The 57,671-nt window shown below is 57.5% G+C and carries 49 protein-coding genes (1 of these 49 cut by a window edge); 22 read left to right on the top strand and 27 right to left on the bottom strand.

The annotated features are described in order from the left end of the window. Together IB226_RS04350 and IB226_RS04345 are read right to left on the bottom strand one after the other, a co-directional pair. On the bottom strand, positions 1–267 hold the 5' portion of the coding sequence (locus tag IB226_RS04350; protein WP_192233744.1) for a PTS sugar transporter subunit IIB. It extends 48 nt beyond the left edge of the window; 267 of the gene's 315 nt are visible here — the first part of the coding sequence; it begins with the start codon at positions 265–267; the stop codon falls past the left edge of the window. 10 nt (positions 268–277) lie between these two features. Beyond that, positions 278–1,258: a 6-phosphofructokinase gene (locus IB226_RS04345; protein ID WP_101764479.1), complete on the bottom strand. Its 981-nt coding sequence runs from the start codon at positions 1,256–1,258 to the stop codon at positions 278–280. A gap of 434 nt (positions 1,259–1,692) precedes the next feature. On the opposite strand from IB226_RS04345, the gene dld reads away from it, so the two are divergent. After that, the gene (dld, locus tag IB226_RS04340) at positions 1,693–3,393 is read left to right on the top strand and encodes a D-lactate dehydrogenase (RefSeq protein ID WP_192233742.1); all 1,701 of its coding nucleotides are present in this window, start codon (positions 1,693–1,695) and stop codon (positions 3,391–3,393) included. A 107-nt stretch (positions 3,394–3,500) separates the two neighbouring features. Here dld and pqqF read toward each other — a convergent pair whose 3' ends face one another. The 8 genes from pqqF to IB226_RS04300 form a co-directional block, all read right to left on the bottom strand. Then, entirely contained in the window at positions 3,501–5,819 is a 2,319-nt protein-coding gene (pqqF, locus tag IB226_RS04335) for a pyrroloquinoline quinone biosynthesis protein PqqF (RefSeq protein WP_192233741.1), read from the bottom strand. Next, entirely contained in the window at positions 5,819–6,958 is a 1,140-nt protein-coding gene (pqqE, locus tag IB226_RS04330; RefSeq protein ID WP_192233740.1) for a pyrroloquinoline quinone biosynthesis protein PqqE, read from the bottom strand. The genes pqqF and pqqE overlap by 1 nt, the downstream gene beginning before the upstream one ends. Further along, complete coding sequence (gene pqqD, locus IB226_RS04325; RefSeq protein ID WP_061720121.1) at positions 6,945–7,223, bottom strand: pyrroloquinoline quinone biosynthesis peptide chaperone PqqD; 279 nt, start codon at positions 7,221–7,223, stop codon at positions 6,945–6,947. The genes pqqE and pqqD overlap by 14 nt, the downstream gene beginning before the upstream one ends. Positions 7,224–7,227: 4 nt before the next feature. Then, positions 7,228–7,983 (bottom strand): pyrroloquinoline-quinone synthase PqqC, encoded by a 756-nt coding sequence (gene pqqC / locus IB226_RS04320; RefSeq protein WP_137385725.1) that lies wholly within the window; start codon positions 7,981–7,983, stop codon positions 7,228–7,230. Then, positions 7,980–8,906 carry a pyrroloquinoline quinone biosynthesis protein PqqB gene (pqqB, locus tag IB226_RS04315; RefSeq protein ID WP_192233736.1) on the bottom strand — a complete coding sequence of 309 codons (927 nt, stop codon included), beginning with the start codon at positions 8,904–8,906 and terminating at the stop codon, positions 7,980–7,982. Before pqqB ends, pqqC begins: the two co-directional genes overlap by 4 nt. A gap of 55 nt (positions 8,907–8,961) precedes the next feature. Further along, positions 8,962–9,033, bottom strand: a complete 72-nt coding sequence (gene pqqA / locus IB226_RS04310) for a pyrroloquinoline quinone precursor peptide PqqA (RefSeq protein ID WP_002905689.1) — start codon at positions 9,031–9,033, stop codon at positions 8,962–8,964. A 148-nt stretch (positions 9,034–9,181) separates the two neighbouring features. Continuing rightward, the gene (locus IB226_RS04305; protein WP_192233735.1) at positions 9,182–10,207 is read right to left on the bottom strand and encodes a dipeptidase; all 1,026 of its coding nucleotides are present in this window, start codon (positions 10,205–10,207) and stop codon (positions 9,182–9,184) included. A gap of 77 nt (positions 10,208–10,284) precedes the next feature. Next, positions 10,285–11,217, bottom strand: a complete 933-nt coding sequence (locus tag IB226_RS04300) for an ABC transporter substrate-binding protein (protein WP_192233734.1) — start codon at positions 11,215–11,217, stop codon at positions 10,285–10,287. Positions 11,218–11,539: 322 nt separating this feature from the next. Here IB226_RS04300 and leuA point away from each other — a divergent pair, with 322 nt between their 5' ends. After that, positions 11,540–13,225 (top strand): 2-isopropylmalate synthase, encoded by a 1,686-nt coding sequence (gene leuA / locus IB226_RS04295; protein ID WP_192233733.1) that lies wholly within the window; start codon positions 11,540–11,542, stop codon positions 13,223–13,225. Here leuA and IB226_RS04290 read toward each other — a convergent pair. Together IB226_RS04290 and IB226_RS04285 are read right to left on the bottom strand one after the other, a co-directional pair. Beyond that, on the bottom strand, positions 13,176–13,958 hold the full coding sequence (locus IB226_RS04290) for a helix-turn-helix transcriptional regulator (RefSeq protein WP_192233732.1): 783 nt from the start codon (positions 13,956–13,958) through the stop codon (positions 13,176–13,178). The two genes, leuA and IB226_RS04290, sit on opposite strands and share 50 nt — an antisense overlap. A 1-nt stretch (position 13,959) precedes the next feature. Continuing rightward, a complete protein-coding gene (locus IB226_RS04285; RefSeq protein ID WP_192233731.1) occupies positions 13,960–14,913 on the bottom strand; it encodes an NAD(P)-dependent oxidoreductase in 954 nt (317 codons plus the stop codon). Positions 14,914–15,042: 129 nt separating this feature from the next. Here IB226_RS04285 and pqqU point away from each other — a divergent pair, with 129 nt between their 5' ends. From pqqU to IB226_RS04270, 3 genes are all read left to right on the top strand, one after another. Beyond that, the gene (gene pqqU / locus IB226_RS04280; protein ID WP_192233730.1) at positions 15,043–17,154 is read left to right on the top strand and encodes a TonB-dependent receptor PqqU; all 2,112 of its coding nucleotides are present in this window, start codon (positions 15,043–15,045) and stop codon (positions 17,152–17,154) included. Between the two features lie 133 nt (positions 17,155–17,287). Next, complete coding sequence (locus IB226_RS04275) at positions 17,288–17,539, top strand: type II toxin-antitoxin system prevent-host-death family antitoxin (protein WP_101764487.1); 252 nt, start codon at positions 17,288–17,290, stop codon at positions 17,537–17,539. Next, on the top strand, positions 17,539–17,964 hold the full coding sequence (locus tag IB226_RS04270) for a type II toxin-antitoxin system VapC family toxin (protein WP_192233729.1): 426 nt from the start codon (positions 17,539–17,541) through the stop codon (positions 17,962–17,964). Before IB226_RS04275 ends, IB226_RS04270 begins: the two co-directional genes overlap by 1 nt. Positions 17,965–18,025: 61 nt before the next feature. Here IB226_RS04270 and IB226_RS04265 read toward each other — a convergent pair whose 3' ends face one another. The 3 genes from IB226_RS04265 to IB226_RS04255 all read right to left on the bottom strand — a co-directional run bounded on the left by IB226_RS04265 (position 18,026) and on the right by IB226_RS04255 (position 19,689). Next, a complete protein-coding gene (locus tag IB226_RS04265; RefSeq protein ID WP_110866079.1) occupies positions 18,026–18,580 on the bottom strand; it encodes an isochorismatase family protein in 555 nt (184 codons plus the stop codon). 17 nt (positions 18,581–18,597) lie between these two features. Further along, positions 18,598–19,023: a MarR family winged helix-turn-helix transcriptional regulator gene (locus IB226_RS04260; protein WP_192233724.1), complete on the bottom strand. Its 426-nt coding sequence runs from the start codon at positions 19,021–19,023 to the stop codon at positions 18,598–18,600. Positions 19,024–19,143: 120 nt separating this feature from the next. Next, the gene (locus IB226_RS04255; protein WP_137385718.1) at positions 19,144–19,689 is read right to left on the bottom strand and encodes a helix-turn-helix domain-containing protein; all 546 of its coding nucleotides are present in this window, start codon (positions 19,687–19,689) and stop codon (positions 19,144–19,146) included. 96 nt (positions 19,690–19,785) lie between these two features. Between IB226_RS04255 and IB226_RS04250 the strand changes: the two genes are divergently transcribed. The 4 genes from IB226_RS04250 to IB226_RS04235 all read left to right on the top strand — a co-directional run bounded on the left by IB226_RS04250 (position 19,786) and on the right by IB226_RS04235 (position 27,804). Beyond that, positions 19,786–20,964: a benzoate/H(+) symporter BenE family transporter gene (locus IB226_RS04250; protein WP_192233722.1), complete on the top strand. Its 1,179-nt coding sequence runs from the start codon at positions 19,786–19,788 to the stop codon at positions 20,962–20,964. Between the two features lie 152 nt (positions 20,965–21,116). Continuing rightward, positions 21,117–22,460 carry an SrfA family protein gene (locus IB226_RS04245; RefSeq protein WP_192233720.1) on the top strand — a complete coding sequence of 448 codons (1,344 nt, stop codon included), beginning with the start codon at positions 21,117–21,119 and terminating at the stop codon, positions 22,458–22,460. A 2-nt stretch (positions 22,461–22,462) separates the two neighbouring features. Further along, entirely contained in the window at positions 22,463–25,435 is a 2,973-nt protein-coding gene (locus IB226_RS04240; protein WP_061720134.1) for a virulence factor SrfB, read from the top strand. Next, positions 25,432–27,804: a virulence factor SrfC family protein gene (locus IB226_RS04235; RefSeq protein WP_192233718.1), complete on the top strand. Its 2,373-nt coding sequence runs from the start codon at positions 25,432–25,434 to the stop codon at positions 27,802–27,804. Before IB226_RS04240 ends, IB226_RS04235 begins: the two co-directional genes overlap by 4 nt. A 1-nt stretch (position 27,805) precedes the next feature. Here the strand turns inward: IB226_RS04235 and IB226_RS04230 are convergent, their stop codons facing one another. From IB226_RS04230 to IB226_RS04220, 3 genes are all read right to left on the bottom strand, one after another. Further along, entirely contained in the window at positions 27,806–28,078 is a 273-nt protein-coding gene (locus IB226_RS04230; RefSeq protein WP_192233716.1) for a barstar family protein, read from the bottom strand. A gap of 2 nt (positions 28,079–28,080) precedes the next feature. Continuing rightward, positions 28,081–28,515, bottom strand: a complete 435-nt coding sequence (locus IB226_RS04225; protein WP_192233715.1) for a ribonuclease domain-containing protein — start codon at positions 28,513–28,515, stop codon at positions 28,081–28,083. 86 nt (positions 28,516–28,601) lie between these two features. After that, positions 28,602–28,949: a helix-turn-helix domain-containing protein gene (locus tag IB226_RS04220; protein ID WP_008110158.1), complete on the bottom strand. Its 348-nt coding sequence runs from the start codon at positions 28,947–28,949 to the stop codon at positions 28,602–28,604. 293 nt (positions 28,950–29,242) lie between these two features. Here IB226_RS04220 and IB226_RS04215 point away from each other — a divergent pair, with 293 nt between their 5' ends. After that, complete coding sequence (locus IB226_RS04215) at positions 29,243–30,397, top strand: efflux RND transporter periplasmic adaptor subunit (RefSeq protein WP_101764498.1); 1,155 nt, start codon at positions 29,243–29,245, stop codon at positions 30,395–30,397. A gap of 18 nt (positions 30,398–30,415) precedes the next feature. Then, positions 30,416–33,568 (top strand): multidrug efflux RND transporter permease subunit OqxB, encoded by a 3,153-nt coding sequence (oqxB, locus tag IB226_RS04210; RefSeq protein ID WP_110866070.1) that lies wholly within the window; start codon positions 30,416–30,418, stop codon positions 33,566–33,568. A gap of 111 nt (positions 33,569–33,679) precedes the next feature. On the opposite strand, the gene IB226_RS04205 is transcribed toward oqxB, so the two are convergent. Both IB226_RS04205 and IB226_RS04200 read right to left on the bottom strand, forming a co-directional pair. After that, the gene (locus IB226_RS04205) at positions 33,680–34,165 is read right to left on the bottom strand and encodes an Rrf2 family transcriptional regulator (RefSeq protein WP_008110154.1); all 486 of its coding nucleotides are present in this window, start codon (positions 34,163–34,165) and stop codon (positions 33,680–33,682) included. 158 nt (positions 34,166–34,323) lie between these two features. Further along, entirely contained in the window at positions 34,324–35,523 is a 1,200-nt protein-coding gene (locus tag IB226_RS04200; protein ID WP_192233704.1) for an MFS transporter, read from the bottom strand. 157 nt (positions 35,524–35,680) lie between these two features. On the opposite strand from IB226_RS04200, the gene tus reads away from it, so the two are divergent. The 4 genes from tus to IB226_RS04180 all read left to right on the top strand — a co-directional run bounded on the left by tus (position 35,681) and on the right by IB226_RS04180 (position 38,506). Further along, positions 35,681–36,610 carry a DNA replication terminus site-binding protein gene (gene tus / locus IB226_RS04195; RefSeq protein ID WP_192233699.1) on the top strand — a complete coding sequence of 310 codons (930 nt, stop codon included), beginning with the start codon at positions 35,681–35,683 and terminating at the stop codon, positions 36,608–36,610. A gap of 93 nt (positions 36,611–36,703) precedes the next feature. Beyond that, a complete protein-coding gene (locus IB226_RS04190; protein WP_192233697.1) occupies positions 36,704–37,267 on the top strand; it encodes a fasciclin domain-containing protein in 564 nt (187 codons plus the stop codon). A 43-nt stretch (positions 37,268–37,310) separates the two neighbouring features. After that, the gene (locus tag IB226_RS04185) at positions 37,311–37,865 is read left to right on the top strand and encodes a sigma-70 family RNA polymerase sigma factor (protein WP_192233695.1); all 555 of its coding nucleotides are present in this window, start codon (positions 37,311–37,313) and stop codon (positions 37,863–37,865) included. Next, positions 37,862–38,506: an anti-sigma factor domain-containing protein gene (locus IB226_RS04180; RefSeq protein WP_101764504.1), complete on the top strand. Its 645-nt coding sequence runs from the start codon at positions 37,862–37,864 to the stop codon at positions 38,504–38,506. Before IB226_RS04185 ends, IB226_RS04180 begins: the two co-directional genes overlap by 4 nt. A gap of 89 nt (positions 38,507–38,595) precedes the next feature. Here the strand turns inward: IB226_RS04180 and fumC are convergent, their stop codons facing one another. Further along, entirely contained in the window at positions 38,596–39,993 is a 1,398-nt protein-coding gene (fumC, locus tag IB226_RS04175; protein ID WP_101764505.1) for a class II fumarate hydratase, read from the bottom strand. 197 nt (positions 39,994–40,190) lie between these two features. Between fumC and manA the strand changes: the two genes are divergently transcribed. Beyond that, a complete protein-coding gene (gene manA, locus IB226_RS04170; RefSeq protein ID WP_192233693.1) occupies positions 40,191–41,366 on the top strand; it encodes a mannose-6-phosphate isomerase in 1,176 nt (391 codons plus the stop codon). A 132-nt stretch (positions 41,367–41,498) separates the two neighbouring features. After that, positions 41,499–42,998 (top strand): YdgA family protein, encoded by a 1,500-nt coding sequence (locus IB226_RS04165; RefSeq protein ID WP_110866063.1) that lies wholly within the window; start codon positions 41,499–41,501, stop codon positions 42,996–42,998. A 26-nt stretch (positions 42,999–43,024) separates the two neighbouring features. Here the strand turns inward: IB226_RS04165 and malI are convergent, their stop codons facing one another. Then, positions 43,025–44,053 (bottom strand): Mal regulon transcriptional regulator MalI, encoded by a 1,029-nt coding sequence (gene malI, locus IB226_RS04160; protein ID WP_110866062.1) that lies wholly within the window; start codon positions 44,051–44,053, stop codon positions 43,025–43,027. A 175-nt stretch (positions 44,054–44,228) separates the two neighbouring features. Here malI and malX point away from each other — a divergent pair, with 175 nt between their 5' ends. The 3 genes from malX to add all read left to right on the top strand — a co-directional run bounded on the left by malX (position 44,229) and on the right by add (position 48,110). Continuing rightward, entirely contained in the window at positions 44,229–45,815 is a 1,587-nt protein-coding gene (gene malX, locus IB226_RS04155; protein WP_110866061.1) for a maltose/glucose-specific PTS transporter subunit IIBC, read from the top strand. Next, positions 45,815–46,993, top strand: a complete 1,179-nt coding sequence (locus tag IB226_RS04150; RefSeq protein WP_192233692.1) for a MalY/PatB family protein — start codon at positions 45,815–45,817, stop codon at positions 46,991–46,993. The genes malX and IB226_RS04150 overlap by 1 nt, the downstream gene beginning before the upstream one ends. Positions 46,994–47,111: 118 nt before the next feature. Continuing rightward, positions 47,112–48,110 (top strand): adenosine deaminase, encoded by a 999-nt coding sequence (add, locus tag IB226_RS04145; RefSeq protein ID WP_192233691.1) that lies wholly within the window; start codon positions 47,112–47,114, stop codon positions 48,108–48,110. Between the two features lie 73 nt (positions 48,111–48,183). Here the strand turns inward: add and IB226_RS04140 are convergent, their stop codons facing one another. From IB226_RS04140 to IB226_RS04120, 5 genes are all read right to left on the bottom strand, one after another. After that, on the bottom strand, positions 48,184–49,224 hold the full coding sequence (locus IB226_RS04140; RefSeq protein WP_061720150.1) for an oxidoreductase: 1,041 nt from the start codon (positions 49,222–49,224) through the stop codon (positions 48,184–48,186). Positions 49,225–49,301: 77 nt separating this feature from the next. Next, entirely contained in the window at positions 49,302–50,219 is a 918-nt protein-coding gene (araC, locus tag IB226_RS04135; RefSeq protein ID WP_101764513.1) for an arabinose operon transcriptional regulator AraC, read from the bottom strand. Positions 50,220–50,286: 67 nt separating this feature from the next. Further along, positions 50,287–51,273 carry an L-arabinose ABC transporter permease AraH gene (araH, locus tag IB226_RS04130; protein WP_008110235.1) on the bottom strand — a complete coding sequence of 329 codons (987 nt, stop codon included), beginning with the start codon at positions 51,271–51,273 and terminating at the stop codon, positions 50,287–50,289. 17 nt (positions 51,274–51,290) lie between these two features. After that, complete coding sequence (araG, locus tag IB226_RS04125) at positions 51,291–52,811, bottom strand: L-arabinose ABC transporter ATP-binding protein AraG (protein ID WP_192233689.1); 1,521 nt, start codon at positions 52,809–52,811, stop codon at positions 51,291–51,293. A 174-nt stretch (positions 52,812–52,985) separates the two neighbouring features. Next, positions 52,986–53,969: an arabinose ABC transporter substrate-binding protein gene (locus tag IB226_RS04120; RefSeq protein WP_192233687.1), complete on the bottom strand. Its 984-nt coding sequence runs from the start codon at positions 53,967–53,969 to the stop codon at positions 52,986–52,988. A 365-nt stretch (positions 53,970–54,334) separates the two neighbouring features. Here IB226_RS04120 and IB226_RS04115 point away from each other — a divergent pair, with 365 nt between their 5' ends. After that, positions 54,335–56,020, top strand: coding sequence for a ribulokinase (locus IB226_RS04115; protein WP_192233685.1), 1,686 nt, complete (start codon positions 54,335–54,337; stop codon positions 56,018–56,020). Between the two features lie 12 nt (positions 56,021–56,032). Beyond that, positions 56,033–57,535, top strand: coding sequence for an L-arabinose isomerase (gene araA, locus IB226_RS04110; protein ID WP_192233683.1), 1,503 nt, complete (start codon positions 56,033–56,035; stop codon positions 57,533–57,535). Positions 57,536–57,671: the final 136 nt, after the last annotated feature.

Below are 57,671 nucleotides of genomic sequence, written 5' to 3'. Positions count from 1 at the left end.
GATTTTCTCTTCAATTTCTGCTTTGTCGGTCAGCTTATTGAGAATAATCACCCGCTTGATCTGTTCCGGGCTGGCATCGGCATTTAACACATCAGCAAAGGCTTTCTGGGTTAAAATCATGTCGGATTTAAAGGCGCTGGCTTCAGAAATGGTGGTGTGATCAATATCAGCATCAATTTCGAGTTTCTTTAATACTGACTTGGCGCTCATTTCAATCGCAAAGCTTGAACCCAAACCACATCCACAGACACATAATATTTTCAGCATGGCTATTTCCTCACAGAATTTGCAGTTGTTTAGCGAGTTTATAATGATGCCCTTCCGTATCGACCAGGCGTTTTTTCATGCTTATTAAATCAATCGGAATCGGTCGATTACTGCCATTAATAATCACCGCTTTATTGCGCATTCCCGACTGAATACAACGCGCGACTTCACTGGCCATAATGGTGCCCTGATAAATCTCTTCACAGGTAGGATCGCCATTACGCAGGCCATAACCGATAATCGTTTTACGAATACGCACACCAATTAACGGTTCAATTTGTTTAATTAAGGTATCGATAGCGCCCTGAAAGCCCGGCGAATATTCACGGGTATAGCCTTCCGAGCACAAAATTATCACGCTGTTCTGCGCCGCCAGCCGCTGCGTGATGCGTTCCGCCAGCTCCTGCGGTGCAATCTGGCATTCCGGTATCAGCGCGAAATCGGCATTGGATTTGATCGCTGACTGCAAGGTTAATTCACCGCAATAACCACCCAGCAGCTCCACCATAAATACACGACCGGTTAAGGCGCGGCCGGTATTACGTAACTTCGCCACCTCTTTTAACACCTGCTCACAGGCGGTGGAGAAACCGATGCTGTAATCACTGCCAAAGACATCGTTATCGATGGTCATGCCGACGCCAAAACAGTTAACACCAAATTCGCTCAGCGTATGCAGGAATTGTAATGAACCATCTCCGCCCGCCATAATTAATACATCGATGCGCAGCGATTTAAGGTGTTTGGCGATCATCTCATATTCCGGGCGAATTAATTTCCTGCTGGTTCGTCCCGATTGCATCACCGGAATAGCGGCGATGGCGTAATCCACTAAATCACGTTGGGATATTTCCTGATGATTGTTTTCCAGCAAACCTGGAATACCACCATTAAATAACACCATTTCCGCTTGAGTTAAGCGCGATATTTGATACACAAAGTTATTAATCCCGGTGACATCGCCACCGCTGATCACCATGCCAATTCTCATTGTCATCATCCTTTATGCTGTGCGTCTGAAATTCATTCTTCCGATTAACCGCATTGTTATTTGCAACGAATGTCACACTTTTGCGATGAATTTCCCGAGTGAGATAATTGACAGCATCCAACAAAGGCTTATTTTTGTGATATAAATCACATGGCATTTTTCACCTTAAAACCTTAATAACAAATAAAATCATAGGTTTATATTTATTTTGCGCAGTAAAATCAGCAAGCCAAATAAACGCGCCCTTGGCGATTTTTATTTCGATCTATTTTGTGATTTCCCGCGCATTTTTATCGGTTCCTGCCGGTTATTCCGTAAAGTAAAAAGGGATAATGATTCCGTGCGTTATTTACGCGTCAGGGCCAGTGAATGATTGACTCTGTGCAGCTGCGCTTGTCCAATACCGTGGCAGATAAAGAATAAAGAAGAGAAAAATGAGCATGCAGAAGGATATTTTGCTTAAGTTGGCCGCGGTGGTGGGTGACAAACAGTTATTAACCCATGCGGATGATAAAGCCTGGTACATAAAGGGGTTCCGCGTCGGGCGCGGTGACGCGCTGGCGGTGGCGTTACCGCAAACCTTGTTGCAGCTGTGGCAAACACTGCAGGTGTGCGTGGCGCACGATGTGATTGTGTTGATGCAGGCGTCAAATACCGGCGTCACCGGCGGCTCAACGCCCGACGGCAATGATTACGACCGCGATATCGTGATCATCAGCACCCGCCAGCTCAAAGGCGTGCAGGTGATCGATCAGGCGCGCCAGGTGATCGCCTTCCCCGGCACCACCTTGACTGAACTGGAGCACACCTTACAGCCGCTCGGTCGAGAGCCGCACTCGGTGATTGGATCATCCTGCATTGGCGCCTCGGTGGTCGGCGGGATCTGTAATAATTCCGGTGGCTCGCTGATTCGGCGCGGCCCCGCGTTTACCGAAAAATCCTTGTTCGCCCGTATTCATGAGGATGGTCGCTTAGAGATGGTTAATCACCTCGGCATCGAATTGGGCGACACGCCAGAAGTGATGCTGGCAAACCTGGCGCAGCAGCAGTATCAAACCGGCGAGCAAGCCGATTGGCAGGGTAAAATCTGGGCCGATGACTACGCCGACCGCTTACGAGATGTGACCGCGGATTCCCCAGCACGCTTCAATGGCGATCTGCGCTACCTGCACGACAGCTCGGGCAGCGCCGGTAAAGTGGTGGTTTTCGCTGTACGCTTGCCCACCTTCGAAGCCAGCGCCGGCAGCGACACCTTCTACATCGGCACTAACAATGAGAACGTGCTGGTGGCGCTGCGCCGTTTCCTGCTAACCGAAATGAGCGAACTGCCGCTGCAGGCGGAATATATCCATCGCAATGCCTTCGATTTAACCGTGCGCTACGCCAAGCATATGTATCTGGCGATTCGCAAACTGGGCCCGCAGGCCATTCCGCAGATGATGGCCAATAAAGCCAAATGGGATGTGCGCGTCAGCCACCTGAAATTCCTGCCGCGCAATTTTGTTGATCGGGTGCTGCAATTCTTCAACCAGCTGACGCCGAGCTTTATCGCGCCGCGCATCATGGATTACCGCAGCGAGTATCAACATCATCTGATGATCAAAGTAGAGTCGCCGCAAACCGCCGAGTTGCAGAGTTTACTGCAGCAATTCTTTGCTGAGCAGCAAGGCGGCTTTTTCCGCTGCAATGCGCGTGAAGCGGCAGATGCGTTTTTGGTGCGTTTCGGCGTGGGCGGCTGCACCATTTCCTACTGCGACGCGCTGGGTTACAACCCCAACGAGCGGCTGGTAGCCTTCGACGTGGCGCTGCGCCGTAATGACGATGCATGGCGTTTGACGCTGCCCGATTATCTGGCGGCGCAGGTACAGGTTGATTCGTGTTGCGGGCACTTCTTCTGCTTCGTCAATCATCAGGATTACGTGCTGAAACCCGGCTACGACGCAAAAGTGTTTAAGGCAGAGGTGAAACGGTATCTGGAACAGCGCGGCGCGAAATATCCCGCCGAGCACAATGTGGGGCACCTTTATCAGGCGTCGTGTGAGCATGTCGCGCATTGGAAACAGCTTGATCCCACCAACAGCTGTAATCCAGGGATTGGTAAAACCAGTAAGAAGAAGTTTTGGCGGGAGATGTAGCAGCGGCAACCACGGGTTTCGTAGGGTGCGCATTCATCCGCTCCTGGTCACCATAAATGGCGCCCCTACAAAGACGAATAATTATGGGTACGTTTCGGTTGAACCTTTCAGCTTTGATTAACCAAAATCAACCAGCGATGCCGTTCGCGAAGCAGACGCTGATGCAGTTGCTGGAGCTGCTGCAGCGTTAGTGCCTGAATAGCCGCGCGATTGAGAGTGGCCAGGCCGTGCTGCTGGCGCAGGGTTTCGAGTGCGGCCTCGCCATTATCTTTGCTTGCGCATTGCGTCATTAAGCTTGCCTGCCATGCCGCCAGCTTTTGCGGCGAGATTGCCGCGATCTCGGCTACCATCTCACGCATAAAGCGTTTGCAGTGACCCAGCAGCGCACGCCAGGAGATATCCGGTGATTGCAGCGCCAGCATCAAGCCATCCACATCCGCCACCCGCTGATAGCGCGCCGACACCACATAGCCAATTTGCTGATCCACGCGCAACCGCTGGAAGAAGCGCGTTTCCAGCATCAGCGCCAGCACGCGTAAAGCGGCCAGGCTGGCATCGTCGGCCTGCGGTAACGGCATAAACAGCAGCAGCGCCTGATCGCGCCCGTCGCAGGCGATGGGCACGATGCCGTGTTGCAGTCGTGCCGCCGGCGTGTCGCGCGCCAGATCCGGCGTAAAATCGCTGAGCAGATGCGCCACGCGCTGGCTTAATGCGGTATTGGTGCCGCACCATGCCGCCAGCCATTGCGGCGCGGGTAATGGCTTGATCAAGCGAGTGGGCAATGCGGCGAGCAATTGACGAATCACAATCGAAGGGGTATTCGCTGCGGGCTGCGCCAACACCGGCGTGTTCAGCGCCTGTAATGCCTGATGCACGCTAAACAACGCACGATCGGCGGATGCAGGCAGATTGAGCAGCAGCTGCCAGCTGGCATGCGTCTGTTGCCAGCTGCCGTTGCCACCCGCGTGGCGCAATTCCGCCAGCAACGGGCGTAACTGGCGCTGCCGCGCCTGCGCGTCTTCATCACTCAAGGTCTGATAAAACGCCGGACGCAGCAGCAGCGTTTCAACCTGTTTTACCGGTGCAATCAGCGGCAACGGCTGCTTCACGGGCGGGAGACGAGGGAGCGCAACAGCGGCTGAAGCAGGATAGAAGTGAAACGCTGCGGGTTTGGTCGCAGCCAACGACGGCGGCAGCCACTCGGCCAGTTGCAAGGTAAAGCCCTGCGTGTGATGCGGTGCGCCGTCAATCTGTTGCTGCGTGAGCAGACGCGTGCGCGGACAATCTGGCAACGCTGCGGCAAAATCCGTGAAGTTGTCTGGCAGCGCGCAACCCGGCGCGAAGCCCAACGCCCGGCCGCGCAACTGTTCCAGCGGCGACAAGGTCGCGAAATCTTCCTGCGCGAGCTGTGCGTAGTGCTGCAGCTGAAGCGCCGTACATTCAGCTAACGCAGCCAGATGCTGCCAAACGCGTTGCTCAATCTTTTGCGCCTGCGCCGGGGAAATGCGCCTGGCGCTAAAGCGCAGCGCCAGTAACGCTTGTTGCTCATCTTGCCATAACCAATGCGCGTCAAAGGTTTCGCATAACGCCTCAGCGCGCAACTGCACCAGCAAGCTGCCGGGCGCTTCGTCCTGCCAGAATGCTTTTAATAATGTGACATTGTCACGCACGGTCTGCTCATCGCCCGCCACCAACATCGTCAGCCAGAAATTTTCTTCACCGCCTGATAGCAGTAAACGATCGCCTCGCAACAGCGTAGCTTCAACAGCCGCAGCGCATTCTCCACCCGCCAGCAAACTGCCGCCGAAGCGTGCCGCCAGCTGTTCGAGCTCATCCAGTGATTGCGGCCCTTGCAGCCAAAGTTCCATATTTTCAGCGCGATAGAAACGGCGATGAAAATCGCGTAGTGCGGATTGTAGCTCCGTGACGTTGTCACCAAGTGCAAACCTACTGCCGACGCGAAAGCGCTGGAAACGTCCCGGCAACTTATCCAGCACGGCAGCTTCACTCAGCGTGTCGGCATGGTTTTGCAGCAGTTGATACTCAGCCTCAATCACCGCCGCTTCCTGCTGAATGGCCTGCGCTGTCAGCAACGGTGCCGCTAACATATCACACAGCCGCTGCACGCCCGCCGACAACGCCGCAGCTGGGAGCTGAAAGAAATAGGCGCTGCGGCTCAACTGCGTGGTAGCGTTCACCTGGCCGCCCTGCTGCTGCAGCCACGGCATCAGGCGGTCGTCGCCGTGAAAAACTTCGCTGCCGCAAAACAGCAGATGTTCCAGCAGATGTGCCAAACCCGGCCAGCGATCCGCTTCATCCAGACTGCCGGCCTGCACGCGCATCAGCGCCGCCGCCTCACGGGCGTCGGGCTGATGATAAAGATGGCAGCGCAGGCCGTTGGCGAGCGTGAGCTGGCGCGCGTGCATCAGGTGACGCGCTGCTTAAAGATCAGTTCGGAGTTGCTGCGATTGCGGAACTGCAGCTGCTGGATTTTGATGTCGCTGCAGTTGGCTTCACGTCGTGCTTCGAGGATCTTGCCGTGATGCGGCGATTTGCTGCACACCGGGTCGGTGTTATCGGCATCGCCGGTCAGCATAAAGGCCTGACAGCGACAGCCGCCAAAGTCTTTCTCTTTCTCATCGCAGGAGCGACAGGGTTCCGGCATCCAGTCAAAGCCGCGATAGCGGTTAAAACCAAACGAGTTGTACCAGATATCGTCCAGCGTGCGCTCCAGCACCGACGGGAACGCAACCGGCAGCTGACGCGCGCTGTGGCACGGCAACGCGGTGCCGTCAGGCGTGACGCTGAGGAAGATCGATCCCCATCCGCCCATGCAGGGTTTCGGGCGCTCTTCGTAGTAATCCGGCGTCACGAACAGCAGATTGGTGAGATTGCCGCTGGCGGTCATGCGCTGACGATAATCGGCCACCACCGCTTCGGCGTTGGCGATCTGCTCGCGCGTTGGCAGTAATCCTTCGCGATTGAGCTGCGCCCAGCCGTAGAATTGGCAAGTCGCCAGCTCGACATCGTCGGCTTCCAGTTCGATACAGAGATCGATGATCTTGTCGATCTGGTCGATATTGTGGCGATGCAGCACGAAATTCAGCACCATCGGATAGCCGTGCGCTTTCACCGCTTTCGCCATCTCCAGCTTCTGCTGGAAGGCCTTTTTTGACCCGGCCAGCGCCGCGTTCAGCGTTTCATCGCTGGCCTGGAAGCTGATCTGGATATGATCGAGTCCGGCGTCGGCAAAGGCATCGAGTTTTTTCGCCGTCAGGCCGATGCCGGAGGTGATCAGGTTGGTGTAGAAACCGAGATCGCGCGCGGCGCGAATCAGCTCCGGCAGGTCTTTACGGGTTAGCGGTTCGCCGCCGGAAAAACCGAGCTGCACGCTGCCCATGGCGCGCGCCTGACGAAACACCTCAATCCACTGTTCGGTGGTCAGCTCTTTCTCCTGCTGGGAAAAATCCAGCGGATTGGAGCAATACGGACACTGCAGCGGGCAGCGATAGGTCAGTTCTGCCAGCAGCCACAGCGGTGGCGTCACGCTTTTACTCGGGTTCACGACACTGTATCCATTTTTGTTCGATGGCGGATTGCAGGAACTCTTTGACGTCGTCGCCGACACCGCCCGCGTCCGGGAAACGCGCATCCAGCGTGGCAACGATCGCCGCCACATCCTGTTTGCCATCCACCAGTTCGAGGATCGCCACGGCGGTCTCGTTCAATTTGGCCATGCCTTCTGGATAGAGCACCACATGGCTATCCTGCGCCGCTTCCCACTGCATGCGGTAGCCGCGACGGAAAGCCGGAATCACATTATCTTTCATGTTGTTATACCAGTCTTGTGCTGTGCCAGGACACCTGATCGGTGACCGTATGATAAGGCGGACGTTGCAGCGCATACGCCATGGTCATGGCATCGAGCATGGTCCAGAGAATATCGAGTTTAAACTGCAGGATCTCCAGCATGCGGTTCTGCTGTTCGGCGCGGGTAAACACCTCAAGCGCCAGCGCCAGCCCATGCTCCACATCGCGGTTGGCCTGGCTCAAACGGCTGCGGAAGTAGAAATAGCCTTCCTCTTTGATCCACGGATAGTGCTGCGGCCAGCTGTCGAGACGCGACTGATGAATCTGCGGCGCAAACAGCTCGGTGAGCGAGCTACAGGCCGCTTCCTGCCAGTTAGCACGGCGCGCGAAGTTCACGTAGGCGTCCACCGCAAAACGCACGCCCGGCAGCACCAGCTTCTCGGACAGCAACACGTCACGATCCAGCCCCACCGCCTCACCCAACTGCAGCCAGGCTTCAATCCCGCCTTCGTGACCGTTGCTGCCGTCGTGATCGAGAATGCGCTGTACCCATTTACGCCGCGTCGCCGCGTCCGGGCAATTCGCCATGATCGCCGCATCTTTCAGCGGAATATTGGTTTGATAGTAGAAGCGGTTCGCCACCCAGCCCTGAATCTGCTCGCGCGTCGCCTCGCCATTGTGCATGGCAATGTGATACGGGTGATGAATGTGGTAGAACGCGCCTTTATCGCGCAGCGCCTGCTCAAACGCGGCGGGCGATAATGCTTCAGTGATGATCACGATGCAAACTCCTGCAGATGAATCGCCATGCCATCCCAACTCACTTCAATGCCCTGCTGCGTCAAATAGGCGCGCTGCGGCGATTGCTCATTAAGGATCGGATTGGTGTTGTTAATGTGAATCAAAATCTTGCGTTTGGCCGGCAGCGCAGCCAGCAACGCCATTAAACCTTGTTCTTCGGCCAGCGCTAAGTGGCCCATCGCTTTGCCGGTATTGTTGCCAACGCCGGTGGCGAGCAGCTCGTCGTCCTGCCACACCGTGCCATCAATCAACAGGCAATCGGCTTTTTGCAGCCACGGCATGATCACCGCATCCGGCTCGCCGAGTCCCGGCGCGTAGAGCAGCGTTTGGCCGTTGGCGGTGTTTTCAATGAACAGCGCCACGTTGTGGCCCGGCAGCGGGCGATCGCGATACGGCGAATACGGCGGCGCGTTGCTGAGAATCGGAATCGCGGTGAACTGCAAACTGTGGCAGACATCGACGCGGAACGGCTCCAGCGGCGTTAATGCATGATGCTGCAAGCCGCCATTCCAGTGCTGCAACATGGTGAAAATCGGGAAACCGCTGGTGAGATCGCCATGCACTTCCGGCGTGCACCACACCTGATGCGGACAGCCTTCGCGCAGGCTCAACAAGCCAGTGGTGTGATCGATTTGGCTGTCGGTGAGAATGATGCTGCCAATCGCCGTGCCGCGCAGCACACCCTTTTTGATCAGTTCTGGCGTGTGGGCAATTTGCTGGCTGATGTCCGGCGAGGCGTTGCACAGCACCCAATCTTCACCGTTGTCGCTGACAATGATCGAAGATTGGGTGCGCGCCTGCGCCTGAATGCTGCCGTTACGCAGGCCGCTGCAATTGGCGCAGTTACAGTTCCACTGCGGGAAGCCGCCGCCCGCTGCTGAACCGAGGACTTTAATAAACATGAACGTTGACCAGAGAGAGAAAACAAAATGCCCGCACGAACGGCGGGCAGAAGTCTTAGCGGTTGGAGATGTACAGAGTCACTTCCAGGCCCAGACGCAGGTCAATAAACGCAGGTTTTTTCCACATAATGGTCTTCCTCATAAAACAAAAACGCAGAGAGATCTCTGCTGAAGAGGATTGCGGCTGTGACTTAGATCACATCGCAATCCGTACGCGCGCAGATGTTGCGCCAATGTAGCGAGCAGATCAACCCTGATTCGGTAAGGGAATGGTGCTAATTCTGCCAAATTTGTTGCAACACGCGCTGCCAGTTGCCCCATGCAAGCTGCTCAAGTGCTGTTTGATCGTAGTCGAACGAACGCAACAACGCATAAAGATGCGGTAATCCGCTCACGTCTTTAAGCGCCTCAGGCACGCTGATGCCATCAAAATCGGAGCCCAGCGCCACATGATCGCGGCCCATTATCGCGATCAGGTGCTCAACATGTTTAACAATTTCGATCAATGCGGTGTCGCTGTCGCGTTTTCCGTCGCTGCGCAGAAAAGCGTTGCCAAAATTCACGCCCACCACGCCGCCGCTGTCGCGGATGGCGCGCAGCTGATCGTCGGTCAGATTGCGTGGCTGCGCGCAGAGCGCGTGCGCATTGGAGTGCGTCGCCACCAGCGGCGCGGTTGACAGGCGCGCGGTGTCCCAAAAGGCTTTCTCGTTCATGTGCGACATATCGATCAGCATGCGATGGCGATTGGCAGCGGCGATCAACTGCTCACCTTGTTCGGTCAAGCCTGGCCCGCTGTCCGGTGAGTTGGGGAATGATCCGCTGACGCCTGCGCCAAAGCGATTGGGCAGATTCCAGAACGGCCCGATGCTGCGCACGCCCGCCTGGTAAAACGCATCAAGCGCTTCACCCTCGCCATCAAACCCGTCTGCGCCCTCAATATGCGCCACCAGCGCCAGCACGCCGTCAGCGCGACAGGCGGCAATATCAGCGGTGTTTAGGCATAACCGCGCCCGCCCATCAGATTGCGCCGCCAGCGTTTTCAGGATGTCGAGCTGCTGCCAGAGAATCGTCAGTGGATCGAAATTTTCCTCAGCTCGCTGAGGCGCGACCTCTTTGACATAGCGCGCTGGCGGCACGAACATCGCGAACAGCCCACCGGCAAAACCGCCCTGCTGCATGCGCGGAAAATCCAGATGGCCCTTTTCGATGCCGTGAAAAAAGGCCTGCGCGGGATCATCGCGATGATGCAGCCACAGATTGAGAAGCAGGTCGTTATGACCGTCGAAGGTTTTTAGCAACATAGGGAATCTTTGACGAAACAACATGGCGCCATGCTACGCGCGCGCTGCTGTTTCGCCAAATGCGGGCGCACAAAGGGTTAGTTCTGCGCAACCTTTAAGCCGTGATAAAAAGTTGGTTTCACATCAAGATGCTGCTGGATCAAACCGTATTTCTGGTAGAAATCGGCGGTCTCCTGCTGCTGGGCGATGGTGGCATCATCAATGCTTTGCCAGTGCGATTTGCGGCGTGAGAAGGATTTCGCCGCCGCCTCTTTCGGGAAACCGATGATTTTTGCCAGCGTGGTGGAGTACTCATCGACATGGCTGTTGGCCCAGCGATCGGCGGCGGCTAAGCGATTGACGTAATCCTGCAGCGCCGCGCGTTTGGCTTCATCGTTTAGCGCGGCGTCGGTGGCGGCGAGGAAGCTGTTGCCACTGGACAGGCCAACGCCGTTCACCAGCACGCGTCCGGTGTGGGTCACTTCCGCCAGCGCGGTATAAGGATCCCACGTTGACCAGGCATCCACCGAACCGTTTGCCAGCGCGATGCGCGCATCCGCCGGCGTTAAGAAGCGCCATTTAACCTCTTTATCGCTGATGCCCGCTTGCTCCAGCGCTTTGAGCGCCTCAAAGTGACCAATCGATCCGCGTCCGGTAGCGATGCTTTTGCCCTTTAATTCAGCAACGGTTTTGATGGGTGAATCCGGGCTGACCAGCACCGCCAATCCTTCGGGCACCGATTTGCTCACCGCCACCGCTTTCACCTGCGAACCGGCCGCCAGCGAGAACAGCAGCGGCGCATCGCCAATAATACCGGCATCCACCGCACCGGCATTTAGCGCTTCCGCCAGCGGTGCCGCCGCCGGGAACTCGGCCCATTCGATTTTATAATTGAGGTTGTTCAACTGCTGCGCCGCTTCCATTTCGGCGTGCATATTTCCCTTTTGATCGGCAATGCGCAGCGTCACGGTTTCTGCCGTCGCCGCGCCACTGGCTGTCACGATTAATAGTGCCAAAGCTGCTCTTTTCATTGTGTTTTATCCCATCGCGCAAAACCCCAGCCTAACCCGCGCGCGCCAAATGACCGATGCCGATTTCGCATGAGATATGCCGCGTGGCGCATAAAGACTATGCATGCAATCACCGCAATTATCGTAGCCGCGCAATTTATTGCGCAATGTCGGGAGGAGCGCGGTGTCGCCTGAAAAATGCGCGATTAATCGCGCCGCTACAGAGTGTGCGCGCAAGAGTCTGAACCCGGTTGTCACTTTTGCGCGAGTGGTTGTCAGCAATGCGCGAGCCGCACCGCGCGATGCTGGGCGAGACTGAACGCCACATTACAAGGAGATCGTTATGCTCACGCAACCCGCTGCAAAATACCGCCCGTTTCCGGTTATCGACTTACCCGATCGTCAGTGGCCCTCGCGCCAGCTGACGCAGGCACCGCGCTGGCTCTCTACCGACTTACGCGACGGCAATCAGGCGCTGGCGACACCGATGGACAGCGCGCGCAAGCTGGAGTTCTGGCAACTGCTGCTGCGCTGTGGCTTTAAGGAGATTGAGGTGGCCTTTCCGGCGGCATCGCAGACCGATTTTGATTTTGTCCGTTTGCTGATTGAGCAGAAGCACATTCCAGACGATGTGGCGATTCAGGTGTTGACTCAGGCGCGCAGCGATCTGATTGATCGCACCTTCGACGCGCTGCGTGGCGCGCCGAACGCCATTATTCATCTCTACAACGCCACCGCGCCGCTGTTCCGCGAGCGCGTGTTCCGCCAGAGCAAAGCCGAGATTATCGAACTGGCCTGCGCCGGTGCGCGTCAAATTCGCGCCCGTTGCGAAGCGCAAAAGGATACCGCGTGGACCTTCGAGTATTCGCCAGAAACCTTCTGCTTTACCGAACCGGAGTTTGCGCTGGAGATTTGCGAAGCGGTGGCGGCGATTTGGCAGCCGGGCCCGGCGCGTCCAATGATCATCAACCTGCCCGCGACCGTCGAAGTGAACACGCCGAACGTCTATGCCGATCAGATTGAGGTTTTCTGTCGCCACTTCAGCCAGCGATCGCAGGTCGCGATCAGCGTGCATCCGCATAACGATCGCGGTACCGGCATCGCCTGCGCCGAGCTGGCGCTGCTGGCGGGTGCCGATCGCGTGGAAGGCTGTTTGTTTGGCAACGGCGAGCGCACCGGCAATGTCGATATTGTTACGCTGGCGCTCAATCTCTACACTCAGGGCATCGCGCCGCAGCTCGATTTCAGCGATATCCAGCAGGTGCTGGAAGTGGTGACGCGCTGCAACCAGCTGCCAGTGCATCCGCGCCATCCGTATGCAGGTGAACTGGTGTTTACCGCCTTCTCCGGTTCGCATCAGGATGCGATACGCAAAGGCTTTGCCGCCCGTGCTGAGCGTGAAGAAGCAATCTGGCAGATGCCGTATCTGCCGCTCGATCCGCTGGATATCGGCTGCAGCTACGAAGCGGTGATCCGCGTTAACAGTCAATCGGGTAAAGGCGGCGCCGCCTGGCTGCTGGAGCAGAATCACGGTCTGCAACTGCCGCGCGGCTTGCAGCAGGATTTCAGCCGTCTGGTGCAACAGCAAACCGACCAGCACGGTCAGGAGATGACCCATCACGCGCTGTGGCAGCTGTTTTGTCAGCATTACGGCTTAACGCAGCCCGCGCGTTGTTTGCTGGAAGCGGAAAGTCACAGCGACGATAAAGGCGAAACGCGCCTCAAGGCGCGGCTGCAACAGGGCGCGAAGCAGTTGATGCTGGAAGGTAAAGGCAACGGCTTGCTCTCAGCCGCCGTTGCCGCGCTGCGTCAGCGCTATGACGTAATCATCACCATTGAGGATTATCACGAACACACGCTGGGCAAACGCAGCGACAGTCGTTCGGTGACCTACATCAGTTGCATTAATGCACGCGGTGAACGCGCGTGGGGCGTAGGCATTGATAATGATGTGGCGCGCGCTTCACTGCAGGCGCTGCTCAACGCAGCGCACGCTTTTCTGCCGCAGGAAAGTAGTTCGCTGGCGTGACGCCGAGCACGCGGCGAAACATCGCGCTGAAGGCGCTCGGGCTGTCATAACCGAGATCGAGCGCCACCGTCAGCACGCTATCGCCCTGCGCTAGGCGGGTCAACGCCACGCTCAGTCGCGCACGGCGCACCCAATCGCTGAATTGTAACCCGGTTTCGCGACTAAAATGGCGCGCCAGCGTGCGTTCGGCCACGCAGAGTTGCGTAGCCGCGCGGGCCAGCGTCCAGTTTTCCCCGGGCGCTTGCTGGATCTGCTGGCACAAACTCAGCAGCCGCTCGCTTTCCGGCAGCGGCAGACCAAACGGCAGCACATCCATCACGCGGATCTCATCGAGGATCAGCTCGTAAATCCGCTCGGCGCGGCTGCCGGGAACGTACTGCTCCGGCAGCGCCAGCGCGCTGACAATCAACTCACGCAGCAGCGGCGAAATCTGCACCACCTGACAACTGGCGGGCAGATCGGCGCGCGCCAGCGGATCCACAAACAGCGTGCGCGCGGCCACCGCGCCAACAATGTGCAGCGCGTGACGCGTCCCCGCCGGCAGCCAGACGCCGCGACTCGGCGGCACAATCCAGCTGCCGTACTGCGTTTCCACTTTCACCACGCCGCTCAGCGTGTGGATCAGCTGGGCGCAAGCGTGGTGATGCCACGGCTCCGCGTCGCCATGCGCATAATCGTGCGCATAGGGCACCAGCGGACGATAGGCGAAGTCGAAGTTGAGCCGCGCACTCATGTTAGCGTTTCAGATATTGATAAACCGCCGCCAGATCCTGCTCGCCGTAACCGGCATCTACCGCTTGCTGCCAGACATCGACGATGTTTTCCAGCGCCGGCAGTTTGCTATCGCCCGCCGCATCCAGCGCCAGTTTGGCGTCTTTCAGCGCCCACACCAGATGCATCTGCGGGGTGAAATCGCCGCTGGCAATCATGCCAAGTTTCATTTTGGCGTACGGTGCCGCCAGCGGACCGCCATCCAGCACTTTCCACAGATCGTCAGTGCTGAAACCAAACTCTTCCGCCAGACGCGTACTTTCCGCCAGGCTCTGCATCAGACCAATCAGCCAGCTATTCACCACCAGCTTCATGCGCGAACTGGCGCCCGCCTCGCCCAGCCATTGCGTGCCTTTACCGATCGCGGCGAACACCTGCTCGGCGGCCTGCGCGTTGCTCTGATCGCCGCTGGCCATCACCAGGATTTGCGCATTCTCTGCTGGCGCTTTGGTGCCAGAAACCGGTGCATCGATAAACACCACGTCCGGACGCGTGCTTTTGAATTCCGCGATCAGTTGATCGGTGGCGGCCACGCCGATGGTGCCCATCTGGCAAATTGTCGCGCCCTGCTTGAGCGCGGAGCTGGCGTCGTTCAGCGCCTGACGCGTGGTATCACCGTCGGCCAGCATGGCGATCACCACATCCGCGCCACTCACCGCTTGTGAAGAGCTGTCGGCCAGCGTGATACCTGCATCCAGCAGATCTTCGCCTTTGGCACGCGTGCGGTTCCAGCCACGCACCGTGAAGCCTTTTTTCAACAGGTTAGCGGCAAACGCATGCCCCATCGCGCCCAATCCCAGTACCGCGACCACAGGTTGTTGACTCATCATTCCCTCTCTTTTGTGCCTTAAGACAAAACCGCCAGACTGACAGAATTTCCCTGTCGCAGCCAGGCCAGAGATGCGATGAAAAAACATTTTCAACACCGCAATGATGAATAATCCGTCATACTATTTACGCTTTTCAAACAAATGATAAAACGATTAACATACGCGCCATTAATGTTCCATTCGGTACATTCCACGCCCTTTTTACGGTCTTTCATAATGAAAATAACTTTACTGCGACAGGCTTCGCTGCTGATGCTGCCTGCGATGTTACCGGTCTCGGCGCTGGCGGCAAACGCGGCCAGCAACACCATGGTGGTGAGCGCGGCGCCGTCCGCATCCGGACTGTCTGAACTGGATACGCCAGCGGCAGTTAGTGTGGTGTCCGGCGACGATATGCGCCACGCGGCACCGCGCGTCAATTTGTCAGAGAACCTCAGCAGCGTGCCCGGTTTGCAAATTCAAAACCGCCAGAACTATGCGCAGGACCTGCAGATTTCGGTGCGCGGTTTTGGTTCGCGTTCCACCTTTGGCCTGCGCGGCATTCGTATGTATGTCGACGGGATCCCCGCCACCATGCCCGACGGCCAGGGACAAACTTCCAACATCGATATCGGCTCCATCGATCACATCGACGTGCTGCGCGGCCCCTTCTCGGCGCTGTACGGCAACTCGTCGGGCGGCGTGATTAACGTTGAAACCGAAACCGGACAGCAACCCACCACGCTGGAAGCCAGCAGCTGGTACGGCAGTTACGGCAGCTGGCGCAACAGCGTTAAAGCCAGCGGTGCAACCGGCGACGGTACGCAAGCCGGCGACGTCAACTACACGGTTTCCGCCTCGCGTTTTACCACGCACGGCTTCCGCGATCACAGCTCGGCGCAGAAAAACCTCGGCAACGCCAAACTCGGCGTGCGCATCGACGATGTCAGCACCCTGACGCTGCTGTTCAACAGCGTGCACGTTGAAGCGCAGGACCCGGGCGGTTTGACCGCCGAACAATGGAAAGACAATCCGCGCCAGGTCGCCAGCAACGTGAGCTTGTACGACGCGCGTAAAACCGTCGATCAGACGCAAGCGGGCCTGCACTATCAGCGCCAGATGAGTGAAAACGACGACCTGAGCGTGATGATGTACGCGGGTGAACGTGAAACCACGCAGTATCAATCCATTCCTAAAGCCACCCAGCTGCGCGCAGGTTATCCCGGCGGCGTGATCGCTTTGTCGCGTCATTATCAGGGCATTGACACCCGCTGGACGCACCGCGACGCGCTGTTCACCATTCCGGTAACCTTCACTGGCGGGCTCGACTATGAAACCATGACTGAGAAGCGTAAAGGTTATCAAAACTTTAACGGCGACGAGTTGGGCGTACAGGGCGAGATGCGTCGTAATGAACGCAACCTGATGTGGAACCTCGATCCCTATCTGCAAACCGCGTGGCAGCTAACCGATAAACTGTCACTGGATGCAGGCGTGCGTTTCAGCACGGTGAATTTCGACTCCAATGACTATTACGTCACCGACAGCGATCCCGATGACAGCGGCAATCGTCGCTATCACCGCTGGTTGCCTGCCGCTGCGCTGAATTACGCCATTGATAACAGCTGGAACGCCTACGTTTCTGCTGGTCGCGGCTTCGAAACGCCGACACTGAATGAGTTGTCCTATCGCGCCGCCGATCAGGCCGGGCTGAATCTCAACCTGCAACCTGCCACCAGCGAAACGGTTGAACTGGGCAGTAAAAAACGCATCGGCAACGGACTGTTAACGGCAGCGATGTTCCAGACTGACACCAAAAACGAGATCGTTTCTGACAGCAGCTTTGAAGGCCGCACCAGCTACAAAAACGCCGGTGAAACCCGCCGTCGTGGATTGGAGCTGGGCCTCGACCAGCAATTCGGCGAGAGCTGGCGCTTCAAAGCCGCGTGGACCTTGCTGGATGCCCGCTACCGTTCTAACGCCTGCGGCACCGAAAGCTGCGACGGCAACCGCATTCCCGGCATTGCCCGTAACATGGCTTACGCCGGACTGGCTTACGCGCCCGATCAAGGCTGGTATGCCGGAACCGATGTGCGCTACCTGAGCGATATCGCGGCGGATGATGAGAATGACGTAAAAGCGCCGTCTTATACCGTGGTCGGCGTGAACAGCGGTTATAAGTGGCTGGTGCAGAACTGGACGCTGGATCTGTTTGGCCGCGTCGATAACCTGTTTGATCGCAACTACATCGGTTCAGTTATCGTGAATGAAAGCAACGGTCGCTATTACGAACCGGCGCCGGGTCGCAATTACAGCGTGGGCCTGACGGTGAGTTATGCGTTTCAGTAAATAAACGCGTTGGATAGATGATATTAAAGCCCTGCAAGCCGCTTGCGGGGCTTTTTATTGGTTGAATATTGTCCAGCACGGCATATTGCTTTATAGTTATGTAGCAACATCTCTACATATCATGGAGGTCGTGATGACAGTGACGAGAATCAGCAGTCGAGCTTTTAATCAGGAGGTATCCCGGGCCAAGAAAGCCGCCGAGGAAGGCCCGGTTTATATTACTGACCGTGGCAATCCTGCACATGTTTTACTGACATTTGAAGCGTATAAAAAACTCACGGGTTCAAACCGAAGCATCGTAGATTCACTCGCCATGCCGGACGGCGTAGATATCGATTTTGAGCCAGAACGTGCGACCATAATCAACAGGGATGTGGAGTTCTAATGCGCTATTTGCTGGATACCAATGTTATTTCAGAATTACGTAAGGCAGGGACGCCTAAAGCCAATCCTCAGGTGATTGCCTGGGCTAAAAGCATTGATGCTGAAGAGATGTTTATTTCAGCATTGACGCTGATGGAAATTGAAAAAGGTATCCTTAAGTTCGCCCGTAAAGACCCTCAGCAAGCCCATCATTTACAGCGCTGGTATCAAGAGCAGGTTCTGACAGAATTTGCCTGGCGCACACTTTCAATTGATAGCAGCGTGGCCCGTCTTTGCGCTCAGCTGCATATTCCTGATGAACGCCCACATACCGATGCGCTGATCGCGGCGACAGCGATTCATCACGAGCTGATTCTGGTCACGCGTAACGTACGGGATTTTGATACCACTGGCGTGATGTTGCTGAATCCGTGGCAGGAACTGTAGGCTCGCCATTCATGGCGACCTGAAAGCCAGGTGCGCATGAATGCGCACCCTACGATGATCCTTACTTCAACAACGCCAGCACATCATCGGTTGTGCCGGTTTCGCCCAGGCGCGGGAAGATACGCTCGACGCTGTTTTTATGCGTTTCGGCATTCAGGCAGGTCATGGCGTCGGTTGCCAACGTGACGTTGTAACCCAGCTCATACGCCTGACGCGCCGTGGATTCCACACCTATGCTGGTGGCGATGCCGCAAATCACCACTTGTGTGATGCCGCGCTGCTGCAGCTGCTCGTGCAGATCCGTGTTATGGAAAGCGCCCCAGGTTTTTTTGGTAACGATGATGTCGCCGCGCTGCTGCGCCAGGTCCGGCACCAACGTCGCCCAATCGGCTGGCAAATCGCCAGCGTGTTTCGGCTGCTCATTACGGCCAGGCGCGCCGCCCGCAACGTTGACCAGCACCACCGGGCGCTTTTGCCCGCGGAATGCATCGGCCAGACGCGCTGAGCGCTCAATCACTTCATGCGCCTCTAACGGTGCGACCGGCAGCGCAACAATGCCGTTTTGCAGGTCAATCACAATCAGCGCGGTGTTGTCGTCAAGGGTAGTTAAAGCCATGTTGAGTCCTCTCAGGATTATTGGTCGGCAAGTCGTTGCAGTAAGGGAAGCGCGGCCAGCAGCGTGTGCTGTTCCTGCGGGCTCAGTTGCGTTGCGATGCTGTTGAGCAGCCAGTCATCACGTTGTGCGCGGTTGGCAGCAATCAGTTTCAGGCAGGCATCGGTGGGTTGATAGCGGGTTTTGCGGCCATCCAGCGGATCGGCTGCGCCCTGCACCATACCCAGCGTCTGCAGGCTCGCCACGGTGGCACCCATCGACTGCGTGCGCACCCCTTCCAGCGTAGCCAATTCTGTTACCGTCATCGCGCCATCGCGCACCAGATAGCCGAGTACCGACACCTGCGGCCAGGTGAGATCCCCCGGCGGCGCCGATTCACGCAGGCGACGCGCCAGTTTGCCATTGATGCTGCGCAGTAACGCCGCCGCGCTGTTGAGGTCGCTCATGGCACCTTCTCCTTACTGATGAGCCGCGAGTATATAAATACGAAGGCAAACTGGGTAGTTTACCTTCGTATCAATTTGTAATTGTGCAAGATTGTTAGGTGGTCGCCATGCATGGCGATCCTAGGCACGCTGCAGATAATGAATCAAACTGTGGAAACGCAGCGGCGTGCTGAGGGGATTGCGGTAGCTGTGCGGCGTATCGGCGGCGAACTGGCTGGCCTGGCCCGAAAGCAAGCGGCGCCATGTGCCTTCCACGCCCAGCAACAATTCGCCTTCCAGCACCACAACCTGCTCAATCACCCCGCTTTCATGCGCTGATGAATCACTCTGCGCGCCACCCGCCAGCGTCACTTCCAGCAAATCAAAACGCAGTCTGGCATCGTACGGCAGCAGCGGCTTAACCTGCATCTGCGCGTTGGGCTGGCTGAAGGTCGCCACGCTGCCCGGCGGTTGATCGCTGCCCTGCACAAAGAAGGAAAACGGCACGTTAAAGCCAGTGGCAATTTTCCACAGCGTCGCCACCGTGGGGCTCGATTCACCGCGCTCGATTTGGCCGAGCATCGCTTTGCTCACGCCGGTGCGATCCGCTGCCAGCGTCAGGCTCCAGCCGTTGGCCTGACGCAGCTGTTTCAGCGCCAGACTCAAATGTTGATGCAAATTTTCCATGTGTTCTCCCGAAAAGCTCGCGTGCAGTGTAGCACTTGTGCGCTATAACGCTCCATGCCACAATGTGCGTTATAACGCACAATCGGATATGACCTGATGACCACCGCCAGCACACGCAGTGCCTTCTCTTTCCCGATGCTGATTTCGGGTTTTATCGCCGTGCTGGTGGGCTACAGCAGCACGGCGGCGCTGATCTTCCAGGCGGCGCAGGCTGCGGGCGCTTCGCCGGCGCAGATTGGCGGCTGGCTGTCGATGCTCGGCGTAGGTATGGGGTTGGCCTCGCTCGGCTTATCGCTATGGACACGCATGCCGATCCTCGCGGCCTGGTCGACGCCTGGCGCGGCGCTGCTCGCCACCAGCGTGCAGGGTTTGACGCTGAATGAAGTGGTGGGCGTGTTTGTCGCCACCAACCTGTTAATTGTGTTATGCGGCGTTACCGGCCTGTTCGCCCGCCTGATGAATCACATTCCGCAGTCGCTGGCGGCCGCGATGTTGGCCGGGATTCTGCTGAAATTTGGCATCGGCACCTTTAGCGGTTTGCAGAGCAATTTCGCGCTGTGCGGCAGCATGTGTCTGGTGTGGTTGTTGAGCCGCCGCTGGCTGCCGCGCTACGCCATCATTCTGGCGTTGATCGCGGGCGTGCTGGTGGCGCTCGGCCAGCAATCGATCCACTTTCCGCCGCATGCGCTGGCGATCAGTCGGCCGGAATTCATCATGCCGCAGTTTACTCTGGCGGCGCTGATTGGCGTGGGTTTGCCCTATTTTCTCGTCACCATGGCGTCGCAAAATGCGCCCGGCATCGCCACCTTGCAGGCGCACGGCTATCAGCCGCCGGTATCTGCGCTCACCGGCTGGACCGGCTTTATCGCTTTAGTGCTGTCGCCATTTGGCGGGTTTTCGGTGTGTATCGCTGCGATTACCGCTGCTATCTGTATGGGCGACGATGTCGATCCGAATCCGGCGCGCCGCTGGATGGCATCGGCATTGGCGGGCGTGTTCTATCTGCTGACCGGATTTACCGGCGGATTGATCGCCATCATGCTGAGCGCCTTGCCGCCGGTGTTGATTGCCACGCTGGCGGGCCTCGCGCTGCTGGCTACGCTGTCCGGCAGTTTGCAGCGCGCCTTAGCCGAACCGGATCAGCGCGACAGCGCCATCGTGGCGTTTCTGATCACCGCCAGCGGTATTTCGCTGCTCGGCATCGGCTCCGCCTTTTGGGGTTTGCTCGGCGGCATGCTGACCTATGTGATCCTTTCCCCGCGCAGCCGCGCTTAAAATTTCAGCAATCTTCTCCGCACGCGGGAAAAACGCCCTGTTTTTCCCCCTTTATCAGCCGTTTGATTTCGCTGCATTTGGCTTAAGATCACTATCATCGCCAAAAACACACACTGTTCTGCCTCAGACAACCACCGATAAGGGCCCAACGAGTGGCAAAAACTTTTCTGCGCAGCGGCAATCTGGACACGGTACTGGCACTGGGTGAAAACGGCCAGCCGGTCTGGACGTCCGCGCTGCAAATCCGTGAAACCCTGCGCCTGCGCCGCCAAACCACGCTGGCCAATTGCCTCGCGATCCCGCAGGTCAACGAGCGCGGTGACCGCCTCGATTGGTACGCCCCGTTTACTGGCAAAGTAAAATCCTGGCTGGGTGCCAGCGATCACGAGCGCCGTCAGGCGCTGGAACTGCTGACGCTAAACCAGCAGGATCTGCAGGCGCTGAGCCTGCGCGCGCGCGACGCGGAGAATCCGGCGATGCGCTTGTTTGGTGCGTTGCTGAGCAAAACGTTGCAGTTCCCGGATCAGCAATACGTTTATCTGGTGGATGGCAAACCGGTGATCACCTTCTGGGGCTTTGTTGATCCGCAGGCGCGTTCGCGTGATGACGCGTTGGCCTGCCTGCGCGATTCGCTGGAAGATGCGCTGCCGTCGCTGCTGCCAGAACCGCCAGCACCTGCTCCGCTGGTGGTTGCGCCGGTAATTGCGCCGCTGATCGAGGTGCCGCCTGCTGCTGCTCAACCGGTGATTGAGCCGGAACCTGAAGCCGAAGAACCGGCGGTTGAAGTCATTGCTGAGGCCGCGCCTGAACCGCTACCCGAACCTGTCGCGCCGCCACGTCGCGCCTTTGCCGTGCGTCCGCTGATGCTGCTGTTGCCGGTTGCGGCGCTGGTGGCTGCAGGCGTCGCCTACTGGCTGCACAGCGCGCCGCAATCTGCTGCGATTAGCGTTGCGGATGTGCCGGTGCCGGTGAGTAAGCCGCCTGCCGTGATGGTTAAAGCGGAAAAACTCGCCGCCACACTGCCACAAACCGCCGCCACCGTCGTTGCCGCCGCGCCGGTTGCCACACCTGTCGCGCCGCCTGAGGTGGTCGCTGAACACACTGAACCGGCCAAAGCGGATGATTTGGTGATGACCACCGAAGATGCGCGCGTTGGATCGGTGAAATTTATTAACGGCACCTGGCGCGTCACGTTGCGTCAAACCAATCTGCCGACCGGCAAACCGCCAAGCCTGCGCTATCAAATCCGCAACGGCAAAGGTACCGCCACCATTACCCAGGGCGACAACATCCGCTGTAAAGCCGATGTCACCGCCGCGATGACCAGCGCCGGCAGCATGGAAGTGCGCAGCCGCTATACTGCGACCTGCAGCGATAAATCGCGTTACCGCATGCCGGAACTGGTGTGTAAAGCCGGTGATGGCATCGCCAGCTGTACTGCGCAATACGGCGCAGATCAGGTCTTCCCGTTGACGATTAAGCGTGAGAGTAAGTAAACATGTTGGCTCCCCTCATCGATGACAAACAGAAAATCACGCTGATTGAAGATAGCGGTGTGCAGTTTCTTGATTTTGGTTTGCGTTTACCTGCGTTGCAGGCTCGCCGCCAGTTCGTGCGGCAAACCGCCAACGGCCCGCTGCTGCGCCTTAACGTCGACGGTAACAGCGGCAAGTTCCTGCTCTATCCGGAAGATGGCGGCGCGGCGGAAGTGGTGCGTCCGGAAACAGATATCGCGCTAGCCGACTCTCTGAAGCTGCTGGCCCATCAATGGCTGCCGCTGCCGGTGCTGCGCTGCACCAGCGGACGTCGTTTTATCGGCGGCCCGGACAACTGGGCACGTCTGCACCTGGCGCCGCTGGCGCAACCCGACGCGGCAGGCAACACCCATCGCATCACCCTCGCCTTTGATACGCGCATTGTGTCTGAGCAGGATGGCGGCGAGCAGCACGGTTTAAGCAAAGCCGATGCGCAGAACGGCGTCAGTTTCGCCCTCGCCTGGCACAACTACGAGCTGGGTGAATTCCTCGACCATACATGGGTTGATGGCTGGCTGCGTGAAACCTTTAGCCAGCAGGTGCATGCACTGGAATCACGTCGTGAGCAGGAGCTGAACCAGGCGCTGCGTGAATTCGAATATCAGGCGCACTATCTTAACTTGCTGGAACTGCTGGGCGAGCAGCTCGATCTGGCGGAAATCTATATTCAGGCAACTTCGCTGCAAACCCCGGCGGTCAACGTCGATATCATTCTCGACGTCGGCAACTCGCATACCTGCGGCATTCTGGTGGAAGATCACGCCGAAGAGAGCAGCGGCCTGCGTCAAACCTACGAGCTGCAGCTGCGCGATCTCTCCGAGCCGCATCAGGTTTACAACGAGCTGTTCGACAGCCGTCTGGAGTTTGCTGAAACCCGTTTCGGCAAGGCCAACTTCTCGCTGGAGAGCGGCCGGGAAAACGCTTTTATGTGGCCGTCGCTGACGCGCGTAGGCCGGGAAGCCAGCCGTCTGGCGTTGCTGCGTGCCGGCACCGAAGGCAGCACCGGTTTGTCCAGTCCGCGCCGCTATTTGTGGGATGAAGCGCGCTATCAGCCAGGCTGGCGCTTCAACGCCAACGGCAGCAGCGATGAGCCGCAAGCCACCGCGCTGCCGTTCACCTTACTGATTAACGACGAAGGCCAGCCGCTGCACGCACTGGCGGAAGACGACCGTCTGCCGGTGTTCTCCGCCAGCTACAGCCGCAGTTCGCTGATGACCTTTATGCTGTGCGAACTGCTGGCGCAGGCGATGATGCAGATGAACAGCGTGGCACAGCGCCAGCGCATGCCGCAAAGCCAGGCGCCGCGCCAGCTGCGTCATGTGATCCTGACGCTACCGTCAGCGATGCCGAAGCCGGAGCGTGAGATTTTCCGTCGCCGCATGCAGGAAGCCATCGCGCTGGTATGGAAAGCCGAGGGCTGGCATCCGGCCGAAGAGGAATTTACCGCCGCCAGCCAGGCAAACAGCCTGCGTCCGGTACCGGATGTGCAGATGGAGTGGGACGAAGCCACCTGTGGTCAAATGGTGTGGCTATTCAACGAAACCCAGGTCAACTTTGCCGGCCGCGCAGAAGATTTCTTCAGCAGCATGGCGCGCCCGGATCGTCCGCGTGAAGTTGACGAGCTGCCGGGTAAAAGCCTGCGCATCGCCTCGATTGATATCGGCGGCGGCACCACCGATTTAGCCATTACCCAATATCGTCTTGATGACGGCCAGGGCAACAACGTCAAAATCACCCCGCGCTTGCTGTTCCGCGAAGGCTTCAAAGTCGCCGGTGACGATATTCTGCTGGACGTGATTCAGCTGTGGATTCTGCCAGCGTTGCAGCAGAGCTTGCAGAAAGCCGGTTTGCAGTTGGCCGAACCGCTGATGAACAAGCTGTTTGGTCACGACAGCCGCATGGACGGACAAGCCACGCTGCGTCAGCAAGTGACGCTGCAGCTGTTTATTCCGCTGGCGCAGGCGGTGCTGGAGCAGTATGAAAATTGGGATCCGCTCGACAGCCACAGTGAAATCAACGCGCTGTTCGGCGAGCTGGTGCCGCAAAAACCGGCCAGCAGCGTGCTGGCGTTTGTGAATGGCGAAATTCAGCGCACGCTCGGCGGCGACAGCCGATTCGATCTGCTCGAAGTGCCGCTGGTGGTCAGCATGGCGCAGTTGCACGGCGAGTTCCTGCAACACCGTATGGCGATAATTCCGGCGCTGCGCGCGATGTGTGAAGTGGTGTCACTATATCAGTGCGATGTGCTGCTGCTCACCGGTCGTCCGTCACGCTTTCCTGGCATTCAGGCGCTGGTGCGACATCTGCAACCGCTGCCGGGCAGCCGTATTTTGTCGCTGGAAGGCTATCACACCAGCGACTGGTATCCGTTCAACAAGCAAGGCCGCATTGATAACCCGAAATCCACCGCCGCAGTCGGCGCGATGCTGTGCCTGCTGGCGCTCGATCTGCGCCTCAGCAGCTTCTGGTTCCGCGCCGGTGATTTCGAACCGTACTCCACCATTCGCTATCTCGGCGTGCTGGATGAGACCTCGGCGCTCAGCGACGATAATCTGTGTTACAGCGAGATCGATCTCGACAGCAGCAGCTTCGCGCTGGATCGCAAAAGCAGCTTCCGCATTCGCGGCAACGTCTGCCTCGGCTTCCGCCAGCTGGAGAACGATCGCTGGCCGGCCTCGCCGCTGTATAGCCTGAGCATTGTGGACCCGACGCTGGCGCGTCAGGTTGCCGGCGAAAGCGTACTGCGCATTAAGCTGGCGGTACAGCCCGGGCCGGATAATCTCGGCCCTGAACGCTTAGTGTTAAGCGATGCACGCATGGATGACGGCACGCGCGTGCCGCTGGAGCAGCTGAGTCTGAAACTGAATACTCTCTCCGCCACCGGCAACGCGAATGCGCAATATTGGATCGACAGCGGGAGCGTCTGCAAACGATGAGAACTGCCAAAAAAGCCTCGCCGGTTACGCCCGCGAAACGTCTGAGCCTGATGCAGGAAACGCTGGATGGCGCGCTGAACTGGGTGGAAACCCATCAGGCGCACGCGCCGCGTCTGGCGATGGAAGCTGAAACTCTGACGCTGCAGCTGCGCCGCGCGCGCGTGGAGAGCCATGCATTGGCGCGCCAGCTGGCGCGTCCGGTGACGCTGGCGCTGTTTGGCCAGTCGCAGGCGGGCAAAGCCTGGCTGCTGAGTGAGATGGTCGGTGATGCCCAGGGCCAGTTAATCGCGCGCCTTGGCGATAAAACCCTGAATTATTTCCAGAACATCAATCCCGGCAATCTCGATTTCGCCATCGCCACCCGCTTCAGCCACCAGCGTGAAACGCAATCCAACGCCTGGCCGCTGGAGATGACGCTGCTAAGCGAAGTGGAACTGATTCGTTTGATGCTGGCCTGTGCCAACACCGAGCTGCAGCCGGACACGGCGCAGATCGATGCCGCGTTGCAGCGTTTGCAGCGCCACCGTCAGGATGAAGCGCAGCCTGGCCTCGACAGCGATGCGCTGATCACGCTATGGGCGTGGAGCCGTCGTCACCATCGTCATGCCGAGATTCTCGATCGTCACTTCTGGCCGCAGGCGGTAGCGCTGGCGCCGTGGCTCAACGTGGACGACCGCGTGCAGCTGTTTGCCCTGCTGTGGCCGGGACAAAACGCGCTGAACGAAAGCCTGCGCAGCCTGATGCATTTGCGCCACCAGCTGCGCCATGCACCGCGCGTGTTAGCGCCGCTCAGCGTGCTGGTGGATGATGCCGCGCTGCCAGCAGAAAAACTGATTGGCAATGATGCCGACTGGCAGGAGATGATCGAAGTGTGTCCGATCGTCGCCAATCGCGTGGGGAAAGCGCAGCATGTACCGCTTGGATTGCTGTCGCTGCTGACGCTGGAGATCACCTTGCCGCTCAGCTCCACGCCGCGTCAGGCGCTGTACGATGATGCAGATATGCTGGAGCTACCTGCACCGGGCACGCCAGCCGATCGCGCGCAACAGGATGAACTGGCGCAGCTGCGCAAACGCGATCCGCTGCGCGCCACGCTGCTGGAACAGAAACGCGCGCTGCTGCCGGGCCTGTACGCCGCGCGTCAGGGCATTGATCTGATGCTGATCTGTACCGCTGCCAGCCAGCGTCACGACACCGATGTCGCCGCCAGCGCGCTGCGCGAGTGGCACATACACCAAACCATCGCCGCCAGCGGTGAGAAGCCGCGTCTGATTTGGGCGATCACGCCACATGATGCACGCTATCAGCAGCAGCAGATTAACGTTGATGAAGCGGTGCAACGCCAGATTGGTCAGCCGGGACAGAGTTGGGGGTCGATGCTGGCGCTGGATCGCGCGGGCGTCGATCGCATGGGCAGTTGGTTGCAGGATGAGATGCAGCCGGAAGCGCGCCGTGAGCGTTTAGCGTTGCAGCTCAGCGCGCTACAGCACAAGCTGGTGGAACGTTTGCAGCCGTGGACCGAATCCAGCGCCACGCCGGAACAGGCAGCTCGCAAGCAGGCGATCTCCGATACGCTGCTGAAATGCTTGCAACATCGCACCGGTTTGCACGGCGAACTATTGGAGCGTTTGCAGCCGTCGCGTGAAGCGGTGCGTCAGCTGTGGCTGAGCCAGAGCAGCAGCCATCACATTCAGCACAGCACCAAAACGGCGGCTGCTGAGCAGAGCTATTTCGGCATCGGCTTCGAGTTTGATCTGTTTAAAGATGAGCCGGTAGCTGCCGCTGAGCCGCGCAGTTCGGGCGGGCAACGCGATCAGCAGTTCCCGCAGCAGGTGTTTGCGCTGTGGCTGGAGCACTTGCGTCAGTTGCCGGAGAGCCGCAGCCTGCTGGCGCTGCTCAACGTTGATAAGCCGACGCTGGAGATGCTGGTGGAAGAGTTAATTACCGCCAGCTTCCGTCTCAAGGTGCTGAGCAAACTGCAAAGCGCGCTTAACGAGCCGGATGCGCAGGCCAGCGCCCATGAAGCGCGTACCGATCGTCAGGTTTCACGCGCCATGACGGTGCTGGGGGATTTTGTGGCGTGGCTGGGCTTTTTACAGCGCCCGGAGAGCGAGCGCCCTGAAAGCCGCGTCAATCGCGGTCAGACCATTTTTGCCCGTCCGCCTGCGCCGAGCGTCAGCTTCTCGCCGGGACAACGTTTGACGCGCTTGTCTGCCGCGCCCGCCAATCATACCGCTTACTACATTTATGACTGGCTGGTGGGGTTAAATTCGGTGATCGTTGAGAACAACGGCTACACCGGCGGCGGTGATTTGCCCGCTAATGCCCGCCAGATGCTGGCAATTTTGCTGTTACCGCTGCACGCGTAATTTATTCTCCACGCACCAGGCGCAGCTCGCCTTCTAACTGCTGCTGCGCCTCTTCCAGTAACGCCAGCACCGGCGCGAATTCTGCACTCTCGCTGGCGTCATCGGCATGCGCTAAATAGAAGGTGGCCGGCAGCGCCATGCCGCCGGTCAGCCAATCCCATAGCGCATCAAGATTGTTACCGAAATCCACTGCGCAGGCACTCTGCTGCACCAGCGCGCGGTAAAACGCCTGGCGATCTGACAAGATTGCAAAGTCAAAATGGAGCGTCAACATGGTTAAGGCACCTGTTTGAAGCTGCGATAGTGATCGGTGGTGAGGAAAATCAGCCCATCATTTGAGTAAAGCAGACGATCGGCGTCGCGGTGACCGCAATCGTAATTCACGTCAGCTTCATACCATTGCCTGCCCGCCTGCATCGGCAGCCTTCTTTCGCGGTTGCTAAAGCGATCGCCACCAATCGCACGGCCCGGTAATACCTCACACAAGTTGCCCTTGCTGGGATTCCAGCCCTGACGACGCGCTTCATTTTTGGTGAGATAGAGATCGGGTAATGTGTGATGCTGCTGCAGCCAACGCGCCACGGTGTTGGCATCGGTGAGCTGTGAAATATCGGGGTGGCTAGCTGACCATTTATCGGACAAACGCGGTTTTAGCCCGAGCCACAACGCGGCCAGGATCAGAATTAAGGCAATCCAGAGTTTTTTTGACATGGTGGCATCCTGAAAAACAGGACGACGATAATAACAGATTTAGGGCAGGGAAAAACGCGGGCCAGCAAAGCTGGCCCTGGCGGGGTTTACTGCATCGCGCTGGCGGATGGCGCGGCGTGACGACGCCATGCTCCCGGCGCTACGCCATACTGGCGTTTAAAGCTGCGGTTAAACGACTGCTGCGAGTCGAAACCGAGTGAAATCGCCACGTTAAGAATCGGTTCATTACTGGTGGTCAAGCGATCCGCTGACTTCTTCAGCTTCTTCTCACGGATGTATTCGCCCAGAGGCAAACCCGTGTGCTCTTTGAACATACGCTGCAGGTGCCATTTCGAATAACCGGCGCGCCCCGCTACGGTATCCAGATCCAGACGCGTTTCAATATTGTTGTCAATCCAGTCGATCAAATCGTGAATAAATGCGGTGGTCATCATCTCGTTTTCTCCGGTCGCCGTTGCGAACAGTATCAGTATCAGTTGCAATTACACTTTAAGGTTGAACGACTATGCCAGTTAATGCAAGTTTTATTATTGCATTAAATGCCGCACTGCGCGTAGGGGCTTTGATCCTTCTGCAACGTAATGATCAAAACCGCACATAAAGTGTATCAGATATTCTTGCAGATGCAGTTTGAGCAAGCCTACACTCGTGGCGTTTTAATGCAATCATAAAAGTTGCAGATTTTTCGTACGTCTCCTTTCATTTTCACCAAAGCGGAATAACAACAATGCATCTGCAAACGTACAGGGTTCAATGGGCGGTAAGCCTGTCAGGAGTGATGTTGCTGGGAAGCCTGCTGGCCGGTTGCGATCGCGGTGTGGCGCAAAACGCCCCGCCGCCACCGCCCGAAGTAAGTGTCGCGCAGGTGGTAGAGCAGAAAGTCAGCCAATGGGATAGCTTCAATGGCCGTTTCGAAGCGGTGCAGAGCGTGCAGCTGCGGCCGCGCGTTTCGGGCTATATCGATCAGGTTAATTATCGCGAAGGCGATGAGGTGAAAAAAGGACAGGTGCTGTTCACCATCGACGATCGCACCTACCGCGCCACGCTTGAGCAGGCGCAGGCCGAACTCGCCAACGCGCGCAGCCAGGCTACGCTGGCCCGCAGTGAATCGGCGCGTACCGATAAACTGATCGGCACCAATGTCGTGTCACGCGAAGAGTGGGAACAGCGTCGCTCGGCGGCTAATCAGGCGCAGGCCAGCGTGCTGTCAGCACAGGCGGCGGTGGATATGGCGCAGCTGAATCTTGATTTCACCCGCGTTACCGCGCCGATTGAAGGTCGCGCCAGCCGCGCGATGATCACCACCGGCAACTTAGTGACCGCCGGTGACAGCGCCAGCGTGCTGACCACGTTGGTATCGCAGGATCGTATGTACGTCTACTTCGACGTCGATGAAGCCACCTATCTGCATTATCAGGCGATGGCGCGTAAAGGCGAAAATCGCGGGTCGCTGCCGGTAGAAGTAGCGCTGACCGGCGAAGAGGGTTTTCCGCATCGCGGCACCGTGGATTTCCTCGATAACCAGCTGACCGCCAGCACCGGCACCATCCGCATGCGCGCCTCGCTGGATAATCAGCAGCGTCAGTTCACACCGGGCCTGTTTGCGCGCGTGCGCTTGCCGGGCCGCGCCGACTTCACCGCCCTGTTGATTGATGATAAAGCCGTGCTCACCGATCAGGATCGTAAGTACGTTTACGTGGTCGATGCGCAAGGTAAAGCCCAGCGCCGCGATATTCAGGCCGGCGAGTTAGCCGATGGTCTGCGTATTGTGCAGCAAGGCCTGAAGCCCGGCGACAAGGTGATCGTTAACGGCTTGCAGAAAGTCTTTATGCCTGGCATGCCGGTGAACGCCCAACCGGTGGCGATGCGCTCCGCTCAATAACCTTCGAGACTGCCTTTTATGGATTTCTCCCGCTTTTTTATCGACCGACCGATTTTCGCCGCGGTGCTGTCGATTTTGATCTTTACCACCGGACTGATCGCCATTCCGCTGCTGCCGATCAGTGAATATCCCAACGTGGTGCCGCCGAGCGTGCAGGTGCGCGCGGAATATCCCGGTGCCAACCCCAAAGTGATTGCAGATTCTGTGGCGACGCCGCTGGAAGAAGCCATCAACGGGGTAGAAAACATGATGTACATGAAATCCGTGGCGGGTTCCGATGGCGTGCTGGTCACCACCGTGACCTTCCGTCCGGGCACCGATCCGGATCAGGCGCAGGTTCAGGTGCAGAACCGCGTGGCGCAGGCTGAAGCGCGTCTGCCGGAAGAGGTGCGCCAACTCGGCCTCACCACGCAGAAGATGTCGCCGACGCTGACGCTGGTGGTGCACATGTTCTCGCCGCACGGCAAGTACGATTCCCTCTATCTGCGTAACTACGCCACCCTGAAGGTGAAGGATGAACTGGCGCGCCTGCCAGGCGTCGGTCAGATTCAGATCTTCGGTGCCGGTGAATACGCGATGCGCGTCTGGCTCGATCCCAATAAGGTGGCGGCACGTGGCTTGACCGCCTCCGATGTGGTCAGCGCGATGCAGGAGCAGAACGTGCAGGTTTCTGCCGGCCAGCTTGGCGCGGAGCCGCTGAAGAAACAGAGCGATTTTCTGCTGTCGATCAACACCCAAGGTCGTCTTGAGAGCGAAGAGCAGTTCGGCAATATCATCCTGAAAACCGCCGACGACGGCACGCTGGTGCGACTGCGTGACGTGGCGCGCATCGAGATGGGTTCTGGCAGCTACGCGCTGCGTTCGCAGCTCAACAACAAAGATGCGGTCGGCATCGGTATCTTCCAGGCGCCGGGCGCCAACGCCATCGATCTGTCAAATGCGGTGCGCGACAAGATGGCCGAACTGGCCACCCGTTTCCCGGACGATGTGCAGTGGGCCGCGCCGTACGACCCAACGGTATTCGTGCGTGACTCGATCCGTGCCGTGGTGCAAACGCTGTTCGAAGCGATTGTGCTGGTGGTGCTGGTGGTGATTCTGTTCCTGCAAACCTGGCGCGCCTCGATTATCCCGCTGCTGGCGGTGCCGGTTTCGGTGGTCGGTACCTTCAGCATCCTTTATCTGCTCGGCTTCTCGCTCAATACCTTAAGTTTGTTTGGGCTGGTGTTGGCGATCGGTATCGTGGTGGATGACGCCATCGTGGTGGTGGAGAACGTCGAACGTAATATCGAGCAAGGCTTGTCGCCGACGGCGGCGGCGCATCAGGCGATGCGGGAAGTGTCCGGGCCGATTATCGCCATCGCGCTGGTGCTGTGTGCGGTGTTCGTGCCGATGGCGTTCCTGTCCGGCGTGACCGGTCAATTCTATAAGCAGTTTGCGGTGACGATTGCCATTTCAACGGTGATCTCCGCCATCAACTCGCTGACGCTGTCACCAGCGCTGGCGGCGCTGCTGCTGAAGCCACATGATGCCGCAAAGGATATGCCGACGCGCATTATCGATCGCCTGCTCGGCTGGCTGTTCCGTCCGTTCAACCGCTTCTTCCAGCGCAGTTCGGATGGCTATGAATCGCTGGTGGGTAAAACCTTGCGTCGTCGTGGCGCGGTGTTCGGCGTCTACGTGCTGCTGCTGGCCGGTGCGGGCTTTATGTTCCATACCGTGCCGGGCGGCTTTATTCCGACGCAGGACAAGCTCTACCTGATTGGCGGCGTGAAGATGCCGGAAGGTTCGTCGCTAGCGCGTACCGATGAAGTGATTCGCAAGATGAGCGAGATCGGCATGAACACCGAAGGCGTGGCTTATTCGGTCGCCTTCCCCGGTTTGAACGCGTTGCAGTTCACCAACACGCCGAATACCGGCACGGTGTTCTTCGGTTTGAAGCCGTTCAGTGAACGTACGCGCACCGCCGCGGAAATTAATGCTGAGATCAACGCTAAGATCTCGAAAATCCAGCAAGGTTTTGGCTTCTCGATTATGCCACCGCCGATTTTAGGTCTGGGACAAGGTTCGGGTTATTCGCTGTATGTGCAGGATCGCGCGGGGCTCGGTTACGGTGCGCTGCAAACCGCCATCAACACCATGACCGGTGCGGTGTTGCAGACGCCGGGCATGATGTTCCCGATTTCATCCTACCAGGCCAACGTGCCGCAGCTGGATGTGCAGGTGGATCGGGATAAAGCCAAAGCGCAAGGCGTGTCGCTGACCGAACTGTTCAGCACGCTGCAAACCTATCTGGGATCGTCTTACGTCAACGATTTCAATAAGTTTGGTCGCACATGGCGCGTGATGGCGCAGGCGGACGGCGATTTCCGCGATAGCGTGCAGGATATCGGCAATCTGCGTACCCGCAACGATCGCGGCGAAATGGTGCCGATTGGCAGCATGGTGAATATCACCACTACATATGGCCCGGATCCGGTGATTCGCTATAACGGCTATCCGGCGGCGGACCTGATTGGTGATGCCGATCCGCGCGTGCTCTCTTCGGCACAGGCGATGCAGAAGCTGGAGGAGATGTCGACGCAGGTGCTGCCGAACGGCATGAACATTGAATGGACCGACCTGAGCTATCAGCAATCAACGCAGGGCAATACCGCGCTGATCGTCTTCCCGGTCGCGGTCCTACTCGCATTCCTGGTGCTGGCGGCGCTGTATGAAAGCTGGACGCTACCGCTGGCGGTGATTCTGATTGTGCCGGTAACCATGCTCTCGGCGCTGGTCGGTGTATGGCTGACCGGTGGCGATAACAACGTGTTTGTGCAGGTTGGGCTGGTAGTGCTGATGGGACTGGCGTGTAAGAACGCGATTCTTATCGTCGAGTTTGCGCGCGAGCTGGAGATGCAGGGCAAGAGCATTGTCGATGCAGCGCTGGAAGCCTGTCGTCTGCGTCTGCGTCCAATCGTTATGACCTCGATTGCCTTTATCGCCGGTACTATTCCGCTGATCCTTGGTGAAGGTGCAGGCGCAGAAGTGCGCGGCGTAACCGGGATTACCGTGTTCTCCGGCATGTTGGGCGTGACGCTGTTTGGGCTGTTCCTGACGCCGGTGTTCTATGTGACGCTGCGTAAGCTGGTGACGCGCAAGCAACCACAAGCTGAAGTGCAAACGGTGTAAGGGTATTAGGTGAAGTGAACGATCCGGGCCAAGTGCCCGGATTTTTTTGCGTGCAGATTGAGGCAATAAAAAAGGGCGTCATGAATGACGCCCTTACGGATGAGAGTGGTTTTAGCGGCCTTTTTTACACAGGTCGGCGAGTTCGAGATCGGGCAACTCTTCGCAGTTGCTGGTGTCGTTATGCTTCAGTTCGGCCAGCGCGTCCGCGACGGTGCGGGTTTCCAGCACTTTCAGCGACGCTTCTTCAGCCTCTTCAGCAATCGATTTGAAATACCAACACAGGTTGGCACTGACCAGACAACGCGGTGCCACGTCGGGACGTGACGCCCAGAGTTTTTTATCTTCAATCACAGAAGTATAAATGTCGCGCAGTGTGATTTCGGCGGCCGGGCGACCCAGATGAATGGAACCGGTGCGGCCAAGCGTTGAGACGATGATGCCGTCACGCGTGAGCGGAACCATAAGTTTCCGAATGAAACTGGGGTTCGCTTCAAGACCATACGCCAATATGGCACTGGTCGAGCGTTTGCCCAGTTGCTCCGCCATCGCTACGCTCAAAACCATCTGCAAAGCTGTCGGGAAGCGGTAATCAAGCATTTCAATATCCTGAGTTGCGGTTATCTTGTTGTTTTTATGCCGCGACAGTGAGTAATCAATGAGCAATAAATATAACAAACACTGTTGCTTTTTAGAAGTCAACGCCCGTGATCCAGGCACGTATTCCCCATTTAATCGGGCAGAAGCGCACAGGCTGCTTAGTTTATCACTCCCCTTTCCGACTGTGGGCTGGCCTGCGGCAATTTTTGCTGCAAAAGCGCGACCAACAGCACGTTAATCAACGCCAGAACGCATAACAACCACAGCGTGGCGCTGGCACCGAGGTGCTGAAACACATAGCCACCAACCAGCGGCGTCAAGGCCTGACCAATTAAGGCGGGACGCGCCATGCGCCCTACCACAATCGCGTAGGCCTCTGGTTTGACCATCACCAGCGGTAAAGTTCCCCGCACAATGGCACGCAAACCATTTCCGGCACCGTACAGCACCATGCTGAGCACCGCAAACTGCGGATAACACGCCAGCAGCAGCAAGCCGAGCGCCACCAATCCCACCGAGAAAAAGGTGGTCCAGATCGGGTGACCGCGCTTAAAGGCGATATCCACGATGCGCGATGCCACCTGACACGGACCGAGAATCGCACTGATGGCCAACGCCGACGCCAGCGTGTGGCCGCTGGCCTGCAGCAAGGTGATCAGCTGCACCGAAATCGCCGTCATGATCACCGATGCGAGCGTGAAAATGCTGCACAGCAGCCAAAACAGTGTGGGTGCCAGTTCGTTGCCTTGCGCGGTCGGTTTTGCTTTGGCGGCGGCGATTTTCGCTTCAGGCGCGGGTAGCGCGTAGAGATAGGCGGGCAACACTGAAACACATAACAATCCGGCAATGGCAAAACAGGCGTTACGCCAATCCAGCCAGTGAATCAGCAGCGCGGTGCCCGGCCACACGATAGTGGTACAGAAGCCAGAAATCAGCGTAATGCCGGTTATCGCGCCGCGAGCCTGGCCGCCATAGAGCGTGCCGAGCGTGGCAAACAGCGCATCGTACAGGCCCATCGCCATACCTACGCCGATAATCAGCCAGGCAAACAGAAACAGCGGCAGATTGTGGCTTAATCCCATGATCACCAGACCGATCGCCATCACCGCCCCGCTCGTCGCCAGCAATGCGCGGCCATAGGAGCGGGAAATCAGTCGCCCACTCAGCGGCGCCAGCAAACCGGAAATCAGCATGCCGAGCGATAGCGCGCCATACACCCATTGCTGCGACCAGCCGGTTTCCGCCACGATCGGATTGGCCATCACCGCCATCAAATAGAAGGATCCGCCCCACGACAGGATTTGTACTACGCCAAGCGTAACTATGGCGGCGGCAGGTGGCTTTGGCTGAGGCTTCACAACATTATTCCGTTAGCAGGCAAAGCATTGTTATAACACGTTCATCCAGCTTGAAAAATCCCATGTTTCCCTGCTTAACAAAATCCTTGCGCAATGCTGGCAGACCGGCACCCAAGCCAGTACACTGAAAGCATGTTGTAACTATGGGGGGCGTTTTATGGCTCGTTATGATTTGGTTGCCGATCTGCACGAATGCGTTAATGCGCTGGAGGCGGGATTGGGCGCGTTACGTCAACACATTGAACAGCAACCACTGTTGATTGCGCGCGTGTTTAGTCTGCCGGAAATCGAAAAAGGCCGCGAACATGATGAAATTGAACGCATCGCGGTGACGCAGCATCTTGGTAAAACGGCACGCGACATGGCGCTGACGCATTACTGCCGCCTGTTTATGCAGCATCAATCGGAAAAGCTCAGCACCAAAGCCGCCGTGCGCTTGCCGGGCGCGATTTGCATTGAAGCCGACGGCGATGTGCATGCGCAGATTACGCAGCAGGTTGCCGAGATTAATACCTTGAAACAGCGGCTGGAACAGCTGATCACCGTGGAGTCGGGCTTGCCGAGCGAGGCGCGCTTTGAGTTCGTCCACCAGCATCTGCGCGGGTTAATTACGCTTAACGCCTACCGCAGCGTAACGCTGCTCAACGCGCCGGACAGTTTGCGCTTTGGCTGGGCGAATAAAAACATCATCAAAAACGTCACGCGTGATGCGGTGGTAGAACAGCTGGAACGCAGCCTGAAAGCCAATCGCGCGCAGGCACCGTGGACGCGGGAACAGTGGGCGGAGAAAGTGCAGCAAGAGCTGGAAGCAATCCTCGCGTTGCCAGCCGGTGCGAAGCTAAAAATCAAGCGCCCGGTGAAGGTGCAGCCGATTGCCCGCGTATGGCGCGCCAGCGAGAAGAAACAGGTGCAGCTTGCCTGCCCTTCTCCGCTGCTGGTGCTGTGCCGCGATCGCACGCAGGTGCCGATTCTGGGAGAACTGCTGAACTACGATGCCGATAACGTTGCCTGGCGTCATAAACCGCTGGCCGAGCCGCTGCATCTGATCATTCCGCGCCTGCATTTGTGGAGCGATCGGCTGGCGTAAAATTTATTTTTAAATCGCTGCATCCAATTCGCAGTCTGCTCTCGTACATCAGAGTGTGAGCAACTTCTTCGCTCCCTACTACGAGGATTTATGATGAAAAAGCTAATGAGCATTGCAGTCGTATCCAGCACTTTACTGTTCACCGCAGGTGCATTTGCCGCCATGAATGATGACTCCGTGATGGTCGGCGGCGCAGCGATGTATCCGCAAAAGAACATCGTTGAAAACGCGCTGAACTCCAAAGATCACACCACGCTGGTGGCGGCGGTGAAAGCCGCTGGTCTGGTGGAAACCCTCGAAGGCAAAGGTCCGTTCACGGTGTTTGCACCGACCAATGCCGCCTTCGCCAAACTGCCGGCGGGCACCGTGGACAATCTGGTGAAACCCGAAAACAAAGCCACGCTGACCAGCATCCTCACTTACCATGTGGTGGCCGGTAAATACGACATGAAAGCGCTGGAGAAAAAAATTAAGCAAGGTGGCGGACATGCCGAGCTGAAAACCGTCAACGGCCAACCGTTGTGGATTATGAATAATGGCCCGCACAATATTCAGCTGAAAGATGGTCAAGGCAATGTGGCGAATATCAGCACTTATGACGTCAATCAGAAAAATGGTGTGATTGATGTGATTGATACCGTCTTGATGCCTAAGTAATTGCCTATACTCGGATTGGGCATTTTAGCCAACCGGGAAGATGATGGATAACAGGCTTGCAGAACGGTTAGACAACTTATTGCCGGCGGTCGCGAAAGGCGATCGCCGCGCGTTTGAGCAACTGTATCGACTCACTTCGCCGCATCTTTTCTCCCTTGCCCTGCGCATGCTGCGTCAGCAAGGTTGGGCGGAAGAGGTGCTGCACGATTGCTACCTCACCATCTGGAACCGCGCCGCTTCATACGATGCCGCCCTGAGCGCGCCGATGACGTGGATGACGCACATTGTGCGCAATCGCTGCATTGACGGGTTACGCAGCGGACAGGCGCGCCTGACGCTGGAGGCAGAAGCGTTTAGCGACCTGCTACCAATCACCAGCGAAGACGAACAGAATAACTGGCACGATCCGGCACAAGCCGATCGCCTGCGACACTGCATTGGTCATCTGAGCAGCGAACAGCAGCAAAGCATCACGCTCGCCTATTATCAGGGGATGTCCCACAGTGATATTGCCGCCTGGCTGCAACAGCCGGTTGGCTCGGTAAAAAGCTGGATTCGCCGCGCGCTGGAGCATCTGCGGGAGTGTGTGGGCCTATGAACGATAAATTACAACGCGATGAGGCCTTATCAGCTGAGTATGCGCTGGGTACCTTGAGTGGGCTGGCGCGTTTGCGCTTTGCACGCAGGTTGCGAAACGAGCCCGCGCTCGCGGCTAATGTTGCGCGCTGGCAAGCCCTGCTGGCGGGCCTGGATAATCAGCTTGCGCCCGTCACGCCACCGGAAAAGGTGTGGAAAAAGATTACATTGAGTTTGCCCGAGCAACGCGTCATTCAACCCAAACGCCATTATGCGGGCTGGCTGGCGGCTGCCAGTGTCGCGGCGTTCGCCCTGCTCGCCTCACTGTTCCTGCAGCAGCCGACGTTAACGCCGTTGACGGTACTGAACGACGCCCAGCATCAACAGCAATGGGTGGTCAGCGCGGACAGCAAACTGGCGCAGCTGAGCCTGACGCCGTTACATCCTGTGACCATCGCCGATAACAACAGTTTGCAGCTGTGGCTGATTCCGCCAGGCAAAGCGCCGATTTCATTGGGTTTGTTGGATAATCAGAAGGCAACGGATGTTGCGTTAAATAGCACGATTTCCCGTTCAGGCATCATTGCCATCAGCCTTGAACCGCGCGGCGGCTCGCCAACCGGCCAGCCAACCGGTCCGGTGTTGTATAGCGGGCAGCTATAAATCACCGCACAATCCGTAGCGGCGCGATTTATCGCGCAATCAATTGCGCCGCTACGAGGGTGCTACGTCTGCCAGTTTTTAACAGCGGTTTACTGCTTCATGCTGCCAACCATTTCTTCCGGACGCACCCACTCATCGAACTGCTCTTCGGTCAGATAGCCCAGCTTCAGCGCTGAGCCTTTCAGCGTCAGGCCTTCTTTATGGGCTTTCTTGGCAATTTCCGCCGCTTTGTCGTAGCCGATATGGGTATTCAGCGCGGTCACCAGCATCAGCGATTCGTTCAGCAGCTGATCGATGCGCTCGCGTACCGGTTCAATGCCAATCGCGCAGTGGTGATTGAAGCTGTCCATGCCGTCGGCTAGCAGACGCACCGATTGCAGGAAGTTGTGGATCACCATCGGACGGAACACGTTGAGCTCAAAGTTGCCGGACGCGCCGCCAATGTTCACCGCCACGTCGTTGCCCATCACCTGACAACACAGCATGGTTAGCGCTTCGCACTGCGTGGGGTTCACTTTGCCTGGCATGATCGAGCTGCCTGGCTCATTTTCCGGGATCGCCAGTTCGCCAATGCCGCAACGCGGGCCAGAGGCCAGCCAGCGCACGTCGTTGGCAATTTTCATTAGCGAAGCTGCCAGGCCTTTCAGCGCACCGTGCGCGTGCACCAGCGCATCGCAGGTCGCCAGCGCCTCGAACTTGTTCGGCGCGGTGACAAACGGCTGTTTGGTCAAATCGGCCAGCGCTTTAGCCACGCGAACCGCGTATTCCGGATGGGTATTCAGGCCGGTCCCGACCGCGGTGCCGCCCAGCGCCAGCTCCGCTACGTGCGGAATACTGTTCTCAATGTGTTTGAGATTGTGCTCAAGCATCGCTACCCAGCCGGAGATCTCCTGACCGAGCGTCAGCGGTGTCGCATCCTGCAAGTGGGTACGACCAATCTTGACGATATCTTTGAAGGCGTCGGATTTTTCACTCAGCGTCTTTTTCAACACGTGAATCTGCGGAATCAGCTGCTCCCGCACGGCGATGACCGCGGCCACGTGCATGGCGGTGGGGAACACATCGTTGGAGCTTTGGCTTTTATTCACGTCATCATTTGGGTGCACCAGACGCGACATGCCACGCTCGCCGCCAAGAATTTCACTGGCGCGGTTGGCCAGCACTTCATTCATGTTCATGTTGGTCTGGGTGCCGGAGCCGGTCTGCCAAATTGCCAGCGGAAACTCCTCGCTGTGCTTATCGGCCAGCACTTCGTCGGCGGCTTTGAGAATCGCCTGGGCACGATCGGCCGGAAGCAAGCCGAGATCCTGGTTCACCTGCGCCGCCGCGCGCTTGGTCAGCGCCAGCGCATGCACCAATGCCACGGGCATTTTCTCGGTTGAGATTTTGAAATGTTCCAGCGAACGCTGGGTTTGTGCGCCCCACAACTTATCTGCCGGTACTTCGATCGGTCCCATTGAGTCTTTTTCAATGCGATTGGCTGCCATGACTACGTCTCCTTAGCTCAGATTTTGAGGTTTCCGCTCTAAACGCCTTCCCGCGACGCCGTTGAGCGAGCAAGATTGTCACATACAAGAATTTAACATTATGCGAGCCTATCGCCTTTATTGCACTTGTTCGTGTATTTTCTATGGCACTTTCTGCTTTAATAAGCCTATTTACTTACGGTTATTAAGGGTAAACGATGCAAAAATTGAACAATTCGCTGCAAAATTACGCCTGGGGCAGCAAAACTGCGCTGACCGAACTCTATGGCATCGAAAATCCACAAGGTTTGCCGATGGCGGAACTGTGGATGGGCGCGCACCCGAAAAGCCCGTCTACCGTTGAGGTCAACGGCGAAGTGCGTTCACTGCGTGAGATAATTGATGCCGACAAAGTCGCCATGCTCGGCAAAGCGGTGGCTAAACGTTTCGGCGAGCTGCCGTTCCTGTTTAAAGTGCTGTGCGCCGATCAGCCGCTGTCGATTCAGGTGCACCCCAGCAAAGCTGCTGCCGAACAGGGTTTTGCGCGTGAAAATGTTGCTGGCATTCCACTCAGCGCCGCCGAACGTAACTATAAAGACGCTAATCACAAGCCCGAGCTGGTGTATGCGCTGACACCCTTCCAGGCGATGAACGGTTTCCGTGAGCTGCATGAGATTGTCTCGCTGCTGGAGCCGGTGGCCGGTGCGCATCCGCAAATTGCCCATTTCCTCGAAAACGCTAACGAAGCCAATCTGGCAAAACTGTTCGCCACGCTGCTGTCGCTGCAAGACGAGGCCAAATCGCGCGCCATCGGCGTACTGAAATCGGCGCTCAATGGGCGTGAAGGCGAACCGTGGCAGACCATCAAATCTATCGCCATCGATTATCCGGATGACAGCGGTCTGTTTTCGCCGCTGCTGCTCAATGTTATTACCCTGCAGCCGGGTGAAGCGATGTTCCTGTTTGCCGAAACGCCGCACGCCTATCTGAAAGGCGTGGCGCTGGAAGTGATGGCGAACTCCGATAACGTGTTGCGCGCCGGTCTGACGCCGAAGTTCATCGATATCCCTGAACTGCTGGCTAACCTGAAGTTTCAGGCAAAACCGGCCGTGACGCTGCTGACGCAGCCGCAGCGCGACGGCGAAACCCTGAACTTCCCGATTCCGGTTGAAGACTTTGCCTTTGCCATTCATGGGCTTTCCGCTGCGCCACAAGAACTGGCACAAAACAGCGCTGCTCTGCTGTTCTGCATTGAAGGTCAGGCGATAATTGAGAAGTCCGGGCAACAACTGGTGCTGAAGCCGGGTGAATCCTGCTTTGTCGCTGCCAATGAGTCGCCGGTCAACGCGGCAGGCACCGGACGTCTGGCGCGCGTGTTTAATACGCTCAACTGAGATCCGGCTGACGCTGCCAGCATTAACTGCTATTCTTTTAAACTATTAATTTAAAACGCCTGCGGGCGTTTTTCTTCACCCGTCGCGCACCGACCAGCGGCGTGCGGACGCAAGGATAAGGACGACACAGCGATGAAAAAGACCCAGGTTGCCGTAGGTGTGATTGTTGCGCTCGGCGTGATTTGGACTGGTGCTGCATGGTTTACCGGTAAACAACTGGAAAGCCATATGGATGAGATGTTGCAGAACGCCAACGCGCAGCTAAATGCTTACGCGCCGAACAGCCGTTTGACGCTGAGCTATCAGGATTATCAGCGCGGCGTGTTCAGCAGCAAAACCAAATTGGTGGTACAGGCCAGCTCGCAAACCAATGACAATCCGCTGTTGAAGCCTGGTCAAAGTATCGTGCTGAACGAGACGATTGATCACGGTCCTTTCCCGTTCGCCCAGTTGAAGCGCGGCAGCCTGATCCCAAGTATGGCGTCCGTGCATACCGAACTGGAAAACACCGATGCGGTGAAGAAGCTGTTTGAACTGACCAACGGCAAATCGCTGGTCAACGCCGATACCCGCGTCGGCTATAGCGGTGCGACCAATACCGATCTCAACCTGCTGGCGGTGGATTACAACAATCCGCAGACCGGCGATCGTCTGGCCACCAATGGCGGCACGCTCAACATCAGCGCCGACAGCAAAGGTGACAAAGTCAGCCTCGACGGCGACTTCTCCAGCATCGCGGTCACCAGCAAAAATCAGGTTGAACTGCCGGTGCTGTTTACGCTGAATGGCCTGAAGCTGAGCGGCGATACCCATCTCAGCCCGGAAGGCGTGCGCGTCGGCGATCAGTCGATCTCTCTGGATAAACTGGATGCCAGCATCAACGGTCAGGAAGGTTTGTCGCTGGAGAAGCTGAAAACCACCTCGTCCTTTGACAATAAAGAAGGCAAGATTGGTGGGCAGTTGGATGTCGATGTTGACAAGATTACCCTGCAGAAGCAGCCGTTTGGTGAAGCTAAGCTGGCGATGAAGTTTGCGCAGTTTGATGCGCAGGCGGTGAAAGCCTTCTCCGATACTTACAACGCGCAGATGCAGGATCTGCTGAACCAGCCGGGCGTAGCGGAAGATCCGATTCGCTATCAGGCCAGCGTGCAAACCATTCTGCGTAATAACCTGCCAACGCTGTTGAAAGGCTCGCCAACGCTGAGCATCGCGCCGCTGAGCTGGAAAAATGATAAAGGTGAAAGCACCTTTAACCTGAACGTGGGCTTTAACGATCCGGCCACCGTGAGCGGCGAGGCGCAGAGTTTGGGTGCCGCAGTGGATCGCGTGCTCAAAACCCTCGACGGCAAGCTGGCGATCAATATGCCAATGGCAACCGAAACCATGCGTCATGTCGGTTTGGCGGAAGGTTATCAGGGTGACGATGCGCAGAAACTGGCGGATCAGCAGGTTAAGGGTTTAGCAGCGATGGGCCAGATGTTCCGCCTGACGCAGCAGCAGGATGACAACATCGTCACCAGCCTGCAGTACGGCAACGGCCAGGTCACCATGAATGGCGACAAGATGACGCTGGAGCAGTTCCTGTCACGCTATATGCTGGGCGCACCAACCAGCGAAGGTATGCCAGAGTAATTCATGGGGCGGCCAACTGGCCGCCCTTACACTTCGCCGCGCATTAGCTGCGGCGGCACAATCAAACTCTGAATCTCCGCTTCCGGCTGCGCCAGCCGCTGCAACATCCGCTCCGCCGCCCTTCTCCCCACATCACGCGCTTCACTACTGACAAAGGTCATGGTGGGATCGTGCAGCTCCCGCTGCGGATCGTCATTAAAGCCCACCAGCGCCAGCTGCTGCGTGTAGTAGCTATCCACCGCGCCTTCACCAAAGGTTCGCCCACAGCGTAACGCGCCAAAATAGCAGCCGAGCGCGGTGCTGCCGTTATGCGCCAGAATCGCGGTGATGCCGGGATGTTGACGCAACAACTGCAGCGTTAACGCTGACACGCTTTGCTGGCGATCGTCGCACTCGATAATCCAGTCGGACCGGAACGATAAGCCGTATTGCAGCAAGGTGGCGCAATAGCCGCCAATCCGCTCGGCGCGCGTCAGTGATGATCCCAAACCGCCCATCCAGGCGATGCGCTGATGTCCCTGCCGAATCAGATACTCCGTCGCCATGCGCGCCGCCTGGCTGTTATCGGGCCGCAGTGAGTCGACATTGTCGAGGCTGCTGGCGCGCGAAGCGCAAACCAACGCGATGTTTTGCTCCTGCGCCTGCGGCACCAGCGTTTCTGCTTGCGCCGCCGCGCCGCCAAGCACAATGCCTTCTGCGCCCTGCGCCACCAGCGTGTCAAAACAGCGTTTAAGGTGTTGTCCGTGCTGACCGCTTTGTGTCAGCACCAGCACTTTGCCCTGCTGCTCCAGCACTTCACTGAGTCCGGCCGTCATCGCGGCATAAAAGGGCTGGCTGAGATCGCGCACGATCAGGCCGATCACGCCGCTTTCGCCGCCGCGCAAAATCGAGGCTGAGCGATTACGCACGTAGCCAAGCTGCTCAATCGCCTGATTAACGCGTATGGCCGTAGCGGGCGAGATGCGCCCTTTGCCGGAGAGCACCAACGACACGGTAGAGACCGACACCCCGGCGACCAACGCCACATCATGAATAGTGGTTTTCTGCTGGGACATAGTGTTCCGTTACCGACGTCCAAATTCAAAGAGATAAAACGTTACACTGATTGCACCAAAAATAAAGCCTGCAATTAGTCACTCTTTGTGATTATAGCCACAAAAATAAGTGGTAAAACGTTTTATCATCCTTGACCACATTGAAGCGTTTCACTTTTTATTGCCAGGAGAATTTATGTCCGCCAGCCGCCCCAAAATGTCACTTTGGGAGTTTTTCCAAAGTCTGGGTAAAACCTTTATGTTGCCCGTCGCCCTGCTGTCGTTCTGCGGCATTCTGTTAGGAATTGGCAGTTCCCTCAGCAGTCATGACGTCCTGACGCTAATTCCTCTTCTCGATCAGCCTTTCCTGCAATACCTGTTTATCTGGCTGGCGAAGATTGGCTCTTTTGCCTTTAGCTATCTGCCGGTGATGTTTGCCATTGCCATTCCGCTCGGTATGGCGCGCGAGAATAAAGGCGTCGCCGCCTTTGCCGGTTTTGTTGGCTACGCGGTACTGAACCTGAGTATCAACTTCTGGCTCAACATCAACGGCATTCTGCCAACCACCGATGCGGCGGTGCTGAAAGCCAATAACGTACAAAACATCCTCGGCATTCAGTCCATCGACACCGGTATTCTCGGCGCGGTGATCGTCGGTATCGTGGTGTTCTGGCTACATGAGCGCTTCCACAACATTCGCCTGCCAGATGCGCTGGCGTTTTTCGGTGGTACGCGTTTTGTGCCGATCGTTACGGCGATGGCGATGGGCGTGCTGGGCCTGGTGGTTCCGCTGATTTGGCCATTCTTTGCACGCGCGATTACCGGCCTCGGCTGGGTGATTAACAGCGCCGGAGAATTTGGTCCGATGATCTTCGGTACTGGCGAACGTCTGCTTTTACCTTTCGGCTTGCAGCACATTCTGGTGGCAATCATCCGCTTTACCGATGCGGGCGGCACCATGGATGTGTGCGGCAAAAGTGTTAGCGGTGCGTTAACTATCTTCCAGGCGCAATTGGCCTGTGCAGATACCCACGGCTTCGCCGAGAGCGCCACGCGCTTCCTGTCGCAGGGTAAAATGCCAGCCTTCCTCGGGGGTTTGCCGGGTGCGGCATTGGCGATGTATCACTGCGCCCGTCCGGAAAACCGTCATAAAATTAAAGGCCTGCTGATTTCCGGCGTGGTGGCTTGCGTGGTGGGCGGTACCACTGAACCGCTGGAGTTCCTGTTCCTGTTCGTCGCGCCGGTGCTGTATTTGATCCACGCGCTGTTGACCGGCTTGGGCTTCACCGTGATGGCGATGCTGGGCGTGACTATCGGTAATACCGACGGCAACGTGATCGACTTCTTCGTCTTCGGCGTGCTGCACGGCCTCTCCACCAAATGGTATTGGGTGCCGGTGATTGCTGCGGTGTGGTTCGTGGGTTATTACGCCATCTTCCGCTTTGCTATCAGTCACTTCAACATCAAAACGCCAGGCCGCGAAGTGGAAACCAACAGCGTAGCGCAGCAGGTTAATCGCGCGGCTGTGGGCAAATCCGGCTTTAATACGCCAGCGATTCTGTCGGCGCTGGGCGGCGTAGAAAACATCGCCTCACTGGATAACTGCCTGACGCGTCTGCGCATTACCGTGGTCGATATGAGCAAGGTGGATGATGCAACACTGAAAGCCAACGGTGCGATTGGCGTGGTGCATGTTAATGCGACCAATCTGCAAGTGGTGATGGGCCCGCAGGTGCAGTCGGTCAAAGATGAGATGGCACACTTGATGAGCGCGACGGTGTAATGATGCAGGATTTCGCTTTCAATCAGGTGGTGGATCGCCACGGTAGCTGGTGTACGCAGTGGGATTTCGTGGCCGATCGTTTCGGCGTGGCGGACTTGCTGCCCTTCACTATCTCCGATATGGATTTCGCCACCGCGCCATGCATCCTCGAGGCGCTGCAACAGCGCCTCGCACACGGTGTGTTTGGCTACAGCCGCTGGCAGCATGATGATTTTCTCTCTGCCATTCAACATTGGATGCGCAGCCGTTTCGCTACCGAAGTGGCGGCAGAATCGCTGGTTTATGGCCCGTCGGTGATTTATATGGTGGCACAGCTGTTGCGCCACTGGACGCAGCCGGATGATGAAGTGCTGATTCACACCCCCGCTTACGATGCGTTTTATAACACCATCAATGGCAATCAGCGTCGCGTGCTGGAGCTGCCGCTGCAGCGCCACGCTAACGAATGGCTGTGTGACATGACGCAGCTGGAAAGTTTGCTGGCGCGTCCGTGCTGTAAAGTGATGCTGCTGTGCAGTCCGCACAATCCTAGCGGCAAAGTGTGGCGCGAAGATGAGCTGCGCCAGATGGCGGCGCTGTGCGAAAAGCATGGCGTGAAGGTGATCAGCGATGAAATTCATATGGACATGGTGCTGAGTGATGCGCAGCATACGCCCTGGAGCCAGGTTGCGCAGTCCGCCTGGGCGCTGTTCACCTCGGCCTCCAAGAGCTTCAACATTCCGGCGCTGACCGGCGCGTGGGGCATCATTCCTGATGAGCGCGATCGTCAGGCGTGGTTCCATGCGCTGAAGCAGCAGGATGGCTTATCCTCGCCAGCGGTAATGGCGCTTGCCGCTACCATCGCCGCTTATCGCGCGGGCGCGCCGTGGCTGGATGCGCTGCGCGACCATCTACGTGGCAACATGCAGCATATCGCGCAGCGCCTGAACACGGCGTTTCCGCAGCTTAACTGGCAACCGCCCGCCGCGACTTACCTGGCGTGGATCGATCTCAATCCGCTTGGCATTGACGAACAGGCGCTGCAACAGCGTCTGATTCATCAACACAAAGTGGCGATCATGCCGGGTTCGACCTACGGCGCGGCGAGTCGCGGTTATCTGCGTCTCAACGCCGGTTGCCCGCGCAGCAAACTGGATGATGGGCTGGATCGCCTGATTGCCGGGCTAAAATCGTTCTAAAATGCCACGGATGCTGATTAATTCAGCATCCGTTTTGCTGTTTGCGCAAATCGCTGGCGCTGTTGCGCAAGATGTTTTTATAATCCTCTGCACTTTATGAAACTTAAGCGAGTGCGCCATGATTGATCCAAAACTCCCCCTTACCGACATTCACCGCCACCTTGATGGCAATATCCGCGCACAAACCATTCTCGATTTAGGTCGTCAGCATAATCTTGCGCTGCCCGCTGAAACGCTTGATGCATTGCGTCCACATGTGCAGGTCACGGCTAATGAACCGGATCTGGTGAGTTTCCTGCAGAAACTCGACTGGGGCGTGAAAGTGCTGGGCGATCTTGATGCCTGTCGTCGTATCGCGCTGGAAAACGTCGAAGATGCGGCGCGCGCTGGCATTCACTATGCGGAACTGCGCTTCTCACCGGGCTACATGGCGATGACGCATCAACTGCCGATTGCCGGCGTGGTTGAAGCGGTGATTGATGGTGTGCGCGCCGGCATTCAGCAATACGGCGTTGATGTACGCCTGACCGGCATTATGAGCCGCACCTTTGGTGAAGAAGCTTGCCTGCGCGAGCTGGAAGCTTTGATGGCACATCGCGAGGGCATCACCGCCGTCGATTTGGCCGGTGACGAGCTAGGCTTCCCAGGCAGTGAATTCCTCAGCCACTTTAATCGTGCGCGTGACGCCGGTTTCCGCATTACCGTTCACGCCGGTGAAGCCGCAGGCCCGGAAAGCATCTGGCAAGCGATTCGCGAGCTGGGCGCGGAGCGTATTGGTCACGGCGTGAAGGCGATTGAAGACCGTGCATTGATGGATTTCCTTGCTGAGCAGCGCATTGGGATTGAGTCATGCCTCACTTCGAATATTCAGACCAGCACCGTTTCGTCGCTGAGCAGCCATCCGCTGAAAACCTTCCTGCAGCACGGCATTCTCGCCACCATTAACACCGACGATCCGGCGGTTCAGGGCGTTGAGCTGGCCCATGAGTATGAAGTGGCGGCACCGCAAGCGGGATTGACGGCAGAAGAGATGCGTCAGGCACAGGATAATGGTGTAACCATCGCGTTCCTGAGTGATGCAGAGAAAGCCGCGCTGCGCGCGCGCGTAGCGGGATAAAATATACCCTCTCCCTTTGGGAGAGGGTATAAAGCGAGTATTGGCGCTCCCATGGGAGTGCGAGTAAAGCGAATTAACGCAACGATAGGGTCTGACGCTTCTCGGCGGACTGCAAGCCCAGCTCGATCAACTCCATCACCTGAATCGCCTCTTCTGCCTGCACCGGATTCGCACCTGTGCCCGCAATCGCATCACGGATACCTGCGTAGTACGCCGGATAGTTACCTGGCAAGGTCAGCAGCTCTTTCTCCACCATCACATCGCCTTCCGCCAGCGTCAGCGTGCCGTTGCGCATGTCGTAGCCCCAATCTTCCTGCGGCGGACGTTCACCCGCTTTCAGACGATCTTCCTGCGGATCCAGCCCGTATTTCACGTAGCTGCCGCGCGTGCCGTGCACCACAAAGCGCGCGGATTCCGCCGCCACCAGCATGCTGGCATGCAGCACCACGCGACGCGTAGGATAGGTCAACACCGCATGGAAGTAATCGGTGGTTTGCGCGCCCGGACGCAGCTCTGCCATATCGACATTGATCGCGACCGGCGTGCCAAACAGCTGCAAAGCCTGATCCAGCACGTGCGGTCCGAGATCGAACCAAATGCCGCTGCCCGCGCCTTTCATTTCACGCCAGCGCTGACGCACTTCCGGACGGAAACGGTCAAAGTGGGATTCGAAGTAACGCACTTCGCCCAGCGTACCGTCGTTCAGCAGGGATTTCAGCGTCAGGAAATCGCTGTCCCAACGGCGGTTATGGAACACCGACAGCAGCAGACCTTTGGCTTTGGCCAGCGCATCCAGCTCACGTGCTTGTGACAACGTCACGGTAAACGGCTTATCGACCACCACGTGTTTACCGGCGTTGAGTGCCGCTTTGGCTAATGGGAAGTGGGTGTCATTCGGGGTCGGAATAACAATCAGTTGCAGTGTCGGGTCGTCCAGCAGCGCTTGTGGATCGGAAACCACCTGCACTGACGGCCAGTCAGCATGCACTTTGCTGGCATCGCTGCTTGAGATCGCCGCCAGCTCAACATCCGGCGTACCGGCGATCAAGGGTGCATGAAAGGTTTTGCTGGCAAAACCGTAGCCGATTAGGCCGACACGTAATTTATCGCTCATTCTCATTCCTCTTGTTCGTTACCAGACTGATTTAAGACGAATCAATCTATAAGAACAAGGCGGAATCACCTGAAAACTCAGGAAATAGCACTCCGTGCGGATTGCCAGCTCTCGTGCGCCACCAACGCATCCTGCGCATCCTGGCTGCGGCGGCGGAAGTCGCTGGGGCTGACGCCAACGCGTTTGCGGAACACGCGTGAGAAGTAAAGTTGGTCATCGTAGCCCACTTCACGCCCGACGGAAGCGATCGGTTCCTGAGTGGTTTGCAGCAGCAGTTTGGCGCGGATCACCCGCTGATCTTCGCGCCAGCGCAGCAGATTAATGCCCATTTGCTCGCGGAACAGATGCGCCAGGCGTGAAGGCGACAGGCAAACATGGCGCGCCACTTCTTCAATCTTCACTTCACCCGCCAGATGATTGGTGACGTACTGGCAAGCTTCAATCACGCGCGGATCGCGGATCTGTTGATGGCTACGCGGATCCTCTTCCACCGCGCGCAGCAGCAAGCGCTCCAGCAGATTCATCGCCAGCTCTTCGGCGAAGCGACGTCCGGAGTTGTGAGTTTGCTCGATGCTGGCGAACAGGCGATCAAACTCGGCACGCTGCGCTTCTGACAAATGCAAGCGCCCCACGCCCTGGCTCTCATCCTGCCACTGCAACCAATCGGTCCAGTAAGCGCGCGGGCGGAAATAGACCCAGCGATGGAACCAGCACGGGCTGTCTGGCGCGCGGCCGTAATAGTGCGGGGTTTTCGGTTGAAACAGCAGCAGATCGCCCGGCTCGCAGTCGAAGGCAGATTCGCCATCAAACACGCGCCCCTGACCTTTAATGGTCAGATTAAGGATGTAGCCTTTCATGCCGTGCGGACGATCGATAAAGAAATCGAGTGCGTCATTGGCATTAATTGGCGTTAAGCCTGCCACCAGCCAGGCATTGAACGCATAGCCCGGCAATAAGGGATTCTGCTGCTCACTTGGGGGTTCGCGATGGTACATAATGCCCTCACTTTTCCGTTTCGCGGCGCTAAGCGTGCCCACTTTCCGGCACGCTCAGCTTGGGTTATCAGGCGGCTTTACTTTTCTGTTTGTAGCGGTCAAAAATCACCGCCGCTAACAGTATCAAACCGCGCACTACATACTGTGAGAATGGCGAGATATTCAATAAATTCATCGCATTCTCAACCGTGCCCAGAATCAGCACGCCCGCCACTACGTATGAAATTTTGCCAATGCCGCCTTTCAGCGAGACGCCGCCTAATACGCAAGCCGAAATCACAATCAGCTCGTATCCGAGCGAGGTCATAGGCTGGCCGCTGGTCATGCGCGACGCCAGAATGATGCCCGCCGCCGCCGACACTAAACCGGACAGAATGAAGATAATGATGCGCGTGCGTACCACCGGCACGCCGGCCAGACGCGCTGCTTCTTCATTGCCGCCAATCGCCAGCGTGTTGCGACCAAAGGTGGTTTTGTTCAGCAGGAAACCGAACAGCACCATGGTAGCGATGGTGAGCCAAATCGGTGCCGGCACGCCGAGCCAGTTGGCGTATCCGAGGGTAAAGAAGCGCTCGTCTTCAATCCCCACCGCTTTGCCGTCGGAGAAGATGTAAGCCAGGCCGCGCACAATCTGCATGGTGGCCAGCGTGGTGATCAGGGCGTTGATTTTCAGCCGCGCAATGACGAAGCCGTTGATAAAACCGGTGGCCATGCCGAGCAGCAATCCGGCTGCCACGCCAATCCACAGGCTTTCGGTCATGTTGATCACCACCGCGGTGACCACACCGGCGCAGGCAATCACCGACGCCACGGACAGGTCAAAGTCGCCGGAAGCCAGGCAGAACAGCATGCCGCACGCCACCATGCCGGACATCGACATCGCCAGCCCGAGCCCTTTCATGTTGATGATAGAACCAAAGTTCGGCACGAAAATGGCACACACGATAAACAGCAGTGCGAACACCACCAGCATGCCGAAGTTGTCCCAAATCCGCCCCAGTTGCAGCCCGTTGCGCTGCACCGGTGGCGTGTTGGAAGTGGTAGATGAAGCCATTATTGCTCTCCTTTACATCAGGCCACGGCGGCCGCTTGAGTGGTTTTCGGCATCGCCAGGCTCAGCGTCAGCTGCTCTGTGGCCGTGTCATGGGACAGTTCACCGGCAATGGAACCTTCACGCATCACCAGAATGCGGTCAGCTAATCCCATCACTTCCGGCAGATCGCTGGAGGCAAACAGCACCGCAATCCCCTTTTTCGCCAGTTGATAAATCAGGTTGTAGATTTCGTGTTTAGCACCGACGTCAATGCCGCGCGTCGGCTCATCGAGCAGGATTACGTTCATCTCTTCCGACAGCCAGCGGCCCAGAATCGCCTTCTGCTGGTTGCCTCCGGAAAGATTCATGATCAGCTGCTGCGGGCCTGGCGTTTTAATGTTGAGTGAACGAATGTGGATATCGGCGTTTTTCGCTTCCCAGCTCGGTTTGATCAGGCAACCAGCGGTGAGATTGTGGCGACGCGCGCTGATGTTGATGTTATCGCGCACCGAATGCACCGGAATGATGCCTTCAGATTTGCGATCTTCCGGGCACAGCATGATGCCGGCGCGGATGGCGTCGATCGGCTGGCGAATGTTGAGCTTTTTGCCATCCAGCGTCACGTTGCCGCCGCGCAGTTTGGTGGCACCGAACAGCCCTTTCATCAGTTCACTGCGTCCCGCGCCCACTAAGCCAAACAGGCCAACGATTTCACCAGCACGCACCGTCAACGAAATCGGCGTGCGCACGCCCTTCGCCTCCACCGCGTCCAGCTGCAGGCGCACCGGGCCCAGTTCACGCGGCGCGTAACCATAAATATCCCCCAGATTGCGCCCCACCATCGCCTGCACCAGATCGTCGTGATGGGTGTTTTTCATGTCGGTGAAGGTGCGCACGTAGCGGCCATCTTTAAACACGGTGATGGCATCGCTCAGGGCAAAAATCTCCTCCATGCGATGCGACACGTACAACACGGTGCGGCCCTGCTCGCGTAGCTGACGGATGACGCGGAACAAGTGTTCAATCTCGCGCGCCGACAGCGAGCTAGTCGGTTCGTCAAAAGCGATGATGCGCGCGTTACGCGCCAGCGCTTTGGCGATCTCCACCATCTGCCATTGTCCGAGCGACAGATATTTCAGCGGCATGTCCGGATCGATATCCATGCCAAGATTTTGCAGCTGCAAACCGGCTTCATAGCGCAGCAGTTTGCGATTCACCAGACCGCGCTTGTGCGGCAGCTGGCCGAGATAGATATTTTCCGCCACGCTCATTTCCGGCACCAGATGCAGTTCCTGGTAAATGATCGCCACGCCGGCATCCAGCGCATCCACGGTGGTGTTGAAACTCTTCGGCTGGCCTTTAATGCGGATCTCGCCGCCGCTGGGCTGGTAGCTACCGCTGAGGATCTTCAACAGCGTTGATTTACCGGCACCGTTCTCCCCCATCAGCGCGTGCACTTCGCCGGAACGGCAGCTGAATGAGATGTCCTGCAGCGCTTTCACGCCGGGAAAGGTTTTGCTGATGCCATGAAACGACAGAAAGGCTTGATCAGTGTTCATGGTGACTCCTCTAAGCCTTCATGCTTCGCACTGTAACTGCGTTGGCTGCGTGAACTTACCCCGGTCACTTACAAAAGTAAGCTCCCGGGGATAAGTGCACTTGCCGCCTTGTTACAGCACGAATCATTTTGGCTAAACATTTAGATGGTGCTGCTCAAACAACGAACAACGTGATTACTTCAGCCCTTTCTTATCCAGCTCGGCTTTGAAGTTATCGCGGGTAATCAGCACCACATCGGTGACCTCGGTGAACTTCGGCGGCTCCTGATCTTTGGTCACCCAGTTGTAGAGCATCTCGCTGCTCTTATAACCGTGCACGTCCGGGCTTGGCAGCAGCGAACCGAAGAAACCGGTGGCGGATCCTTTCGACAGCTCACTCACCGCATCAACACCGTTAATGCCGATACCGATCACATCGGGCGCTTTAAAGCCCTGGCCTTCGGTGGCGCGAACGCCGCCCAGCACGGTGTTATCGTTCATGCCGAGAATCAGCCAGTGTTTCACTTCCGGATGCTGCACCAGCAGCGAGTTACCGGCGTCAAAGGCGCCTGGGATATCATTGGATTTGGTCGGCACCTGATAGATCTGCTTCTCCGGGAAACCGGCAACTTTCAGCGCGTCCATCGAACCGCTGGTGCGACGGCGTGCGGTGTCGAGTTCGTTCGCGGTGATAGCCATCACGCCGGTCTCTTTCACATCCCAACCGCGTTTCTGCATCTCTTTATACAGTTCCTGCCCCTGACGCTCGCCGATTTTGGTCGCCGCCATCATCACCAATGGCACGGTATCCATTGGCTTGCCTTTGGCGGTCACGAACTGGTCATCGACGGCAATCACTTTCAGACCGTAACCGCGCGCTTTGGCGACAATCGCGGAGCCGAGTTTCGGATCTGGCGTACAGATGACGAAGCCTTTCGCGCCGCTGGCGGCCAGGCTGTCGATGGCGTTGAGGGTTTTCTCACCGTCGGGCACGGCAATTTTGATCACTTCAAAGCCGAGATCCTTGCCGGCTTTATCCGCGAATTTCCATTCGGTCTGGAACCAGGGTTCCTCCGGTTGTTTAACGAGGAAACCGAGTTTCATGGTCTCGGCGATAGCGGATTGTGACATAACCGCAGCGAGACCTAGCGCCGCCAGCGTTTTAGTGAATTTATGCATGATGCTCTCCGGCATAATGTTGTTTTAGGCTGTTATTAACCAATCGGTGTAAACGCTACCAATCAAATCATTCTGTGGGGTACAGCTAAAAATCAGCGCGTTAGCGCAAAGGTTGTACAAAGGCTGCGCAAACGCTGGGCTAGTTGTAGCGGGAATGGACGGGAAAAATGTAGAGCGGTATCACATCCCAAAACGATGACAAAATCCTCCATATATTCAGCAAATTTAACCGGTCATTAACTTTTGCAGTGGATCACACATCCCCGCCGATGGCAGAAAAGTGCATATTCTCAGCGACTGATGACTAACCGCTTCTGCTGCCCCATTCCAGGATAGAGCCAGATAACTCACACAGGAGAATCCCAATGGGTGCTGGCGCCATAACAATTGGGCTGGATTTTGGCAGTGACTCGGTGCGTGCGCTGGCCGTGGACTGTCACAGTGGTAAAGAGCTGGAAAAAGCGGTGGTCAACTATGCAAGCTGGGCCAACGGCGAATTTTGCGATGCGCACGCCAACCGCTTTCGTCACCATCCGCAGGACTATATCGATGCGTTAGAGCAGGCGATTGTCACCGTGGTTAACGCCTTAACGCCTGAACAGCGCGCCGCCGTAGTGGGGATTGGCGTGGATTCCACCGGCTCGACGCCTGCGCCTATCGATCGTGATGGCAACGTGCTGGCGCTGCGCCCGGAATTCGCCACCAACCCCAATGCGATGTTCGTGCTGTGGAAAGATCACACTGCGATTGAAGAAGCCGAAGAGATCAATCAGCTGTGTCGTAGCGGTCGTTTCAACGATTACACCCGCTATATTGGCGGCGTCTATTCGTCGGAGTGGTTCTGGGCCAAGATACTGCACGTGTCACGCGCCGATGCTGCGGTACGTGAAGCGGCAGTGTCTTGGGTGGAACTGTGCGATTGGGTGCCCGCGCTCCTCAGCGGCACTACCGCACCCGCGCAGCTGCGTCGTGGACGCTGTGCCGCCGGGCACAAATCACTGTGGCATCCGGAGTGGCAAGGTTTGCCGCCGGCTGACTTCTTCCGCGCGCTCGATCCTCTGTTGGTCGAGCAGCTCGATTCCCCCTTATTCGCAGACACCTGGACCGCCGATGTGCCGGTGGGCACGCTCAGCAGCGAATGGGCGCAGCGCCTCGGCTTATCGCAACAGGTGATTCTTTCGGGCGGCGCGTTTGACTGCCACATGGGCGCGGTTGGTGCCGGTGCGCAGCCTTATACGCTGGTGAAAGTGATTGGCACCTCAACCTGCGACATTCTGATTGCCGACAGCGACACCGTTGGCGACCGCGCGATCAAAGGCATCTGCGGCCAGGTGGATGGCAGCGTGGTGCCGGGCGCGATAGGCTGCGAAGCCGGCCAATCGGCGTTTGGCGATATTTATGCCTGGTTCAGCCGCCTGCTCGGCTGGCCACTGCAGCAGGCGGCGCAGCACCATCCGGAGCTGCAACCGCAGTTAGCCGCGCTGCAAAAAGATCTGATCCGCAATCTCACCGAAGCCTGGGCGGCCAATCCGCAACTCGATCATCTGCCGGTGGTGCTTGACTGGTTCAACGGCCGCCGCACGCCAGACGCCAATCAGCGCTTAAAAGGCGTGATCACCGATCTCAATCTCGGCACCGATGCGCCCGCGCTGTTTGGTGGCCTGATCGCCGCCACCGCGTTTGGCGCACGCGCCATTATGGAGTGTTTCGAACAGCAGCAGATTCCAGTGCAGAGCATCCTGACGCTCGGCGGCATCGCCCGCAAATCCCCCGCCATCATGCAGGCGTGCTGCGACGTCATGAACCGTCCGCTGGATATCGTCGCCTCTGACGAATGCTGTGCGCTCGGCGCGGCCATTTTTGCCGCCGTGGCTGCGGGCGTGTATGCCGATGTGCCTGCCGCCCAGCAGGTGATGGCCAGTCCGATTGATGTGACGCTGCAACCCAACGCCGAGCGCGTGGTGGTTTATCAGCAACTTTATCAACGTTATCAAAACTGGTGCCAGGCTGCTGAACCGCAGTACGCTGCGCGCACCGCATCCGCTCAGTAAAGGAGAGATTTAATGGAACAGCACAACGTACAACAGGTGTGGTTTGTTATTGGTACGCAGCACCTTTACGGCGCGGAAACCTTGCGTCAGGTAGAACAGCACGCTCGCCAGGTAATGGACGGATTTAATCAGGCCGGCACCTTGCCGGTGTCGCTGGTGCTGAAGCCGCTGGTGAAATCACCAGACGAAGCGCTGGCATTGTGCCGCGACGCTAACCACGATAATCAGTGTGTCGGCATCATTACCTGGCTGCACACCTTCTCGCCGGCCAAGATGTGGATTGGTGGCCTGAGCATCCTGAATAAGCCGCTGCTGCAATTCCATACCCAGTTCAACGCGGAGATTCCGTGGGACAGCATGGATATGGACTTTATGAACCTTAACCAGACCGCGCACGGCGGCCGCGAGTTCGGCTTTATCGGCGCGCGCATGGGTTTGCAACACAGCGTGGTGACCGGTCACTGGCAGGATAAAGCCAGCCAGCAGCGCATCGGACGCTGGATCAATGCCGCGCTGGCAAAACAGGCCAGTCAGCAGCTGAAAGTGGCGCGCTTCGGCGACAACATGCGCGAAGTGGCGGTGACCGAAGGCGATAAAGTCGCGGCGCAGATTCAGTTTGGTTACTCCGTGAATGGCTGGGGCGTGGGCGATTTGGTCGAGGTGGTGAATAGCGTCAGCGATGGCGACGTCAACGCGCTAATCGATGAATACGAAAGCCAATATCGCTTCACCGATGCCGCCGCCGTCAATGGGGACAAACGTCAAAACGTACTGGATGCGGCACGCATTGAGCTGGGTCTGAAACGTTTCCTCGAAGCCGAGGGCTGCAAAGCCTTCACCACCAACTTTCAGACTTTGCACGGCATGACGCAACTGCCCGGTTTGGCGGTGCAGCGCTTGATGGGCCAGGGCTATGGGTTTGCCGGTGAAGGCGACTGGAAAACCGCCGCGCTGCTGCACATTCTCAAGATCCAGGCAGGCACACGCGCGGGCGGTACTTCCTTTATGGAGGATTACACCTATCACTTCTCACCGGGCAATGATTTGGTGCTGGGCTCGCACATGCTGGAAGTGTGCCCGTCCATCGCCAAAGAGGAGAAGCCGCTGATTGATGTGCAGTTCCTCGGCATTGGCGACAAAGCCGATCCGGCGCGCATGATCTTCTCCACGCCGGCCGGACGCGCGGTGAATGCCAGCGTCATCGATCTGGGCGATCGTTTCCGTTTGCTGGTGAATGTGGTGGATGCGATCGAACAGCCCAAACCGCTGCCAAAATTGCCGGTGGCCCGTGCGCTGTGGCGTGCCCAGCCGTCGCTGGCCACCGCATCAGAAGCCTGGATTCTGGCCGGCGGCGCGCACCACACGGTGTTCAGCCAGGCGCTGGATCTGGATGATATGTATCTGTACGGCGAGCTGAATGGCATTGAAGTGCTGGTGATTGATGAGGAGACGCGCTTACCGGCATTTAAAGATGCGCTGCGCTGGAATGAGGCGTATTACCGCCTGGCACGTTGATTTCGTCCTCTGCGATATTCCCCTCATCCTAACCTTCTCCCGCAAGCGGGAGAAGGAACCGTTTTATAAACGCTGTCACTCCGAACTCAACGTCTGCTTTTGCTTCAGGAAAGAGTGCTGCTTATCGCTGCACCGG

Origin of the sequence: Pantoea sp. PNT03, from assembly GCF_014852515.1 — a bacterium.
GTDB lineage: Bacteria > Pseudomonadota > Gammaproteobacteria > Enterobacterales > Enterobacteriaceae > Pantoea > Pantoea leporis.
Note: the sequence above shows the minus strand (reverse complement) of the source record. Positions and strands in the feature narration are given on the sequence as shown.

Bases quoted from the DNA above. Each gene is read 5' to 3' on its own strand.
- add (WP_192233691.1), top strand. From the start codon at position 47,112: ATGATTGATCCAAAACTCCCCCTTACCGACATTCACCGCCACCTTGAT.
- oqxB (WP_110866070.1), top strand. From the start codon at position 30,416: ATGGATTTCTCCCGCTTTTTTATCGACCGACCGATTTTCGCCGCGGTG.
- IB226_RS04230 (WP_192233716.1), bottom strand. From the start codon at position 28,078: ATGTTGACGCTCCATTTTGACTTTGCAATCTTGTCAGATCGCCAGGCG.
- tus (WP_192233699.1), top strand. From the start codon at position 35,681: ATGGCTCGTTATGATTTGGTTGCCGATCTGCACGAATGCGTTAATGCG.
- IB226_RS04115 (WP_192233685.1), top strand. From the start codon at position 54,335: ATGGGTGCTGGCGCCATAACAATTGGGCTGGATTTTGGCAGTGACTCG.
- leuA (WP_192233733.1), top strand. From the start codon at position 11,540: ATGCTCACGCAACCCGCTGCAAAATACCGCCCGTTTCCGGTTATCGAC.
- IB226_RS04270 (WP_192233729.1), top strand. From the start codon at position 17,539: ATGCGCTATTTGCTGGATACCAATGTTATTTCAGAATTACGTAAGGCA.
- manA (WP_192233693.1), top strand. From the start codon at position 40,191: ATGCAAAAATTGAACAATTCGCTGCAAAATTACGCCTGGGGCAGCAAA.
- fumC (WP_101764505.1), bottom strand. From the start codon at position 39,993: ATGGCAGCCAATCGCATTGAAAAAGACTCAATGGGACCGATCGAAGTA.
- IB226_RS04290 (WP_192233732.1), bottom strand. From the start codon at position 13,958: ATGAGTGCGCGGCTCAACTTCGACTTCGCCTATCGTCCGCTGGTGCCC.
- IB226_RS04225 (WP_192233715.1), bottom strand. From the start codon at position 28,515: ATGTCAAAAAAACTCTGGATTGCCTTAATTCTGATCCTGGCCGCGTTG.
- IB226_RS04140 (WP_061720150.1), bottom strand. From the start codon at position 49,224: ATGAGCGATAAATTACGTGTCGGCCTAATCGGCTACGGTTTTGCCAGC.
- IB226_RS04260 (WP_192233724.1), bottom strand. From the start codon at position 19,023: ATGAGCGACCTCAACAGCGCGGCGGCGTTACTGCGCAGCATCAATGGC.
- pqqD (WP_061720121.1), bottom strand. From the start codon at position 7,223: ATGAAAGATAATGTGATTCCGGCTTTCCGTCGCGGCTACCGCATGCAG.
- araC (WP_101764513.1), bottom strand. From the start codon at position 50,219: ATGTACCATCGCGAACCCCCAAGTGAGCAGCAGAATCCCTTATTGCCG.
- IB226_RS04220 (WP_008110158.1), bottom strand. From the start codon at position 28,949: ATGATGACCACCGCATTTATTCACGATTTGATCGACTGGATTGACAAC.
- araH (WP_008110235.1), bottom strand. From the start codon at position 51,273: ATGGCTTCATCTACCACTTCCAACACGCCACCGGTGCAGCGCAACGGG.
- IB226_RS04345 (WP_101764479.1), bottom strand. From the start codon at position 1,258: ATGAGAATTGGCATGGTGATCAGCGGTGGCGATGTCACCGGGATTAAT.
- IB226_RS04265 (WP_110866079.1), bottom strand. From the start codon at position 18,580: ATGGCTTTAACTACCCTTGACGACAACACCGCGCTGATTGTGATTGAC.
- IB226_RS04305 (WP_192233735.1), bottom strand. From the start codon at position 10,207: ATGTTGCTAAAAACCTTCGACGGTCATAACGACCTGCTTCTCAATCTG.
- IB226_RS04215 (WP_101764498.1), top strand. From the start codon at position 29,243: ATGCATCTGCAAACGTACAGGGTTCAATGGGCGGTAAGCCTGTCAGGA.
- IB226_RS04190 (WP_192233697.1), top strand. From the start codon at position 36,704: ATGAAAAAGCTAATGAGCATTGCAGTCGTATCCAGCACTTTACTGTTC.
- pqqB (WP_192233736.1), bottom strand. From the start codon at position 8,906: ATGTTTATTAAAGTCCTCGGTTCAGCAGCGGGCGGCGGCTTCCCGCAG.
- IB226_RS04180 (WP_101764504.1), top strand. From the start codon at position 37,862: ATGAACGATAAATTACAACGCGATGAGGCCTTATCAGCTGAGTATGCG.
- IB226_RS04285 (WP_192233731.1), bottom strand. From the start codon at position 14,913: ATGTTTTTTCATCGCATCTCTGGCCTGGCTGCGACAGGGAAATTCTGT.
- dld (WP_192233742.1), top strand. From the start codon at position 1,693: ATGAGCATGCAGAAGGATATTTTGCTTAAGTTGGCCGCGGTGGTGGGT.
- IB226_RS04150 (WP_192233692.1), top strand. From the start codon at position 45,815: ATGATGCAGGATTTCGCTTTCAATCAGGTGGTGGATCGCCACGGTAGC.
- malI (WP_110866062.1), bottom strand. From the start codon at position 44,053: ATGTCCCAGCAGAAAACCACTATTCATGATGTGGCGTTGGTCGCCGGG.
- pqqU (WP_192233730.1), top strand. From the start codon at position 15,043: ATGAAAATAACTTTACTGCGACAGGCTTCGCTGCTGATGCTGCCTGCG.
- IB226_RS04120 (WP_192233687.1), bottom strand. From the start codon at position 53,969: ATGCATAAATTCACTAAAACGCTGGCGGCGCTAGGTCTCGCTGCGGTT.
- IB226_RS04205 (WP_008110154.1), bottom strand. From the start codon at position 34,165: ATGCTTGATTACCGCTTCCCGACAGCTTTGCAGATGGTTTTGAGCGTA.
- IB226_RS04250 (WP_192233722.1), top strand. From the start codon at position 19,786: ATGACCACCGCCAGCACACGCAGTGCCTTCTCTTTCCCGATGCTGATT.
- araG (WP_192233689.1), bottom strand. From the start codon at position 52,811: ATGAACACTGATCAAGCCTTTCTGTCGTTTCATGGCATCAGCAAAACC.
- IB226_RS04275 (WP_101764487.1), top strand. From the start codon at position 17,288: ATGACAGTGACGAGAATCAGCAGTCGAGCTTTTAATCAGGAGGTATCC.
- IB226_RS04235 (WP_192233718.1), top strand. From the start codon at position 25,432: ATGAGAACTGCCAAAAAAGCCTCGCCGGTTACGCCCGCGAAACGTCTG.
- IB226_RS04240 (WP_061720134.1), top strand. From the start codon at position 22,463: ATGTTGGCTCCCCTCATCGATGACAAACAGAAAATCACGCTGATTGAA.
- IB226_RS04300 (WP_192233734.1), bottom strand. From the start codon at position 11,217: ATGAAAAGAGCAGCTTTGGCACTATTAATCGTGACAGCCAGTGGCGCG.
- malX (WP_110866061.1), top strand. From the start codon at position 44,229: ATGTCCGCCAGCCGCCCCAAAATGTCACTTTGGGAGTTTTTCCAAAGT.
- pqqF (WP_192233741.1), bottom strand. From the start codon at position 5,819: ATGCACGCGCGCCAGCTCACGCTCGCCAACGGCCTGCGCTGCCATCTT.
- araA (WP_192233683.1), top strand. From the start codon at position 56,033: ATGGAACAGCACAACGTACAACAGGTGTGGTTTGTTATTGGTACGCAG.
- IB226_RS04255 (WP_137385718.1), bottom strand. From the start codon at position 19,689: ATGGAAAATTTGCATCAACATTTGAGTCTGGCGCTGAAACAGCTGCGT.
- IB226_RS04165 (WP_110866063.1), top strand. From the start codon at position 41,499: ATGAAAAAGACCCAGGTTGCCGTAGGTGTGATTGTTGCGCTCGGCGTG.
- IB226_RS04185 (WP_192233695.1), top strand. From the start codon at position 37,311: ATGGATAACAGGCTTGCAGAACGGTTAGACAACTTATTGCCGGCGGTC.